The 55,056-nt window shown below is 74.2% G+C and carries 46 protein-coding genes, 1 pseudogene and 1 riboswitch; of the genes and pseudogenes, 26 read left to right on the plus strand and 21 right to left on the minus strand.

What is annotated here, in order from left to right; genetic code table 11:
• Positions 1–49: 49 nt before the first annotated feature.
• The 9 genes from ABD220_RS00820 to ABD220_RS00860 form a co-directional block, all read right to left on the minus strand.
• Entirely contained in the window at positions 50–1,462 is a 1,413-nt protein-coding gene (locus tag ABD220_RS00820; RefSeq protein WP_344118965.1) for an MFS transporter, read from the minus strand.
• Between the two features lie 201 nt (positions 1,463–1,663).
• Positions 1,664–2,395 (minus strand): 4'-phosphopantetheinyl transferase family protein, encoded by a 732-nt coding sequence (locus tag ABD220_RS00825; RefSeq protein WP_344118966.1) that lies wholly within the window; start codon positions 2,393–2,395, stop codon positions 1,664–1,666.
• 24 nt (positions 2,396–2,419) lie between these two features.
• Positions 2,420–3,349: a thioesterase II family protein gene (locus ABD220_RS00830; RefSeq protein WP_344118968.1), complete on the minus strand. Its 930-nt coding sequence runs from the start codon at positions 3,347–3,349 to the stop codon at positions 2,420–2,422.
• A gap of 19 nt (positions 3,350–3,368) precedes the next feature.
• Positions 3,369–5,159, minus strand: coding sequence for an acetyl/propionyl/methylcrotonyl-CoA carboxylase subunit alpha (locus ABD220_RS00835; RefSeq protein WP_344118970.1), 1,791 nt, complete (start codon positions 5,157–5,159; stop codon positions 3,369–3,371).
• A gap of 143 nt (positions 5,160–5,302) precedes the next feature.
• Complete coding sequence (locus ABD220_RS00840) at positions 5,303–5,938, minus strand: Maf family protein (RefSeq protein WP_344118972.1); 636 nt, start codon at positions 5,936–5,938, stop codon at positions 5,303–5,305.
• A gap of 104 nt (positions 5,939–6,042) precedes the next feature.
• Complete coding sequence (gene exaC, locus ABD220_RS00845; RefSeq protein WP_344118974.1) at positions 6,043–7,590, minus strand: acetaldehyde dehydrogenase ExaC; 1,548 nt, start codon at positions 7,588–7,590, stop codon at positions 6,043–6,045.
• A gap of 132 nt (positions 7,591–7,722) precedes the next feature.
• Positions 7,723–8,919 (minus strand): transcriptional regulator, encoded by a 1,197-nt coding sequence (locus ABD220_RS00850; RefSeq protein ID WP_344118976.1) that lies wholly within the window; start codon positions 8,917–8,919, stop codon positions 7,723–7,725.
• Between the two features lie 160 nt (positions 8,920–9,079).
• Positions 9,080–10,513, minus strand: a complete 1,434-nt coding sequence (locus ABD220_RS00855) for a dicarboxylate/amino acid:cation symporter (RefSeq protein ID WP_344118977.1) — start codon at positions 10,511–10,513, stop codon at positions 9,080–9,082.
• A gap of 73 nt (positions 10,514–10,586) precedes the next feature.
• Entirely contained in the window at positions 10,587–12,329 is a 1,743-nt protein-coding gene (locus ABD220_RS00860) for a DUF885 domain-containing protein (RefSeq protein WP_344118978.1), read from the minus strand.
• A gap of 41 nt (positions 12,330–12,370) precedes the next feature.
• Between ABD220_RS00860 and ABD220_RS00865 the strand changes: the two genes are divergently transcribed.
• A complete protein-coding gene (locus tag ABD220_RS00865) occupies positions 12,371–13,624 on the plus strand; it encodes an MFS transporter (RefSeq protein WP_344118979.1) in 1,254 nt (417 codons plus the stop codon).
• Positions 13,625–13,759: 135 nt separating this feature from the next.
• On the opposite strand, the gene ABD220_RS00870 is transcribed toward ABD220_RS00865, so the two are convergent.
• From ABD220_RS00870 to ABD220_RS00880, 3 genes are all read right to left on the minus strand, one after another.
• Positions 13,760–13,990, minus strand: a complete 231-nt coding sequence (locus ABD220_RS00870; protein ID WP_344118980.1) for an acyl-CoA carboxylase subunit epsilon — start codon at positions 13,988–13,990, stop codon at positions 13,760–13,762.
• Complete coding sequence (locus ABD220_RS00875) at positions 13,987–15,570, minus strand: acyl-CoA carboxylase subunit beta (RefSeq protein WP_344118981.1); 1,584 nt, start codon at positions 15,568–15,570, stop codon at positions 13,987–13,989. The genes ABD220_RS00870 and ABD220_RS00875 overlap by 4 nt, the downstream gene beginning before the upstream one ends.
• Positions 15,571–15,728: 158 nt before the next feature.
• The gene (locus ABD220_RS00880) at positions 15,729–16,031 is read right to left on the minus strand and encodes a YciI family protein (protein ID WP_344118983.1); all 303 of its coding nucleotides are present in this window, start codon (positions 16,029–16,031) and stop codon (positions 15,729–15,731) included.
• Between the two features lie 225 nt (positions 16,032–16,256).
• Between ABD220_RS00880 and ABD220_RS00885 the strand changes: the two genes are divergently transcribed.
• The 7 genes from ABD220_RS00885 (at position 16,257) to ABD220_RS00915 (ending at position 21,931) form a co-directional block, all read left to right on the plus strand.
• Positions 16,257–17,138 (plus strand): biotin--[acetyl-CoA-carboxylase] ligase, encoded by an 882-nt coding sequence (locus ABD220_RS00885; RefSeq protein ID WP_344118985.1) that lies wholly within the window; start codon positions 16,257–16,259, stop codon positions 17,136–17,138.
• A gap of 2 nt (positions 17,139–17,140) precedes the next feature.
• Complete coding sequence (locus ABD220_RS00890; RefSeq protein WP_344118987.1) at positions 17,141–17,818, plus strand: PH domain-containing protein; 678 nt, start codon at positions 17,141–17,143, stop codon at positions 17,816–17,818.
• A gap of 3 nt (positions 17,819–17,821) precedes the next feature.
• Positions 17,822–18,979, plus strand: a complete 1,158-nt coding sequence (locus tag ABD220_RS00895; protein ID WP_344118989.1) for an adenylate/guanylate cyclase domain-containing protein — start codon at positions 17,822–17,824, stop codon at positions 18,977–18,979.
• Entirely contained in the window at positions 18,976–19,872 is an 897-nt protein-coding gene (locus ABD220_RS00900; RefSeq protein ID WP_344118991.1) for a PP2C family protein-serine/threonine phosphatase, read from the plus strand. The genes ABD220_RS00895 and ABD220_RS00900 overlap by 4 nt, the downstream gene beginning before the upstream one ends.
• 97 nt (positions 19,873–19,969) lie before the next feature.
• Complete coding sequence (locus tag ABD220_RS00905; protein WP_344118992.1) at positions 19,970–20,944, plus strand: hypothetical protein; 975 nt, start codon at positions 19,970–19,972, stop codon at positions 20,942–20,944.
• A 112-nt stretch (positions 20,945–21,056) separates the two neighbouring features.
• Positions 21,057–21,419 (plus strand): ArsR/SmtB family transcription factor, encoded by a 363-nt coding sequence (locus ABD220_RS00910; protein WP_344118994.1) that lies wholly within the window; start codon positions 21,057–21,059, stop codon positions 21,417–21,419.
• A gap of 14 nt (positions 21,420–21,433) precedes the next feature.
• Positions 21,434–21,931 carry an SRPBCC family protein gene (locus ABD220_RS00915; protein ID WP_344118996.1) on the plus strand — a complete coding sequence of 166 codons (498 nt, stop codon included), beginning with the start codon at positions 21,434–21,436 and terminating at the stop codon, positions 21,929–21,931.
• 147 nt (positions 21,932–22,078) lie between these two features.
• Here the strand turns inward: ABD220_RS00915 and ABD220_RS00920 are convergent, their stop codons facing one another.
• Positions 22,079–24,412, minus strand: coding sequence for an acyl-CoA dehydrogenase family protein (locus tag ABD220_RS00920; protein ID WP_344118998.1), 2,334 nt, complete (start codon positions 24,410–24,412; stop codon positions 22,079–22,081).
• 89 nt (positions 24,413–24,501) lie between these two features.
• The gene (locus ABD220_RS00925) at positions 24,502–25,275 is read right to left on the minus strand and encodes a TetR family transcriptional regulator (RefSeq protein ID WP_344119000.1); all 774 of its coding nucleotides are present in this window, start codon (positions 25,273–25,275) and stop codon (positions 24,502–24,504) included.
• 69 nt (positions 25,276–25,344) lie between these two features.
• On the opposite strand from ABD220_RS00925, the gene ABD220_RS00930 reads away from it, so the two are divergent.
• The 6 genes from ABD220_RS00930 (at position 25,345) to ABD220_RS00955 (ending at position 33,476) form a co-directional block, all read left to right on the plus strand.
• Positions 25,345–26,718 (plus strand): acetyl-CoA C-acetyltransferase, encoded by a 1,374-nt coding sequence (locus ABD220_RS00930; RefSeq protein ID WP_344119002.1) that lies wholly within the window; start codon positions 25,345–25,347, stop codon positions 26,716–26,718.
• Between the two features lie 51 nt (positions 26,719–26,769).
• Positions 26,770–28,152, plus strand: coding sequence for a 3-oxoacyl-ACP reductase (locus ABD220_RS00935; RefSeq protein ID WP_344119004.1), 1,383 nt, complete (start codon positions 26,770–26,772; stop codon positions 28,150–28,152).
• 2 nt (positions 28,153–28,154) lie between these two features.
• A complete protein-coding gene (locus ABD220_RS00940) occupies positions 28,155–29,141 on the plus strand; it encodes a MaoC/PaaZ C-terminal domain-containing protein (RefSeq protein ID WP_344119282.1) in 987 nt (328 codons plus the stop codon).
• Positions 29,142–29,198: 57 nt separating this feature from the next.
• Positions 29,199–31,457 (plus strand): NAD-dependent DNA ligase LigA, encoded by a 2,259-nt coding sequence (gene ligA / locus ABD220_RS00945; RefSeq protein WP_344119006.1) that lies wholly within the window; start codon positions 29,199–29,201, stop codon positions 31,455–31,457.
• Positions 31,458–31,459: 2 nt separating this feature from the next.
• A complete protein-coding gene (locus ABD220_RS00950) occupies positions 31,460–32,299 on the plus strand; it encodes an inositol monophosphatase family protein (protein WP_344119008.1) in 840 nt (279 codons plus the stop codon).
• 457 nt (positions 32,300–32,756) lie between these two features.
• Positions 32,757–33,476, plus strand: coding sequence for a transglycosylase family protein (locus ABD220_RS00955; RefSeq protein WP_344119010.1), 720 nt, complete (start codon positions 32,757–32,759; stop codon positions 33,474–33,476).
• 120 nt (positions 33,477–33,596) lie between these two features.
• On the opposite strand, the gene ABD220_RS00960 is transcribed toward ABD220_RS00955, so the two are convergent.
• Entirely contained in the window at positions 33,597–34,145 is a 549-nt protein-coding gene (locus ABD220_RS00960) for a hypothetical protein (RefSeq protein ID WP_344119012.1), read from the minus strand.
• A 138-nt stretch (positions 34,146–34,283) separates the two neighbouring features.
• Here ABD220_RS00960 and gatC point away from each other — a divergent pair, with 138 nt between their 5' ends.
• From gatC to ABD220_RS00980, 4 genes are all read left to right on the plus strand, one after another.
• Positions 34,284–34,580 (plus strand): Asp-tRNA(Asn)/Glu-tRNA(Gln) amidotransferase subunit GatC, encoded by a 297-nt coding sequence (gene gatC, locus ABD220_RS00965; protein WP_344119013.1) that lies wholly within the window; start codon positions 34,284–34,286, stop codon positions 34,578–34,580.
• Positions 34,581–34,584: 4 nt separating this feature from the next.
• Entirely contained in the window at positions 34,585–36,231 is a 1,647-nt protein-coding gene (gene gatA, locus ABD220_RS00970) for an Asp-tRNA(Asn)/Glu-tRNA(Gln) amidotransferase subunit GatA (protein ID WP_344119015.1), read from the plus strand.
• Positions 36,231–37,745 carry an Asp-tRNA(Asn)/Glu-tRNA(Gln) amidotransferase subunit GatB gene (gene gatB, locus ABD220_RS00975; RefSeq protein WP_344119017.1) on the plus strand — a complete coding sequence of 505 codons (1,515 nt, stop codon included), beginning with the start codon at positions 36,231–36,233 and terminating at the stop codon, positions 37,743–37,745. Before gatA ends, gatB begins: the two co-directional genes overlap by 1 nt.
• A 193-nt stretch (positions 37,746–37,938) precedes the next feature.
• Complete coding sequence (locus tag ABD220_RS00980; RefSeq protein ID WP_344119019.1) at positions 37,939–39,066, plus strand: NAD(P)/FAD-dependent oxidoreductase; 1,128 nt, start codon at positions 37,939–37,941, stop codon at positions 39,064–39,066.
• A gap of 207 nt (positions 39,067–39,273) precedes the next feature.
• Here the strand turns inward: ABD220_RS00980 and ABD220_RS17995 are convergent.
• Both ABD220_RS17995 and ABD220_RS00985 read right to left on the minus strand, forming a co-directional pair.
• Positions 39,274–39,867: pseudogene (locus tag ABD220_RS17995) on the minus strand (alpha/beta fold hydrolase); the annotation flags it as partial.
• Positions 39,804–41,975, minus strand: coding sequence for a S9 family peptidase (locus tag ABD220_RS00985; RefSeq protein WP_344119021.1), 2,172 nt, complete (start codon positions 41,973–41,975; stop codon positions 39,804–39,806). The pseudogene ABD220_RS17995 and the gene ABD220_RS00985, both read right to left, overlap by 64 nt.
• 97 nt (positions 41,976–42,072) lie before the next feature.
• On the opposite strand from ABD220_RS00985, the gene ABD220_RS00990 reads away from it, so the two are divergent.
• The gene (locus ABD220_RS00990) at positions 42,073–42,852 is read left to right on the plus strand and encodes a CPBP family intramembrane glutamic endopeptidase (protein WP_344119022.1); all 780 of its coding nucleotides are present in this window, start codon (positions 42,073–42,075) and stop codon (positions 42,850–42,852) included.
• A gap of 48 nt (positions 42,853–42,900) precedes the next feature.
• Here the strand turns inward: ABD220_RS00990 and ABD220_RS00995 are convergent, their stop codons facing one another.
• Complete coding sequence (locus ABD220_RS00995) at positions 42,901–43,539, minus strand: VOC family protein (RefSeq protein ID WP_344119023.1); 639 nt, start codon at positions 43,537–43,539, stop codon at positions 42,901–42,903.
• 142 nt (positions 43,540–43,681) lie between these two features.
• Positions 43,682–43,797, plus strand: a riboswitch (SAM riboswitch).
• 76 nt (positions 43,798–43,873) lie between these two features.
• On the opposite strand from ABD220_RS00995, the gene ABD220_RS01000 reads away from it, so the two are divergent.
• The 3 genes from ABD220_RS01000 to ABD220_RS01010 all read left to right on the plus strand — a co-directional run bounded on the left by ABD220_RS01000 (position 43,874) and on the right by ABD220_RS01010 (position 47,315).
• A complete protein-coding gene (locus tag ABD220_RS01000; protein WP_344119025.1) occupies positions 43,874–45,286 on the plus strand; it encodes a bifunctional o-acetylhomoserine/o-acetylserine sulfhydrylase in 1,413 nt (470 codons plus the stop codon).
• Positions 45,283–46,467, plus strand: a complete 1,185-nt coding sequence (gene metX / locus ABD220_RS01005; protein WP_344119027.1) for a homoserine O-acetyltransferase MetX — start codon at positions 45,283–45,285, stop codon at positions 46,465–46,467. Before ABD220_RS01000 ends, metX begins: the two co-directional genes overlap by 4 nt.
• 161 nt (positions 46,468–46,628) lie before the next feature.
• Positions 46,629–47,315, plus strand: coding sequence for an alpha/beta hydrolase (locus ABD220_RS01010; protein WP_344119028.1), 687 nt, complete (start codon positions 46,629–46,631; stop codon positions 47,313–47,315).
• On the opposite strand, the gene ABD220_RS01015 is transcribed toward ABD220_RS01010, so the two are convergent.
• The gene (locus ABD220_RS01015; RefSeq protein WP_344119030.1) at positions 47,299–47,541 is read right to left on the minus strand and encodes an RNA-binding S4 domain-containing protein; all 243 of its coding nucleotides are present in this window, start codon (positions 47,539–47,541) and stop codon (positions 47,299–47,301) included. The genes ABD220_RS01010 and ABD220_RS01015 overlap by 17 nt on opposite strands.
• Positions 47,542–47,737: 196 nt before the next feature.
• Here ABD220_RS01015 and ABD220_RS01020 point away from each other — a divergent pair, with 196 nt between their 5' ends.
• Positions 47,738–49,120 (plus strand): glycine--tRNA ligase, encoded by a 1,383-nt coding sequence (locus ABD220_RS01020; protein ID WP_344119032.1) that lies wholly within the window; start codon positions 47,738–47,740, stop codon positions 49,118–49,120.
• The gene (locus tag ABD220_RS01025) at positions 49,120–50,094 is read left to right on the plus strand and encodes a GNAT family N-acetyltransferase (protein WP_344119034.1); all 975 of its coding nucleotides are present in this window, start codon (positions 49,120–49,122) and stop codon (positions 50,092–50,094) included. The genes ABD220_RS01020 and ABD220_RS01025 overlap by 1 nt, the downstream gene beginning before the upstream one ends.
• Positions 50,095–50,179: 85 nt before the next feature.
• On the opposite strand, the gene ABD220_RS01030 is transcribed toward ABD220_RS01025, so the two are convergent.
• Both ABD220_RS01030 and ABD220_RS01035 read right to left on the minus strand, forming a co-directional pair.
• Positions 50,180–51,442: an FAD-dependent monooxygenase gene (locus ABD220_RS01030; RefSeq protein ID WP_344119036.1), complete on the minus strand. Its 1,263-nt coding sequence runs from the start codon at positions 51,440–51,442 to the stop codon at positions 50,180–50,182.
• A 34-nt stretch (positions 51,443–51,476) separates the two neighbouring features.
• Complete coding sequence (locus ABD220_RS01035; protein WP_344119038.1) at positions 51,477–52,784, minus strand: MFS transporter; 1,308 nt, start codon at positions 52,782–52,784, stop codon at positions 51,477–51,479.
• Positions 52,785–52,942: 158 nt separating this feature from the next.
• Here ABD220_RS01035 and ABD220_RS01040 point away from each other — a divergent pair, with 158 nt between their 5' ends.
• Positions 52,943–53,758, plus strand: coding sequence for an IclR family transcriptional regulator (locus ABD220_RS01040; protein ID WP_344119040.1), 816 nt, complete (start codon positions 52,943–52,945; stop codon positions 53,756–53,758).
• A gap of 160 nt (positions 53,759–53,918) precedes the next feature.
• Positions 53,919–55,001 (plus strand): cupin domain-containing protein, encoded by a 1,083-nt coding sequence (locus ABD220_RS01045; protein ID WP_344119284.1) that lies wholly within the window; start codon positions 53,919–53,921, stop codon positions 54,999–55,001.
• Positions 55,002–55,056 lie beyond the last annotated feature (55 nt).

The following is a 55,056-nucleotide window of genomic DNA, read 5'->3' on the forward strand; positions in this document are numbered from 1 at the left end:
GCATCCCGTCCGGGATGCGGCCGTTGTCGTGCGGCCGGGGCGGACCGGGTCAGCGGCGGGTGACCACGTTCGCCATGTCGACGTCCTTGGTCTCCGGGGAGAACCAGAGCGCCACGAGCGTCAGCACGGCGCCGAACGCCAGGTAGAGCCCGACGGAGCCCACGCCGTAGCTGGCGTTGAGGGTGACGGCGACGTAGGGGGTGATGGCCGCGCCGAGGATCGACGCCGTGTTGTACGCGACCCCGGAGCCGGTGTAGCGCACGTTCGTGGGGAACAGCTCGGGCAGGATCGCCGACATGGAGCCGAAGGTCAGGCCCATCAGGGTCATGCCGATCGTGAGGAAGAACAGCACGCGCGCCGTGCTGACGTCCTCGCCGGTGCCGACCGCGGCCGGGTCCATGAGCAGCCCGAAGCTCAGCCCGAAGAGCAGGATCACCGAGGTGATCACCAGCTGCGAGCTGCGCCGGCCGAAGCGGTCGGCGACCCACCCGGAGACGGGGACCATCGCGGCGAACAGGAGCACGGCGAGCAGCTGCAGCACCAGGAAGTCGCGGTAGGGGATGCCGAGGCCGCCGTTGGCGGGGCTGCCGATGCCGTAGGAGAGGATCCACGCGGTCATCAGGTAGAAGAGCATGTAGGTGGCGAGCATGATGAACGTGCCCTGGATCATCTGCAGCCACGAGCCCCGGAACGCCTCGACCAGCGGGGTCCGGACCTTCTCGCCCTGGTCCAGGGCCTTCTGGAAGACCGGGGTCTCCTCGAGCTTGAACCGCACGTACAGGCCGACGACCACCATGACCACGGAGGCGAGGAACGGGACGCGCCAGCCCCACGTGAGGAACGGGTGGTCGGTGCCCTGCTCGGCGACCGAGACGAAGCCCATCACGATGGTCAGCAGCAGGAAGAAGCCGTTGGCCAGGATGAAGCCGAACGGGGCGCCGAGCTGCGGCCACATGGCGGCGCGCGCCCGCTTGCCCTCCTCGGCGTACTCGGTGGCCAGCAGCGCGGCGCCGGACCACTCGCCGCCCAGGCCGAGGCCCTGGCAGAAGCGCAGGATCGTCAGGATGAGCGGGGCCCAGAGGCCGATCGCGTAGTAGGTGGGCAGCAGGCCGATGAGGAACGTGGCGATGCCCATGGTCAGCAGGGCGCCGATCAGGGTGGCCTTGCGGCCGATCCGGTCGCCGAAGTGTCCGAAGATCACGGAGCCGATCGGGCGGGCCACGAAGGCCGCGGCGAAGGTGGCCATGGAGGCCAGCAGCTTGGCCGTCTCGTCCTCGCCCGTGAAGAACAGGGCGGGGAACACGGCCACGGCCGCGGTGGCGTAGACGTAGAAGTCGTAGAACTCGATCGTCGTGCCCACGAGGGAGGCCAGGATCACCCGGCTGCGGGGCACGCGCTCGGACAGGGGGAGCGAGGGGGCGGACGCGCCGGTGGCGTCCTGCCCGGTCACCGAAGAGGACATGGAGAAACCTCGGTTGTAGCAGTGGGCGGGGACAAAGACCCGATGGTACGCCGGGGTGTCCGGATGGTGGGTGTCCCGTCTCACAGTGTGGACATCCGGGGGCACTTCGACTGCCGCCGGGCCTGGTGCCCGCCGGCTCCTGCGCCGCACCGGAACCCTGGACCGCACAGGGTCGTGCACCGCATCGGGTCCGGCCGCGTCTCAGCGCCGGACGCGGCGATCCGTCCAGGACTCGCTCACGGTCAGCGCGGCCCGGGCGTCCGCGCCGCCGGGGCCCAGGGGCAGGTCGAGGATCCGCCAGCCGGGCAGCGGACGGCGGGGGAACCGGCCGGCGCCCACGCGGTCCACCGCGGGGTCGCGGGAGAGCCCGGCGCCCATGGCCTTGAGCAGGGACTCCTTGCGGGCCCACACGCGGGCCACGGCGGCAGGCCGGCGCCCCCGGCGGGTCCGGGCGAGGCGGCGCCGCTCGGCCGGGTGGAGGATGCGGGACATCTGCTCGGCGCCGGCGAGGTCGGGGACGGCCTCCACGTCGATCCCCAGCTCCCGCGGTCCGGTGGCGAGCAGGACGTGGCCGCCGCTGGAGGACAGCGAGAAGTGCAGCCCGGGCACTCCCGGGCGCCCGCGCCGCCCGGCGGCCCCGGGTGCGGGCCCGAGCGGCACCGCGGCCGGCTCGGTGCCCAGCTGCTCGGCCAGCACGGCGCGCAGCAGGCAGCGGCGGGCGAGGAAGGCATCGCGGTCCTGCTCGCGCCGGAAGCCGTCCCGGCGGGCCCGCTCCGCCGGGTCCAGCCATGCCGCCTCGACCGTGCGCGCCCACGGCACCAGCTCGGTCACGCGCGCCCGGACCAGGAGGACGTCGCCGGCCCGGCGGGGTGCGGGCAGCGGGGTCCAGAGCGCGTGGCGGGGACCCCGGGACGAGACCGGGGACTCCGTCACGGCGGCCCGCTCAGCACGTCCGGCTCACCGGGGGCTGGGCTCCGGCGCCCCGCCGGGCCCGGCGCACGCCTCGAGGTCCGCGAGCAGCCGGTCCCGGTGGCCGGCGAGCGGGTGGTGGCCACCGGGGTACTCCCGCCGGTGCACGGGCCCGGTGCTGACCGGGCACCAGGCGTCCATGCCGGCGGCGTCCACGGTGTCGTCCGCCGTGCCGCGCAGCAGCAGCACGGGCGCCCCGACCGGGGCGGGGAGCCGGTCGTGGGCCATCGAGACCCGCAGGTCCGCGCGCAGGGCGGGCAGCTGCAGGGCCAGCAGCTCGGGGTGCTCCAGCACCGCCTCGGGGGTGCCGCCCAGCCGGCGCAGCCACCGGGCTAGCGCCTCGTCCGAGCCCGGGCGCTGCGGGTCGAGCCCGGCCTGCAGGTCCTCGTCCGCAGCGCCGGCGGGGTCCACGGCGCCCGGGGCCGTCTTCGCCGACAGCGCGAGCAACGACACCCTGATGCCCTCCCGGTGCTCGAGGCGTGAGACGAGCTCGGCCGCGACGGAGGCGCCCATGCTGTGGCCCAGGACCACGAGCGGGACGCCCGAGGACGCCGCGGTGGACGCCGCGGTGGACGCCTCGGTGAACCTCTCGGTGGACGTCCCGGTGTGCTGCTCGGAGGTCGTTCCTGCGGGCGCCCACGGGGCGCCGGCGACGGCGTCGGCCGCTTCCGCGGCGAGCGCGGCGACCGAGGAGGCCGGCGGCTCCCGGAAGCGGTTCTCCCGGCCGGGGTACTGGACGCCGAGCACGTGCACGTCCTCGCGGACCAGGAACCGCCAGTAGCCGGCGGCCGCGCCCGAGGGCGGGCAGCAGAGCACCCGCAGCCGCGGTCCCCGGGCGGGGGCGCCGCTGCGGAGCCGGTCCTGCGCGGAGAGGTCGACGAGGCAGCGCGCGGTGGAGCCGGTCGGTCGGGTGCTCATCGGGACCGGGGGTGCCGGGTCAGGAGATGGTCGCCAGGACGGCGCCGGCCGAGACGGTGTCCCCGGGGCTCACGGAGAGCCCCGAGACCGTGCCCGACTTGTGGGCCGTCAGCGGCTGCTCCATCTTCATGGCCTCGAGTACGAGCACGAGATCGCCCTCGGCCACCTCGTCCCCGTTGTCCACCGCGATCTTCACGATGGTCCCCTGCATCGGGGAGCTCAGGCTGTCGCCGCCGGCCGCGGCGGTGCCGCCGCGCGCCGAGCGGGACTTGCGGGGCTTGGCCGCGGTCCCGTTGGGCTTGGCCGCGGCGGGCAGGGCGGGCAGGACGACCTCGAGGCGCTTGCCGGAGACCTCCACGACGATCGCCTGGCGCTCCTCGGCCTCGGGCCCGGCCTGCGGGACGCCGGCGAACGGCGGGATGGTGTTGTCGAACTCGGTCTCGATCCACCGCGTGTGCACGGCGAACGGGGCGCCGTCCGCGGGGGCGAACGCGGGGTCGGCGACCACCGCGCGGTGGAAGGGCACCACGGTGGGCATGCCCTCGATCCGCAGCTCCGCCAGGGCCCGGCGGGAGCGCTCGATGGCCTGCTGCCGGGTGGCCCCGGTGACGATCAGCTTGGCGAGCATGGAGTCGAAGTTCCCGCCCACGGTCTCGCCGGACTGCACGCCGGAGTCCACGCGCACGCCGGGGCCGCCGGGCAGGTCGAGGGCGGCGATGGTGCCGGGGGAGGGCATGAAGTGCCGGCCGGGGTCCTCACCGTTGATGCGGAACTCGATCGAGTGGCCGCGGACCTCCGGGTCGTCGTAGCCGAGGGCCTCGCCGCGGGCCAGCCGGAACTGCTCGCGCACCAGGTCGATGCCCGTGACCTCCTCGGACACGGGGTGCTCGACCTGCAGGCGGGTGTTGACCTCCAGGAACGTGATCGTGCCGTCCCTGCCGACCAGGAACTCGCAGGTGCCCGCGCCCTGGTAGCCGGCCTCGCGCAGGATCGCCTTCGAGGACGCGTAGAGCAGGCGGTTCTGCTCCTCGGACAGGAACGGCGCCGGCGCCTCCTCCACGAGCTTCTGGTTGCGCCGCTGCAGGGAGCAGTCGCGGGTGGAGACGACCACGACGTTGCCGTGGGCGTCGGCCAAACACTGGGTCTCGACGTGCCGCGGGGCGTCCAGGAACCGCTCCACGAAGCAGTCGCCGCGGCCGAAGGCGGCGGTGGCCTCGCGCACGGCGGACTCGTAGAGCTCCGGGATGTCGTCGCGGTTGCGGACCACCTTGATGCCGCGGCCGCCGCCGCCGAACGCGGCCTTGATGGCCAGGGGCAGCCCGTGCTCGTCGGCGAACGCGAGGACCTCCTCGGCGGAGCCGACCGGGTCGGTGGTGCCGGGGACCTGAGGGGCGCCGACCTTCTCCGCTATGTGGCGGGCGGCCACCTTGTCGCCGAGCTTGGCGATGGCCGCGGGCGGGGGGCCGATCCAGGTCAGGCCGGCCTCGAGCACGGCGAGCGCGAAGTCGGCGTTCTCGGACAGGAAGCCGTAGCCGGGGTGCACAGCGTCGGCGCCCGAGCGGGCGGCGACGTCGAGGATCTTGTCGATCACCAGGTACGAGTCCGCGGCGGTGGACCCGCCGAGCCCGTAGGCCTCGTCGGCCGTGCGCGCGTGCAGGGCGTCCCGGTCCGGGTCGGCGTACACGGCCACGGAGGCGATGCCCTCGTCGCGGGCGGCGCGGATCACGCGCACCGCGATCTCGCCGCGGTTGGCGACGAGCACCTTGGTGATGGGGCGGATGGCGCCGTCCGCGGGGTTCTTACCGGTCACGTCTCACTCCTTGTCGAATCCTCCGATGCACTGTATTCCCCGCCGGGATCAATCGCCCAACCACCCGGCGGCGGACCGGAAATACGACGCGGTTTCTGTAGGAGTCCTACAAGGCGCAGGGCCGTCCCAGCGGTGCTGGGTCCTCACCGGCGTGCCGTCCACAGCTCGGGCACGCCCACCCCGGCCCGGGACAGCAGCGTCCGCAGGGTGCTCAGGCTCAGGCCGACGACGGCGTGCACGTCGCCCTCCACTCGCTCCACGAACGCCGCGCCGAGCGAGTCGATGGTGAAGGACCCCGCCACCTCCAGGGGCTCGCCGGTGGCCACGTAGGCCGCGACCTCGTCGTCGGACATCTGCGCGAAGAACACCTCGGCCCGGGCGGGCGCGCCGCCGCTCCAGCCGGACCCGCCGTCCGCCGGGCTCCGGGTGTCCACGAGCCAGTGGCCCGTGTGCAGCACCCCCGAGCGCCCGCGCATGGCCCGGATCCGGGCAGTCGCCGTCGCGGCGTCCAGAGGCTTGCCGTGCACCTCGCCGTCGAGCTCGAAGACCGAGTCGCAGCCCACCACGAGGGCGCCGGCGGCCTCGGGCAGCGCCGCCACGGCCTCCGCCTTGGCCCGGGCCAGGACCATCGCGGTCTCCTCGGCGCCGGTCACCCCGAGCTCCCGGACCACGGCGTCCTCGTCCACGTCGGAGACGAGCCGGTCGTGGCCGATCCCGGCGTCGGCCAGCAGCTTGGTGCGGGCGGGGGAGCGAGAGGCGAGGACGAGGCGGGGAGTCACCGTCCCAGGATACGCACCGCCGGGTCGCGCGCCGAGGGGCCGCGTCCTGCCGGTGCGCGGCGTGCGGACCGGCAGGACGAGGCCCCTCGGCGGCGGTGTACGGCCTAGAAGAAGCCCTGGGCGTCCTCGGAGTAGGAGACCAGCAGGTTCTTGGTCTGCTGGTAGTGGTCCAGCATCATGAGGTGGTTCTCGCGGCCGATGCCCGAGGACTTGTAACCGCCGAACGCGGAGTGGGCGGGGTAGTTGTGGTACTGGTTCACCCACACGCGCCCGGCCTGGATGTCGCGGCCGGCGCGGTAGGCGAGGTTGCCGTTGCGGGCCCACACCCCGGCGCCGAGGCCGTAGAGGGTGTCGTTGGCGGTGGCGATCGCGTCGGCGTAGTCGGTGAAGCGGGTCACCGACAGGACGGGCCCGAAGATCTCCTCCTGGAAGATGCGCATCGAGTTCTGCCCCTCGAACACCGTGGGGGAGACGTAGAAGCCCTCGGCGAGGTCCCCGTCCAGGACGTTGCGCTCCCCGCCCACGAGCACCTTCGCGCCCTCCTGCTTGCCGATGTCGAAGTAGGAGAGGATCTTCTGCAGCTGGTCGTTGGAGGCCTGCGCGCCGACCTGGGTGTCGAGGTCCAGCGGGTTGCCCTGGACCATGCCCTGCACGCGCTCCACGCCGTCGGCGAGCAGCCGGTCGTAGATCGAGCCCTGGATCAGGGCCCGCGACGGGCAGGTGCACACCTCGCCCTGGTTGAGGGCGAAGAACGCGAAGCCCTCGAGGGCCTTGTCGTAGAAGGAGTCCTGGGCGGCGGCGACGTCCTCGAAGAAGATGTTCGGGGACTTCCCGCCCAGCTCCAGGGTCACCGGGATGATGTTCTGGGACGCGTACTGCATGATGAGCCGGCCGGTGGTGGTCTCGCCGGTGAAGGCGATCTTGCGGATCCGCGGACTCGAGGCCAGTGGCTTGCCGGCCTCCACACCGAAGCCGTTGACCACGTTGACCACGCCCGGGGGCAGGATGTCCGCGAGCAGCTCCATGAGCACCATGATCGAGGCGGGGGTCTGCTCGGCCGGCTTGAGCACCACGGCGTTGCCTGCGGCCAGAGCCGGGGCGAGCTTCCACACGCCCATCAGGATCGGGAAGTTCCAGGGGATGATCTGCCCGACCACCCCGAGGGGCTCGTGGAAGTGGTAGGACGTGGTGTTGTCGTCGAGCTGGGAGAGCGTGCCCTCCTGGGCGCGGATCGCCCCGGCGAAGTAGCGGAAGTGGTCGATGGCCAAGGCGATGTCCGCGTTGATGCTCTCGCGCACGGGCTTGCCGTTGTCCCAGGTCTCGGCCACGGCGAGCATCTCGAGGTTGGCCTCCATTCGGTCGGCGATCCGGTGGAGCACCAGCGCCCGCTCCGCCACGGGCGTCTTCCCCCAGGCCGGGGCGGCGGCCCACGCGGCGTCGAGGGCGGCGTCGATGTCCTCGGCGGTGCCGCGGGCCACCTCGGTGAAGGGCTTGCCGTTGACCGGGGAGATGTTCTCGAAGTACCGGCCCTGCACGGGCGGCATCCACTGCCCGCCGATCCAGTGCTCGTAGCGGGGCTTGAAGGTGACCTTCGAGCCCTCCGTGCCCGGCTGCGCGTAGACGGTGGTGAGGGACTGGGTTTCAACGCTCATGGTGACGTGCTCCTGGTGCGTGGCGGTGCGGGTGTCACGAGCGCGGTCCGGACCCGGGCGCGCCGTGAGGTGATGCACGTCACGTTAGCCCGGGCCGCGTTGCACGCACGTTGCACCGGGCGCCGGTCCCGGTCAGCGGCGCAGCCGCTCCAGCTCGAGCACCGCCGCCGCCCGGGCTGGGGAGCGGGGCGGCAGGAGGCGCAGCAGCAGCGCCCACGCCTCGGCGTCCTCGGCCGCCTCCGGCAGCGCCAGGTACTCGCGCACCGCCTCGGCCGAGCCGTCGGTCAGGACGGCCTCGCGCAGGAGCCCGGCGAGGCGGTGGCGGAGGGCCACGACGGAGGGCGCCTCGGAGTGCGGCAGCAGCGCCCCGGTGTACTCGCGCAGCGCTCGCCGGTGCGAGCCCCGGGCGAGCAGCTCGAGCACCCGGCCGGCGTCCGAGGGCAGGGCGGCCTCCAGCCGGTAGGGGCGCGAGGCGATCGCCGGTCCGCCCCGGGAATCGAGCAGCCGGCGCAGCCGCAGGACCTCGGCGCGCACCGTGGTCTCCTGCGCCCGGCCGCCCCAGAGCTGCTCCGACAGCTCCGCGGTGCTCAGCCCGGACCCGGCGCGGGAGAGGGCCAGGAGGATCTCCGCGTGGCGCTCGGTGAGCTCCAGGGCCTGCCCGTCCAGCACCAGCGCCGGCGGGGCCTCGCCGAGCACGCGCAGGAACGCCCGGCGGCCGGCGGCCGGCGCGGACCCCCGGAGCTGCGGGCCCGCGCGCAGGGCGAGGGCGAGCTCGGCACGGGCGGCCCGCACCGCCGCGCCGACCAGCGCCCGGGTGGCCGGGGCGGCGGCGGCGTCCCCGCCTGTCAGGTCCACCGCCCCGAGCAGCTCCCCCGTGACCGGGTGCAGCAACGGGGCGGCCGTGCAGGACCAGGGCCGGGCCTCGGGGTAGAAGTGCTGCTCGCGGTGCACGGTCACCGGCCGGCGCAGGACCAGGGCCGTGCCCGGGGCGTTGGTGCCCACGGCCGGCTCCGACCAGTCGGCGCCCTCGACGAAGCCCATGGCCTCGGCGCGCCGCCGCGTCGCGGCACTGCCCCGGACCCGCAGGAGCACGCCGCTGGGGTCCGTGACGGCCACGACCAGCCCGGTGTCCTCCGCCAGCGGGGTGAGCAGCTCGTCGAGCACGGGCATCAGCAGCCGCAGCGGGGAGCGGGCCTCCCGGACGTCGGAGCCGTCCAGCACGATCCGCGGGGCGCAGCGCTCGGGTGCCGAGAGGTGGTCCAGCGACCGGGCCCAGGACAGGCGCAGCAACGGGTCCGTCGTCGTCGGTCCGTCCGCCGGTGCGCCCACGCGCCGCCTCCTGTCCCCTGCTGTGACCCAGCTCTCATGCCGGTCCCAGGCTAGCCCGTGACACGTCCCGGAACAGCGAGGGGCGAGGAACTGCCGGAATGCGTCGGGCATTCTCGCAGTTCCCCGCCCCGCACGGTGCGGACGGCGGCGGCGCCGCGGCTCAACGGGCCGCGGGGGCGTCCTCCGGGAGCGGCTCCGGGGCGGCGACCGTGCCGGACTCCGTGCCGGGCTCCGTGGTCCCGGGGGTGGCGTCCTCGGGCACGAACGGGTCGCCGGAGCGCGGGGCGTCGTAGAGCCCGCGGTCCAGCAGTCCCTCGCGGTGGGCGACGATCGTGGGCACCAGGGCCTGGCCCGCCACGTTGAGCGCGGTGCGGCCCATGTCGATGATCGGGTCCACGGCCAGCAGGAGGCCCACGCCGTCGAGCGGCAGGCCCAGCGTGGACAGCGTCAAGGTGAGCATCACGGTGGCCCCGGTGGTGCCGGCGGTCGCCGCGGAGCCCAGCACGGACACGAGCGCGATCAGCACGTAGTGGGTGACGTCCAGGTCGATCCCGTAGAACTGCGCGACGAACAGGGCGGCGATCGCGGGGTAGACCGCGGCGCAGCCGTCCATCTTGGTGGTCGCGCCGAGCGGCACGGCGAAGGAGGCGTAGGCGCGGGGCACCCCGAGGCTGCGCTCGGTGACGCGCTGCGTCAGAGGCATGGTGCCCACCGAGGAGCGGGAGACGAAGCCCAGCTGCACGGCCGGCCACACGCCGGAGAAGTACTGCTTGACGGACAGCCCGTGCGCCTTGACCAGCGCCGGGTAGACCACGAGGGCCACGACCAGCAGGCCGGCGTAGACGGTGGCGACGAAGGCCAGCAGCCCACCCATGGAGGTCCAGCCGTACTCGAACACGGCCCGGCCGATGAGCCCCAGCGTGCCCAGCGGGGCGAGTCGGATGATCCACCAGACGACCTTCTGCACCACGGCCAGCGCGGCGCGGACCACGGCCAGGAAGGGCTCCGCGGGCTCGCCCACCTTGAGGGCGGCGATGCCGACGGCGGCTGAGACGACGAGGACCTGCAGCACGTTGAAGCCGAGGCTGGTCTGGACAGTCTCCGGGTCCAGCACGGAGGAGGAGACCTGCAGGCCCAGGAAGTTGGCGGGGACGAGGCCGGTGAGGAAGCCCAGCCACGAGCCCTGCGTCCCGGTGTACCCCTCGGCGGGCGAGACGGCGCCGCTGCCCGCCCCGGGCTGGACGACCAGCCCGAGCACCAGGCCGACCGTCACGGCGATCAGGGCGGTGATCCCGAACCACAGCAGCGTCTTCCACGCCAGCCGTGCGGCGTTGGAGACCTCCCGCAGGTTGGCGATCGAGGAGATCACCGCGGTCACGATGAGCGGGACCACGGCGGCCTTGAGCAGGCTCACGTAGCTCGTGCCGATGGTGTCCAGCGCGGTCATGAGCCAGTTCGGATCCGAGTCGGGGTCGCCGCCGAGGGCGTCGGCGACGGTGCCCAGGACCACGCCCAGGAGGAGGGCGAGCACGATCTGCGGGCCGAAGGAGGTCATCCATCGGGGCAGCCGGCGATTGCTTTCTGCGGAAATCATGTCCCCACGATAGAGCGCGAAAATATACAACACCGAATGACGATGAAGAAATGTGACGTCAATATGACGGGGCTCACAGGTCGAGGGCGTAGCGCAGGGTGTCCAGGCCTACCGAGCCGATCCGCAGCGCGCGGGTGTGGAAGTCCTTCAGCCGGAACTCCCGGCCGGCAGCGGCGCGGGCCGCCTCCCGCGCCTGCTCCCACAGCTGCTGGCCGACCTTGTACGAGGGCGCCTGGCCGGGCCAGCCCATGTACCGCATCCACTCGAAGCGCAGCTTCGGGTCCGCCATCACGATGTTCGAGCGCAGGAACCGCCAGCCGTCCCCGGGCGACCACACCTCGCCGGCGCGGGCCCCGCCGAGGGCGTCCCCCAGCTCGGCGGGCACGCGGTAGCCGCAGTGGAAACCGACGTCGAACACCACCCGCGCCGCCCGCAGCCGCTGGGAGTCCAGCATCCCCATCCGGTCCCCGGGATCCTGCAGGTGGCCCAGCTCGTCCATCAGCCGCTCGGCGTACAGCGCCCAGCCCTCCCCGTGGCCGGAGACCCACACGCCCATCCGCCGCCACCGGTTGAGCTCCCCCGAGTTGGCCAGCGCCGTGGAGAACTGCAGGTGGTGGCCTGGCACGCCCTCGTGGTAGACGGTCGTGGTCTCCTCCCACGTGGTGAAGGTCTCGGTGCCCTCCGGCACGGACCACCACATGCGCCCGGGGCGGGAGAAGTCGGCGCTCGGCATCGAGTACCAGATCCCGCCGTCGCGGGTCGGGGCGATGCGGCACTCGAGCCGGCGCATGGGACCGGTCAGCTCGAAGTGCGTGCCCGCCAGGGCGTCCACGGCGGCGTCGGAGAGGTCCTGCATCCAGGCCTGCAGGGCTTCGGTGCCGTGCAGCTGCCGCGCCGGGTCCGCGTTGAGGGCCGCCACGGCCTGGGCGACCGTGGCGCCGGGGGCGATACGGTGGGCGAGCCGCTCCTGTTCCGCCACGATCGTGCGCAGCTGCTCCACCCCCCAGGCGTACACCGAGGCCGGGTCCAGGGCGGCGCCCAGGAACTCCTGCAGGCGCAGGGCGTACACCTCGGGGCCCACCGCGTCCGTGCGGGGCGCGTCCGCGGCGAGCTCCCCGCCCAGCACGGCGGCGAGGCCCCGGTAGGCCTGCCGCGCCGCCTCGGCCGCCTCGGCGACCTCCTGCCGCAGGGCCTCCGGGACGCGGGGGCTGCGCGCCAGCTCGGCGAAGAAGCCGTGCCGCGCCGCGTAGCCGGTGCACTGTGCGGCCGCGTTGCGCAACTGCGCCGCGGAGGCCGAGCGGCCCCGGGAGCGGGCGTGCCGCAGGCCCCGGACGTAGGAGTCCACGGCGGTGGGCACGGCGCGCAGCCGTCCGGCGATCTGTGCCCAGTCCTCGGCGGTGCGTTTCGGCAGGTCGTCGAAGATTTCACGGATCTCCTGCACGGGGGAGGAGATGTTGTTGACCTCCCCGCCCCGCAGCCCCGCCTCGTGCAGGTCCAGCTCCAGGCCGAGGCGCTCGCGCAGCGCGTGGGCCGTGACCCGGTCGACGTCGTCCGCCGGATTCGCGTGCGCGAGCTCGGCCAGCGTCCGGCGGACGGCCTCGGTCCGGGCCTCCAGGCCCTCGGGCCCGAAGTCGCGGTACCCGGTCCCGTGCCCGGGGAGGCCGTGCACGGCGGCGCGGGCCGGATCCAGCTCCATGGCGCGCGCGAACCAGCGCTCGGCCACGGCGTCGACGGCCGTGGGCTCGCGCCGGCCCGTGCCGAGGGGCGCCGGCCGGGAGCCGGCGGTGGACGCGGGGTCGGGCCGTTCATCGGTCATGCACGTCACGGTAGCGCCAGGTGCTCCCTAGACTGCGGTGCATGCCCGCTCCTGCGCCGCGCGCGAACTCCGTGCCGACCGCCACCGTCCCGGCCGGGCCCTCGGGCGCCGCCGGGACCGGGCACGCCCTGCTCGTGGTGGCCGCGGGGGTGGTGGGCGCCCTGCACGTGTGGAAGCTCTCCCCGGCGCTGCCCGTGCTCTCCGCCGAGCTGGGCCTGAGCCTGGTGCAGGGCGGGTTCCTGCTCTCCACCGTGCAGGTGGCCGGCATGCTGCTGGGCGTGCTGGTGGGCCTGTCCGGGGACCGCATCGGCCTGCGCCGGGGGCTGGTGCTCGGACTGGGCCTGCTCACCGCGGGCTCCGTGACGGGCCTGCTCGCCACGGGGTACGGCCCGCTGCTGGGCTCCCGGGTGCTGGAGGGCGTGGGGTTCATGCTCGTGTCGATCTGCGCCCCGGCGCTGATCCGGCGCACCGTGGCCCCGGCCAGGGTGTCCCTGCTGGTGGGGCTGTGGGGTTGCCACATCCCGGTCGCCGCAGCCCTCTCCCTGCTGCTCGGGGGCCTGCTCAGCGAGGCCCTCGGCTGGCGCACCTGGTGGGCGGCGGCCGCGGCCGGCTCCGCGCTCCTGGGCCTGCTGGTGCTCGCCCTGGTCCCGCCGGACCCGGCCCACGTGGTGGTGCACGGGGTCCGGCAGCGCCTCAGCCTGACCCTGCGCGCGCCCGGGCCGTGGCTCGTGGCCCTGGTCTTCGGGCTCTACACCGCCCAGTGGAACGGGGTGGTGCAGTTCCTGCCCTCCATGTACGCCGAGGCCGGGATCGCGGCGGGCGCCGCGGCGGGGCTCAGCGCGCTCGCCGCGGGGGTCAACGTGGTGGGCAACCTCGGCGCGGGCCGGGCCCTGCAGCGCGGGGTGCGCCCGGTGGTGCTGTGGTGCACGGGCTTCGCCGTGCTGGGACTGGCCGCCGTGGTCGCGTTCGGGATCGCCCCGCTGCTGGACGAGGGGGCGCGCTTCGGCGCCCGGTACGGCGCGGTCCTGGTCTTCTCCGCCGTGGGGGGAGTGGTGCCGACCACGGCGATCGCCAGCCTCATGCGGGTCGCCCCCACGCCCACCACGGTGGCCACCACGCTGGGTCTGGGCCAGCAGCTCAACGCCCTGGGTCAGTTCGCCGGCCCGCCCGCCGTCGCGTCGGTCGCGCAGGCGACGGGCACCTGGGACCTCACGTGGGCGGTGACGGCCGTGCTCGCCCTCGTGGGCATCACGGTGGCGCTCATCGTCTCGCGCTGGGTCCCCCGGGAGCCGTGAGCGGCCCCCACCAGGGAGCACTCCGCCCGTTCCGCTCCTCGGGCCGGGTCACCCCTCGAAGCCGGGTCACTTCCCGGAGGGGGTCACTCCTCGGAGCGGGTCACTCCTCGAAGCCGGGTCACTTCCCGGAGCGGGTCACTCCTCGGGGCGGGTCCGCCGCCACGCGCCGCGACCCGGGCGCAGCCGCAGTCCCAGCCGCATCCGCCGGAACTGGTCGTGGCGCCCGGGGGAGCCCTTCGCGGCGGCCTCGCCCGCGTCCTGGCGCGCGAGCAGGACGGCCGTGACGGCGGCGATCTCCTCCGGCGTGGGGCTGCCGGCGGTGAAGCGCAGGGACGGGGTGCCCTCGACGGGCTCGCGGGGGGTCACAGCGGGATGTTCCCGTGCTTCTTGGTGGGCATCGTCGCACGCTTGTCGCGCAGGGCCCGCAAGGCCTTGAGCACCTGCACCCGGGTCTCGGACGGGGAGATCACCGCGTCCACGTAGCCCAGCTCCGCGGCCTGGTACGGGTTCAGCAGGCTCTCCTCGTACTTGCGCACCAGCTCGGCGCGCAGCGCCTCGACGTCCTCGTCGTTCTCCGCGGCGGCCTTGAGGTCCCGGCGGTAGAGGATCTCCACGGCGCCCTGGGCGCCCATGACGCCGATCTGCGCGGTCGGCCAGGCCAGGTTGATGTCCGCGCCGAGCTTCTTGGAGCCCATCACGATGTAGGCCCCGCCGTAGGCCTTGCGGGTGATCAGGGTGACCAGGGGGACGGTCGCCTCGGCGTAGGCGTAGAGCAGCTTGGCGCCGCGCCGGATGATGCCGTTGAACTCCTGGTCGGTGCCGGGCAGGAACCCGGGCACGTCCACGAGAGTGAGGATCGGGACGTTGAACGCGTCGCAGTGGCGCACGAACCGGGCCGCCTTCTCGGACGCCGCGATGTCCAGCGTGCCGGCGAACTGCATGGGCTGGTTCGCCACGACGCCCACGGTGTGCCCCTCGACCCGGGCGTAGCCGATCATCACGTTGGGTGCGTAGAGGGCCTGCATCTCCAGGAAGTGCCCGTCGTCGACGATCGCCTCGACCACCGCGCGCATGTCGTACGGCTGGTTGGCGGAGTCCGGGATCAGCGTGTCCAGGGCCAGGTCCCCGTCCGTGACCTCGTCCTCCTGGTCGTGGTCCAGCAGGGGCGCCTCCTGAAGGTTGTTCGCCGGGAGGAACTCGAGCAGCTCGTGCACGAAGTCCAGCGCGTCCTGCTCGTCCTCGGCCAGGTAGGTGGCCGTGCCCGTGGTCGTGTTGTGCTGGCGCGCCCCGCCCAGGGTCTCCATGTCCACCGTCTCGCCCGTGACCGTCTTGATGACGTCCGGGCCGGTGATGAACATGTGCGAGGTCTTGTCGACCATCACGATGTAGTCGGTCAGGGCCGGGGAGTAGGCCGCCCCGCCCGCGCACGGGCCCATGATCAGCGAGATCTGGGGGACCACCCCGGAGGAGCGGACGTTCATGTTGAAGATGTCCGCGAACATGGCCAGCGACGCCACGCCCTCCTGGATCCGCGCCCCGCCGCCGTCGTTGATCCCGATGACCGGGCAGCCGTTGCGCAGGGCGAACTTCTGCACCTTGACGATCTTCTCGCCGTTGACCTGGGACAGCGACCCGCCGAACACCGCGAAGTCCTGGGAGTAGACCGCCACCAGGCGGCCGTCCACCGTGCCGTATCCGCTGACCACGCCGTCACCGGGCAGCTTCTTCGCCGCCATCCCGAAGGCGGTCGAGCGGTGGGTCGCGAGGGCGTCGAACTCCACGAACGAGCCCTCGTCCAGGAGCATCTCCACGCGCTCGCGGGCGGTGTTCTTCCCGCGGGCGTGCTGCTTCTCGATGGCCGCCTGCCCCGCGGGGACCTCGGAGCGGGCCCTGCGGTCGTGGAAGTCGGCGATCTTGCCGGCGGTGGTCGTCAGGTCGTGGGTCACAGGCACCTCGTGGTCTGGTACGCGGCCGGCCCGGCGGGCCGATCGGTCCGGTCCGGGGTGGTCAGGGGACCAGCCCACTCTAGTCCGCGGCCGCGCGGGCCTCCGTTGTAGAACTCCTACAAAATCCGCGCCCGGCGCCGGGGGACACCGGGCGGTGCTCAGCCGACCCGGCCGAGGACCACCTTCCAGGGGCGGACGGTCCGCTCGGTGACCACCCCGTGGCGCACCAGCGGGTCCTCGTCCGAGAGCCGCTCGACCTCCGCGGCGTCCTCGGCGGCGAAGATCAGCAGCGCGCCGGGCGCGGCGGCGTCGTCGAACGGGCCGGAGGCGAGCAGGTGCCCCTGCGCCACGAGCCCGCCGAGGTACGTCCGGTGCTCCGGCCGGCGCGCGGCCAGGACGTCGGCGGGCCCCCCGTAGACGTAGGTGACGGCGAACGTCGTGCGGTTCTCGGCTGCGCTCACGATGGCTCCTGAGGATCGGGGCCGCGGTCCCGGCGGGCCGGACGGGACCGTCCAGCCGGTTCCCGGGGAACCGGGCTACTACTGTGGATGTGGTCCGAACACTACGCGGACGGCGCCCGGCCGGACAGCACCGCCCGCCCCGGACCGCGACGACCGGACCAGGACCACCGGACCAGGACCACCGGACCAAGACCACCGGACCAAGACGACCGAGCGAGGAGAGCCGTGCCCGACCCCTGCGCCGACGACCTGCGCGCCCCCGCCGTGCGCGCGGCCCTGGCAGACCTCGGCCTGGGACGGATCGACGTCCTCGACGAGGTCGGCTCCACCAACGAGCACCTGACGGCCGCCGTGACCCGGCAGGCGCGCGGGCCCCGCCCGGACCGGCCGTGGACCGACCTGTCCCTCGTGCTCACCGGTCACCAGAGCGCGGGGCGCGGCCGGCTGGACCGGGTGTGGACCACCGAGCCCGGCACCGCGCTCACCTTCAGCGTCCTGCTCCGCCCGGCCGACGGGCGCGGCCGGGCGCTGCCCACCCAGCACTTCCCGTGGCTGACCCTGCTGATGGCCGCGGCCGTCGTGGACGCCCTGGACGGGCTCGCGGGTGCGGGCGCGCGGATCAAGTGGCCCAACGACGTCCTGGTGGACGGGCGGAAGGTGGCCGGCCTGCTCGCCGGCCTCGTCCTGGACGAGCGGCGCCCCCCGGCGGTGGTCCTGGGCACCGGCATCAACGTCGCCCAGGAGCAGCTGCCCGTGGACACGGCCACGTCCCTGCGGCGCGCCACCGGCCGTGCGGTCGAGCGCGCCGCCGTCCTGGAGGCCGTGCTGGGTGCCTTCGTCCCCCTCTACCGGCAGTTCTGCGCCGACCCGGCCGCGGCCGTGCGCCCCGGCGGTGCGGTGCGCGCCCGGATCACCGAGCGGATGGAGACCCTCGGCCGCACGGTGCGCGCCGAGCTGCCCGGTGGGGCCGCCCCCGTCACGGGCACCGCGACGGGCCTCGGGGAGCACGGGGGGCTGCTGGTGCGCGAGGCCGGCGGCGCCCAGCGCGAGGTCACGGCGGGCGACGTGGTGCACCTGCGCCCCGCCCCGGCCCCCGGGACGGCCTGAGCGTGCCCGCCCGTCCCGCCCTGCAGCCCGGTGAGCGCGTGCTCGTGTCCACGCGCGCCCACGGCGCGCGGCTGACCCGTCCCTTCCTGGTGCTGCTGCTCACGGTGTTCGCGCTCTCGTTCGCCCAGCGGGCCCTCGAGCTGCGCTGGCGCCCCGTGGCGGAGCCGTGGACCACGGTGCACGCCGGGGTGGAGCTCGCCCTGCTCGCCGCGGCCGGCTGGATGGTGCTCCGCAGCTGCGTGCGCCCGCTCCTGCGCTGGTGGCGCACCCGCTACGTGCTCACCACCCGCCATCTCGTACTGCTGCGCCCCGGCGGGGCCCGGAGGACCGTGTCGCTGCCCCTCCACCAGCTGCGCGGTGTCTCCGTGGAGCGCCGGCGCAGCCCGGCCCTCGGCCGGCGCGACGGGCGCGTGGTCGCCGACTTCGGGTCCTTCGGCGGCCTGCGCCTGGAGCACGCCCCCGAGGCGCAGCGCCTGGCCGGACTGATCCGCCGGGCCGCCGAGGACGAGTGGGCGGCGGGCGGCGCCGGCCGGGCCGGGGATCCCGGATCCGGCGGGGGCGCGCCGGGACCGCGGCCCACTAGAGTGGACCGCGACGCGGTCGTGGCACCACGCCCGGGCCCGTCCGTCGCCCCGCACCGACCGTGGAGCCGACGGGTCGTCCAGCAGGAACAGGAGTGACGTGTGGCGAGTGAGGACCCGGAGACCCAGGGCGAGCCGGAGCTCGGCCCCCAGACGGCACAGCTGAACCTGAACCTGCACAACCCCGTCCAGGCCAACCTCTACCGCTCGGACGAGTCCAAGGCCGCCGTGCAGGCCCTCGAGCAGACCCTCCTCGGCTCCGAGCGCGTCCTGCGCCGCCGGGAGGCCGCACGCCGGGGCGGGCTGTCCCTGCTGTCGGCGCGGAAGGTGTGGCGGGCCCTGGGCTTCCCGAACCTCACCGACGACGACCTCTGGTTCACCGAGCAGGACTCCGAGGCCCTCCGGGTTCTGTCCACCATGGTGCTCGAGGAGAAGGTCACCGAGGAGGCGGCCCTGTCCCTGGTGCGCTCGATCGGGCAGATGACCGACCGCATGGTGGTGTGGCAGGTCGAGGCGCTCGTCGAGGACATGGTCGTCCACCGGGGCATGACCGACGCCGCCGCGCGCCGGCAGCTGCTGCACCTGCTGCCGGACCTCATCGACGCGATCGAGAACCTCCTGGTCTACTCGTGGCGGCGCCAGATGAACGCCGCCGTGCAGCGGCTCGCGATGCGCGTGGAGCGCCCCGACGGCTCGACCGCCACCGGGCCCACCTCCGACGACGGGGCGTCCTCCATCCTGCCGCTCGCGCGCGGGGTGGGCTTCGCGGACCTCGTCTCCTACACCTCGCTGTCCCGGCAGATGAACGAGCGGACCCTGGCCAACCTCGTGCAGCGCTTCGAGCACCGCTGCGCCGAGGTGATCGCCGTGGGCGCCGGCCGGCTCATCAAGACCATCGGCGACGAGGTCATGTTCCTCGCCGAGACCCCCGAGGGCGGGGCCCAGATCTCCCTGGCCCTGGCCCGCGCCATCCGCGACGACCCCGAGCTCCCGCAGGCGCGCGTGGCCTTCGTCTGGGGGCGCGTGCTGCCCCGGCTCGGGGACATCTACGGCCCCACGGTGAACCTCGCCTCCCGGCTCGTGTCGCTGACCGAGCCGGGCTCCGTGCTCGTCGACGCCTCGACCGCCGCGGTGCTCTCCGGCGACGACCGCTTCATCCTCCTGCCGCAGCCCACCCGCAACGTGCGGGGCTTCGGCGACGTCCAGCCCGTCGCGCTCTCCCAGGGCGCCGGTCCCGGGCTGGAGGTCGACTTCGAATGAGCGCACCCCTCGTCATCCGCGCGGGCGCGTCCACGGACCGGGGCCTGCGCCGGGAGTCCAACGAGGACGCCCTGGTGGTCACGGCCACGATGTGCGCCGTGGCGGACGGCATGGGCGGGCACGAGGCCGGTGAGGTGGCGAGCGCCCTGTGCGTGCGCACGCTCGGGGCCTCGCCGCTGTTCCAGCTGGAGGACTTCCGGGGCTTCGAGGTCCTCGAGCCCGAGCCGCTCCGGGACATCGTCCGCTTCCGCGCCACGGTGGAGCGCGAGCTGCGCCTGGACCCGGAGATCCCCGACGACGCGATCGAGGCCGTCCGCCGGGTCCGCTCCGTGCTGTGGCAGGCGGACCAGCACATCCAGCACGCCGTGGAGGGCCGGGCGGGCACCACCGTCACCGGGGTGTGGCTGGTGCACATCGACGGGCACATGCTGTGGGTCGTGTTCAACACGGGCGACTCCCGGACCTACCGGCTGGTCGCACCCCAGCCCCGGGGACGTGCCGGCGATGGAGAGGGCGGGCCGGGGATCGAGCAGCTGACCGTGGACCACTCCGAGGTGCAGTACCTCGTGTCGATCGGCCAACTGACCTCCGCGCAGGCGCTGGTGCACCCGCGCCGCAACGTGATCACCCGTGCCCTGGGCACCGGCCAGATCTGGGAGCCGGACGTGTGGGTGCTCCCGGCCCGGCACGGGGACCGGCTGATGCTGTGCTCGGACGGGCTGACCAACGAGCTGAGCCCCGCCCACATGGCCCGGGTGCTCGCCGCGGTGCCGCACCCGAAGGAGGCGGCCGACGTCCTGCTGCAGGCCGCGCTGCGCACCGGCGGGCGGGACAACGTCACCGTCATCGTGGCCGACGCCGTGCGGCCGGGGGAGTACGCCCCCGGCTTCTGATCCCCCACTTCGGGAGACGCCGCGTCCCCCGAAGTGGGGGGCATCACGGTCCGTCACATCGGGGACGGCCCCGCCCGCTCTGTTTACCTTTGAGAACATGGTCGTCTCGCGCCGTTCCTTCGTCCTCTCCGGGCTCGTGCTCGCCGCCTCGGGGGCCGTCGGGGGCGCCCTGGCGGAGCCCTCCGCCGGGCGGCGCCCGTTCGTGCTGTGGGGCTCCTCCTCGGCGGCCAGCGCGCTGCACCGGGACCGCCCGCGGGGCTTCCCCGCGGTGCGCATCGACGACCTGCTCGCGCAGCTGCTGGAGGCGCCCGGGACCTCCCGCGCGGTCAGCGGCGACCGGTCCTGGCAGACCCTGTCGATGCGCAGCAGCGCCCATCCCTATCTGCCGCGGCTGGGCTCCGGCTACGGGGTCGGGCGGATCCCGGCCCACGGGTCGCTGGTCGTGCCCACCGTGGACGGGCGGGTGCCGAGCGTCCACCTCCCGATCCCGGGCACCGTCTCCGGGCTGCCGTGCACGATCCAGGCCGTGGGGCGGGACGAGGGTGAGGTGGTGCTGCGCCGCGCGGCCCCCGGGGCCGCGCTCGAGGTGGCGCCCGCGTCGGCGGCGCGCTGGCGCACGGCGCTGGAGGAGGAGCACCGCGGCCACGTCCACCTGCTGTGGACGGGCAAGAACAACATCGAGGACCCGGACCGGGTGCTCTCCGACATCCGTGCGGCGTGGCAGGTCGAGCCGGACACGTCCGTGGTGATGGGCCACTGGCACACCGCCGCCGACCGGCCCGGCACGGCGGGGTGGGAGCAGGTGCGCGGGGTGAACGCCGCCTGCCGCGCCGAGTACGGCGGCCGCTTCTACGACACCATGGCCGATCTGCGCGATCCCGGCCTGTGGGCGCTGCCGGGTCTGCGGCCCCACCGGATCGGCGCCTCCGCCGAGGACCGCCGGTGGCTGGCCCAGGGGCTGCCCCCGCGCTCGGTCGTCGCCGCGGACCGCCGGCACCTGAACGCGCTGGGCAACACCATCGTGGCCCACGGCCTGCACCGCCACCTGAGCGGCTCGGCGGGCCTCTACTGAGCGGCTCCACGGCCCAGCCCCGGGACTCCGTCCCGCGGCCGTGGAGGTCACACTCCGACTCCGGGCGCGGACCCCTTGTGCCCGGGCGCCGGACGCCCTAACCTACAACCAAATGGTTGTACGAAAAGAGCTGACGGACGCCGACGTCGACCGCGTCTTCCAGGCCCTCGCGGACACGACGCGCCGGGACATCGTGACGCGGGTGCTCCGGCAGGAGCAGTCGGTCTCCGCGCTGGCGGCGCACTACCGGATGAGCTTCGCCGCCGTGCAGAAGCACGTGGCGGTGCTCGAGCGGGCCTCGCTGGTCACCAAGCAGCGGCGCGGCCGGGAGCAGGTGGTCCACGGCAACGTGGCCACGCTGCGCCGGGCGGCGGGGCTGCTGGAGGACTACGAGCAGATCTGGCGCGGGCGTGCCCGCGCCATCGAGGACCTCCTCGCCGAGGAGGCGTCCCCCGGGGACCGGGGGACCCAGTAGGAAGGGAGCAGGACATGCCGGTCATCGACGTGCACAAGGACACGGAGGCGCTGACCCTGACGTTCGTCGCGGAGTTCGCCGCGGACGTCGAGCGGGTCTGGCAGGTCTGGGCCGACCCGCGCCAGCTCGAGCGCTGGTGGGGGCCGCCCGAGTGGCCCGCCACCTTCGAGGAGCACGAGCTCTCCGAGGACGGGCGGTGCCGCTACTACATGACCGGCCCGGACGGGGAGAAGGCCCGCGGCTGGTGGACGGTCACCGCCGTGGAACCCCCGCACCGGCTGGAGTTCGACGACGGCTTCGCGGACGAGGACGGCGAGCCGGACCCGGCCCTGGGGGCCACCCACGGCGTCGTGACGCTCGAGGCCGTCGGCGGCCGGACGCGGATGACCACGGTCTCGACCTTCGAGAGCGCGGACCAGCTCGAGCAGATGTCCGCGATGGGCATGGAGGAGGGCATGCGGCAGGCCATGGGCCAGATCGACGACCTCCTCGCCGGAGCCGTCTCCCGCTGAGCCGTCTCCTGCCGCGTCGCCTCCTGTCGACCGCTCCCCGGTCCCGCCCGCGGCGCGGGACCGGACCACGAGGACGCCGCCCCGGGCGCTCCCGGGGCGGCGTCCTCGTCGCGGTCTCCGCCGCCGGGGTGACGACCGGCCGGCGGGTCAGGCGTCCTGCGGCACGGGAGTGCCCGCGGCGGCCCCGGTACCGGCGGGGCGCTCCGGAGCCTCGGCCGGCTCCGCGGACGCCGCGGCCCGGCGCGCCGCCAGCTTCCGCGGCTTCAGCGCGAGCCGTCGCTCGTGCTTGCGCTCGGCCCGGCGCTCCGTGCGCCGCTCCGCCTGCTTCTCGGCCCGGCGCTCCCTCCTCGCCTCCTCCGGGGCCTTCTCGCCGGCCGCCCCGGCGGCGGGGGTGGCGGTCTCCCGGCGCGGGGCCCGCTCCTTGACCGGGGCACTGCCCGAGGCGCGCAGCCGCCGGTAGTGCTCGGCGGCCTCCTCCTGGCGCCGCGCCTCGATCCCCGTGGCGATCTCGGCCCGCAGGTGCTCCGGCTCGAGCTCGAACGCGGCCACGAGGTCCAGGGCATGCGGGCGCAGGCGGGCCAGCAGCCGGTCGATGTACTCGTCGAGGCTGCGCCCGCGCCGCATGGAGAGCCGGCCGTAGGAGAGGTACCACGCGAGGTTCTTCTCGATGAGCCGCAGCCCGAAGACGTCGCGCAGCCAGGTGAGCACCGTGCGGGTGCCCGGGTCCTCGACCTGCTCGAGGCCGCGGGTGAAGGCCTCCCACTGCAGCAGCTCCGCGTGGGCGCGCGCCGCGGCGATGAGCTTGTGCTGGTTCTCGTTGAACAGCGCCGCCGCCTCCGCGCGGGGCAGCTTGGCGCCGGGCCGCAGGTTCTCCGCGATCTCGGCGACCATGGTCCCCACCCGGTCCGTGAGCAGCGCGCGCTGCGCGGACTCCTCGCGCAGGGCGTTGACGGAGCGGCGCACGTCCCCGGTGTCCCGGAACGCCTGGCCGAGCTTGCGCAGCCCCGACCGGTGGTAGGTCGCCTCGGTGGCCCGCCCCGCCACGTAGCGGGCCATCACGCCCACGTCGACGTGCTTGAACTCCTCCGCCCAGTCGGAGAGCAGCCGCTTGGCCACGAGCTGCAGCAGCACCGTGTTGTCGCCCTCGAACGTCGCGTAGACGTCCAGGTCGTGGCGCAGGGAGGTCAGCCGGTTCCGGGTCAGGAACCCCGCGCCGCCGCAGGCCTCACGGCACTCCTGGACGGTGTCGAGGGCGCTCCAGGTGGACAGCGCCTTCAGGGCCGCGGCGAGGGTCTCGAGGTCCTGCCGGTTCTCGTCGGTGTCCTCCCGTCCCGAGAAGACGTCGTCGTACCGGTGCAGCAGCTCCTGGTGGGCGAAGTGCATGGCGTAGGTCTCGGCCAGCCGCGGCAGCAGCCTCCGCTGGTGCTGCTGGTAGTCCAGCAGCACCTCCTCCTGGATGTCGGAGGAGGCGTTGAACTGGCGGCGCTCGCTGCCGTAGCGGATCGCGATGCTCAGCGCGGCCTTGTTCGCCAGGACGGCCGCGCCGTCGAGGGACACCCGGCCCTGCACCAGCGTGCCGATCATCGTGAAGAACCGGCGGCCCGGGCTCGCGATGGGCGAGCTGTAGGTGCCGTCCGCGGCCACGGAGCCGTACCGGTCCAGCAGGTGCGTGCGCGGGACCCGCACCCGGGTGAAGTGCAGCCGGCCGTTGTCGATGCCGTTGAGCCCGCCCTTGTGGCCGTCGTCCTCGCCCCCCACGCCGGGCAGGAAGTTGCCGTCCTCGTCCCGCAGGTCCACCCAGAACGCGTGCACGCCGTGGTTCACGCCGAGCGTGACGAGCTGGGCGAAGACCACGGCGGCGCGCCCGTGCACGGCGGCGTTGCCGAGGTAGTCCTTCCACGCCGCCGTGAAGGGGGTGTGGATCTCGAACTCCTCCGCGGCGGGGTCGTACGTGGCGGTGGTGCCGATCGAGGCGACGTCGGAGCCGTGGCCGATCTCGGTCATCGCGAACACGCCCGGGATCCTCAGGTCCCGGATGTCCGCGAGCCAGCGCCGGTGGTGCTCCTCGGTGCCGAGGTTGAGCACCGCGGAGCCGAACAGGCCCCACTGCACCCCGGCCTTGATCTGCATCGAGGGGTCCCCCAGCAGCAGCTCCTCGAAGCCCGAGACGTTGCCGCCCGGGTCGTTGTTCCCGCCGTACTCCTCCGGCAGCCCGCGGCTCATCGTGCCGTGCTCCACCAGCAGGTGCAGCTGGCCCAGCACGCGCTCGCGGTGCTCCCGGTAGCCGAGGTCGGGCTGCTGGTGCAGCCGCTCGTCGAGCAGCATCCGGCGGGTCTCGCGCCGGACCTCGGCCCAGCGTCCGAGCAGTACCTCGCCGAGGGCGGCGACGTCCACGGCCGGCGCCGGGATCGCGGCACGGTCCGCGGTGGTGGGGCCGGCGCCGGGTCCGGCGGTGGTCGGTCGGTCGACGGTGGTGGTCATGGTCGCTCCTGTCGTGGGTGACCGGCGGTGGCCGGTGCGGTCACGGGGTGGTGGGGGCCGGCCGGGGTCCGCGCCGGCCCGGGTGGTGGTCAGGTGGGCGGCTGCTCCGGCACGGGCGCGCCGGGCGGGCGCAGGCCGTCGACGGCCCAGCCCACGATCAGCTCCGTCATCCGCTCGCGGGACGGGCGCTGCGTGCCCTCGGGGGTGTTCATCCAGGCCTCGCCGGCGCCGCGCACCATGCCGATCGTGGACGCGGCCCAGTAGCTGAGCACCGGCTCCGCCAGCCGGTGCTCGGCGGGGGTGTGGCGCACGTGGGCCTCCGCGAGGAGTCCGCTGACGGACTCGGCGAACTCCTGGAGCAGCCGGCGCTCGCCGCCGTCCGCGGCGGGGGCGTCCTCCTTGCCGGAGCGCTCGCCGCGGGCCCGCTCGGCCCGGTGCCGGTCGTGCCGGGAGCGTCCGGGGTCGGCCGGGAGGGCCACGACGAAGCGGTACACCGACGCCGAGCGCTCGATGCTGAGCAGGTACTCCGCGACCATCGCCTCGACCGAGTCCTCGAAGGAGCCGGCCGCGCGGGCGGCCTCCTCGAGCCGGTCGCGCATCCGCGTCACGGTGTACTCGCCGACCGCCCGCTGCAGCCCCGCCTTGTCCCCGAAGTACCGGTAGTAGACGGACTTGGAGGTCTTGCACGCGGTGGCGATCTCCTCCATGGACGCCTGCGCGCCGAGCTCGTCCACGGCGCCGCGCGCCGTGCGGATGAGCTCGATCCGGCGCTGCGCGCGGTGCCGGGCCCAGCGGGAGGAGCGCCCGTCCGTGGCGGGCGTGCCGCCCGGGGCGGCGGAGTCAGTGGCATCGACCTGTTTCACGATACCCACAGTATCAGGTATTGTCGTTCGTGACGTGACCATCATCACAACACCACCGAGGAGTTCCCTGTGAGCGAGTCCACCCCCGAGCAGACCGTCGAGCCCACCGCCGAGCACACGACCCCCAGCGGCGCCGGGCGCACGGGCGTCGCCCGCCGCGCCGTCGTGGTCGGCGCCAACCGCATTCCCTTCGCGCGGGCGCACGGCGCCTACGCCAACGCCGGCAACCAGGACATGCTCACCGCCGCCCTCGACGGCCTCGCCGCCCGCTACGGCCTCGCGGGGGAGCGGATCGGCGAGGTCGCCGCCGGCGCCGTGCTCAAGCACCCCAAGGACTTCAACCTCACGCGCGAGTCCGTGCTCGGCTCGGTGCTGGACCCGCGCACGCCCGCCTTCGACGTGCAACAGGCCTGCGCCACGGGCATGGAGACCGTCTCCACGCTGGTCAACAAGATCCGGCTCGGCCAGATCGACTCGGCCGTGGCCGGCGGTGTCGACTCGGCCTCGGACGCGCCCATCGTGGTGAGCGAGCGGCTGCGCCGGGGCCTGCTCGAGCTCAGCCGGGCCAGGAGCACCCGGCAGAAGCTCAAGGCCCTCGCGGGCCTGCGCCCGGCCGACCTCAAGCCGGTGGCCCCCGGCACGGGGGAGCCGCGCACGGGACTGTCCATGGGGGAGCACCAGGCCCTCACCACCGCCCGCTGGGGCATTCCCCGCGAGGCCCAGGACGAGTTCGCCGCCGCGAGCCACCGCAACCTGGCCGCCGCCTACGAGCGCGGGTTCTTCGACGACCTCGTCACCTCCTTCCGCGGCCTGTCCCGGGACAACAACCTCCGCCCGGACAGCTCCGTCGAGAAGCTCGCCGGGCTCAAGCCGGTGTTCGGGAAGTCCCTGGACGTCGAGGCCACGATGACGGCGGGCAACTCCACGGCCCTCACCGACGGCGCCTCGGCCGTGCTGCTCGCCTCCGAGGACTGGGCCGCGGAACGCTCCCTGCCCGTGCTCGCCGACGTCGTGGACGTCGAGGCGGCCGCCGTCGACTTCGTGCACGGCGACGAGGGCCTGCTGATGGCGGGCGCCTACGCCGTCCCCCGCCTGCTGGCCCGCCAGGGCCTGGCCCTCGAGGACTTCGACTTCGTCGAGATCCACGAGGCCTTCGCCGCGACCGTGCTCTCGAACCTCGCGGCGTGGGAGGACGAGCAGTTCGGCCGCGAACGGCTGGGCCTGGCCGGCGCCTTCGGCACCGTGGACCGGAGCAGGCTCAACGTCACGGGCTCCTCGCTCGCGGCCGGGCACCCCTTCGCCGCGACCGGCGGGCGCATCGTCGGCACCCTCGCGAAGCTGCTGCGCGAGCGCGCCGACGAGACCGGCCGCCCCGCCCGCGGGCTCATCTCGGTCTGCGCGGCCGGCGGCCTGGGCGTCGCCGCGGTCCTCGAGGCCCGCTGAGCCCGCACCCCCGACCTCCCCGACGCTCCGCACAGCAAGGACCCCACCCCCATGGCAGACACCTATCTCGACCTCGTCAGCTCCGGCCCCGGCGGCCGGCTCGCCCGGCAGCTCGGGCTGCCCGCCCCCGCCCGGCTGCGCCGCCACCGCGCCGGGGACCCGCTCGTGCCCGGCCCCGTCCTCGTGCTGGGACGGGGGGAGGAGGCCGACCGGATCGCCGCGGCCCTGCTCGGCTGGGACCTCGACGTGCGGCGCCACCCCGACGACGTCCACCGGTTCGGAGCGGTCGTGCTGGCCCTGACCGGGCTCGCCCGGCCCGCCGACCTGGCCGAGCCCGCGCTCGGCCTGGGCGGGGTGCTGCGCTCGCTCGCCCCCGGCGGCCGGGTGGTCACCGTCTCCCGGCCCGCGCCGGGCATCGGCACGGGCGCGGCCTCGGCGACACCGGCGGCGGCCGAGCCGCTCGACCCGGCCGTCGCCGCCGCCCGCCAGGCGGTCGTCGGCTTCCTGCGCTCGGCCGCGCAGGAGATGCGCGGCGGGGCCACGGCCAACGGCGTCCTGCTCGCCGAGGGCGTCGCCCCCGAGGCCCCCAGCGCGCTGGGCGCCCTGCGGTTCCTGCTGTCCGGGCGCAGCGCCTTCGTCTCGGGGCAGTTCGTGACGGTCGGCGACGACGCCGGGGCCCTGCCCGCGGACTGGGAGGCCCCCCTGCGGGGCAAGGTCGCCGCCGTCACCGGCGCCGCCCGCGGGATCGGCGCGCAGATCGCCCGCACGCTCACCGGCGCCGGCGCCCGCGTCGTCGTCGTGGACGTCCCGGGCGCGGGCGAGCCCCTGGCCGCCCTGGCCAACGAGATCCATGCCGTGGCGCTCCAGCTCGACGTCACGGACGCGCACGCCGGGGAGCGGATCCTCGGGCTCGCCCGCGAGCGCTTCGGGCACCTGGACGTGGTGGTGCACAACGCCGGGATCACCCGGGACAAGCTGCTGGCCAACATGGACGAGACCCGCTGGGCCTCGGTGCTGGCCGTGAACCTCGAGTCGCAGCTGCGGATGAACGAGCAGCTCCTGGCGGGCGAGGGCCTGGGCGAGGCGCCGCGGATCGTCTCCCTGGCGTCCACGAGCGGTGTCGCGGGCAACCGCGGCCAGACCAACTACGCCGCCTCGAAGGCCGGGGTGATCGGGATGGTCGCCGCCACCGCGCCCCTGCTGGCCCGGCGCGGCGGCAGCATCAACGCCGTGGCCCCCGGGTTCATCGAGACCGAGATGACGGCCCGGATCCCGGCGGCCCGCCGCCAGGTCGCGCGCCGGCTGAACTCCCTGCAGCAGGGCGGGCTGCCGGAGGACGTGGCCGAGGCCGTGCTCTTCCTGGCCTCGGACGCCGCCGGCGGCGTCAACGGGCAGACGCTGCGCGTGTGCGGCCAGAACCTGGTGGGGGCGTGAGCATGGACGGCGGCCGGCCCGAGACCCTGGTCCTTCCCGGCGTCCCCTCCCTGGGCGGGCTCTACGCCCGCGCCGCGGCGGGCGCCGCCGGGGGACTGTTGCCGCGCGCCCTCACGGACCGGCTGCCGGACCGGCTGCCCGGCCGGCGGGCCGGGCACCCGCGCGGCGCCGGCGGGACCCCGCTCGAGCTGCCGCCGGCGGCGCACGTGGTGGAGGGCGTGGCCGTCGACCCCGCCCGGCACGAGGCGTTCTGCCGCACGGTCGGCGCGCCGCTGCGCGGGGGCCCCGGCGGCACCGAGGCCTTCTCCGGGCACCTGCACGCCCTGGCGTTCCCGGTGGCCATGAGCGTGCTGACCCGCCCGGACTTCCCGCTGCCGGTCCTCGGCATGGTGCACCTGGCCAACGACGTCGAGCACCGCGGACCCGTGATGGTGGGGGAGGAGCTCACGGTCACCGCCTCCGCCGAACGGCTGCGCCCGCACCGCTCCGGCGCGCAGGTCGACGTCGTCGCCCGCCTCGCGCGGGAGGACGGCGGGACCGTCTGGACGGGCCGCTCCACCTACCTCGCCAAGGGCGTGCGCGTGCCCGGGACGGCCGGCGACGCCCCGCGCGAGGAGTTCGTGCCGCCGGCACCGACCGGGTGCTGGCGACTGACGGCCGGCACCGGACGGGACTACGCCGCGGTGAGCGGGGACTGGAACCCGATCCACCTCTCCGGCCCGACCGCCCGGGCCCTCGGCCTGAAGGGCGCCATCGCCCACGGCATGTACTCCGCCTCGCGCGCCCTGGCCGAGGTCGGGGTGCCGCCCGGGGTGCCCTTCCGCTGGACGGTGGCGTTCGCGGCCCCGGTCCTGCTCCCCGGCACGGTCGCGGTGGCGATCACCGACGACGGGCGGGGCGCCGGCTGGCGGGGCTCCCGCTTCGCCGGGTGGGATCCGCGGCGGGGGCGCCCGCACTTCACGGGGACGGTGGCGCGGCTGGACGGCTGACCCGCCGCCGCGGGGCGGATCGACGGTGCCGCCCGGCGCGTGGGCCACAATGGTCGAGTGAGCCCACAGCAGAGGACAGACGCGCGGCCCGTCGACGCCACCGGCCAGGACCTCAACCCCGCCCCGCCCAGCGAGGACCTCAAGGAGCAGTACGCCCAGCTCGTGGACCGGGTGCGCGCGGCCCGGACCGCCTACTACGTCGAGGACGCGCCCACCATCTCGGACGCGGAGTACGACGGGCTCTACCGGCGGCTCGAGGAGATCGAGGCGCTGAACCCGGAGCTGGTGTCCAACGACTCGCCCACCCAGGAGGTCGGCGGCGAGGTCTCCGCGGCGTTCGCGCCCGTGAAGCACCTGGCCCGGATGTACTCCTTGGAGGACGTCTTCTCGATCGACGAGCTCACGGCCTGGATGGCGAAGACCTCCGCCTCGATCGAGGCGCTGCCGGACGCCCCGGAGTCCGCGTGGCTCACCGAGCTGAAGATCGACGGACTGGCCGTGAACCTGCTCTACCGGGACGGCGAGCTCGTGCGGGCCGCGACCCGGGGGGACGGCACCACCGGCGAGGACGTCACGCACAACGTGCGCACCATCGCGACCATCCCCACCACGCTTACCGGCGAGGACGTCCCCGAGGAGGTCGAGATCCGCGGCGAGGTGTTCATCTCCTCCCGCGACTTCCGCTCCCTCAACGAGGCGATCGTGGCCGAGGGCCGCGCGCCCTTCGCCAACCCCCGCAACGCCGCGGCCGGCTCGCTGCGGCAGAAGGACCCCGAGGTCACGGCCCGGCGCCGGCTGTCGATGTACGTGCACGGCGTGGGCGCCGCCACGGGCCTGCAGGCCGACACCCAGTCCCAGGTCTACGAGCTGCTCGAACGGTGGGGCCTGCCGGTCAGCCCGTACTGCAAGGTGCTGCCGACCGCCGAGGACGTCCTCGCGTTCATCGAGGAGTACGGCCGCCGCCGCCACGACCTCATCCACGAGATCGACGGCATCGTGGTCAAGGTCGACGACCGCCGCACCCAGTTCCGGCTCGGGCACACCTCCCGGGTGCCCCGCTGGTCCGTGGCCTACAAGTACCCGCCCGAGGAGGTGCACACGAAGCTCAAGGACATCCTGGTCAACGTGGGCCGCACCGGGCGGGTCACCCCCTTCGGGCTCATGGAGCCGGTGCGGGTCGCCGGGTCCACGGTGGAGATGGCCACCCTGCACAACCAGGACGTGGTCAAGGCCAAGGGCGTGCTCATCGGGGACACCGTGGTGCTGCGCAAGGCGGGGGACGTGATCCCCGAGATCGTGGGACCCGTAGTGGCGTTGCGCGACGGCACGGAGCGCGAGTTCGTGATGCCCACCTCCTGCCCGTCCTGCGGCACGGAGCTGCGCCCGGCCAAGGAGGGCGACGTCGACATCCGCTGCCCCAACGCCCGCAGCTGTCCGGCCCAGCTGCGGGAGCGGGTCTTCCACGCCGCCGGCCGCGGCGCGTTCGACATCGAGGCCCTCGGCTACGAGGCCGCCCTCGCCCTGACCCGGCCCGACGAGCCGGAGACCCCGCCGCTCACCAGCGAGGCGCACCTCTTCGACCTCACCCCCGAGGACCTGCGCGAGGTGCGGATCCGACGGGAGAAGAGGTCGCGCGGCACGCCCACGGGCGAGACCGAGCTCGTGCCCTACTTCTGGACGAAGGGCACGGCCAAGAAGCCGTCCGAGCCCACCGCCACCACCCGCAAGCTGTTCGAGGAGCTCGAGAAGGCCAAGTCGCAGCCGCTGTGGCGGGTGCTCGTGGCGCTGTCCGTCCGGCACGTCGGCCCGACCGCGGCGCGGTCCCTGGCCACGGCCTTCGGCTCGCTGCCGGCCATCCGCGACGCCGACGAGGAGACCCTGGCCCAGGCCGACGGCGTGGGGCCCGTGATCGCCGCGGCCCTCACCGAGTGGTTCGCCGAGCCGTGGCGCTGCGAGATCGTGGAGCGCTGGGCGGCCGCGGGCGTGCGCATGGAGGACGAGGTGGACGAGTCCGTGCCCCGGACCCTCGAGGGCACCACCGTGGTGATCACCGGCACCCTCGAGCGCTTCAGCCGCGACTCGGCGAAGGAGGCGGTGCTGCTGCGCGGCGGGAAGGCCTCCGGCTCCGTGTCGAAGAAGACGCACTTCCTGGTGGCGGGCGAGAACGCCGGCACCAAGCTGGACAAGGCCGAGCAGCTCGGCGTGCCCGTGCTCGACGAGGCGGGATTCGAACGGCTCCTCGCCGAGGGACCGGACGCCCTTGCCGGCGCGGGAGCCGGCGCGGACAACAGCACGGACGACGAGGACGGGGTTTGAGCATGGGACGCCACGACGACGCGCTGGAGGGCCTCGGCCCGACCGGCGCCCACCTGGAGGAGCTGCTGGAGCTGGCCCTGGCGGCCGCCGAGGCCGGGGCGGAAGTCCTGCGGGGCCGCGACACCGACCGGCTGGGCGTCACCGGCAAGTCCGGCGAGGGGGACTGGGTCACCCGCTTCGACGTCGCCGCCGAGCAGGCGGTGCTGCGCACGATCCTGGACAGCCGCCCGCACGACACCGTCACCGGCGAGGAGTCGGGCACTCACCGGCCGGAGCACCCCTCCGGGATCCGCTGGTCGGTGGACCCGCTCGACGGCACCACCAACTTCATCCGCGGCATCGTCTACTACTGCACCTCCGTGGCCGCCGCCGATGCCCAGGGCAACTGGCTGGTGGGCGCCGTCAACGCCCCGGCCCTGCGCCGCACCTACTTCGCCGTGCGCGGCGCCGGCGCGTGGGTGGAGGCGGACGGCACGTCCCGCCGGCTCGAGGGACCCGTTCCGGACCGTCCGGGCCGGCTCTACGGCACCGGCTTCTCCTTCGACGCCACCCGGCGCGAGCGCCAGTTCCCGGCCTTCCTGGCCACCATGCGCCAGTACACGGACCTGCGGCGCCTCGGCTCGGCGGCCCTGGACCTGTGCATGGTCGCGGACGGCGCGCTCGACGGGTACGGCGAGCAGGGCCTGCACGAGCACGACTGGGCCGCCGGCGCGCTCATCGCCGAGGAGGCCGGCGCGCTCGTGACCCGGCCCGAGCTGCCCTCTCCGGCGGCGGGCGAGGTGCCGGCCGACGACCGTCTCGCGGCCTGGATCACCGCACGCGAGCGCGGCATTCCGGGCTGAGCGCCGGACGCGGCCCGGCCCACCGGCACTGTGAGATGCCTCTCGTAACTTGACCGAGATCAAAAAGTTGCCATAGCGTGACCTTCGAAGCGTTCTTCCCGAGGGCGTGCCCTCCGCTTCCCGGACCGCACGGTCCGGCGCCGGCGTCCTTCACGGGCCGGCACCCCCTGCAGAGCGCGAACGTGTGATACCTCACGACGGGCCATCAGGGGTAGCGCAACGAACAATCGTTACGCTATCGTGATAAACAGCTTCCCCGAGGATTCCTCCGGGGATCCGGTGTGCCTGGAGTCCTGCTCCGGGCGCGCCACCACACCATGCTGGGTGCTGCCGTAACACCGCACGTCGTCTGAAGGGCAGACACCTGTAAGCACTTACCCACCAACACCTTGACGGGTAGACGACGGCGCGAAGACATCCGGGGACGGAAACGAGCGCAGGTGGCCCAGGGAGCATCATGACCAACGCCAACGCTGTTCGTCGCAATGTCCGTCGCGGTGCCGCCGCCCTGATCCTCGGCGGGACCGCCGTGGGTGCCATGGCCCTTCCGGCCAACGCCGCCCCGGCCTCCACCTGGGACGCCCTCGCCGAGTGCGAGTCCGGTGGCAACTGGAACACCGCCACCGGCAACGGCTTCTCCGGCGGCCTGCAGTTCACCCCCTCCACCTGGGCCGCCTTCGGCGGCCAGGGCGCCCCGCAGGAGGCCTCCCGGGAGCAGCAGATCGCCGTGGCCGAGAACGTCCTCGACGGCCAGGGCTGGGGCGCGTGGCCCGCCTGCTCCGCGAAGCTGGGCCTGTCCGGCTCCGCCGCTCCCTCCGCCAACCCGATGGGCTCCGCCTCCGCGGCCTCCGTGGTGAAGCCGCAGTCCGTCGAGGCCCCGGCCCCGATCGAGGCTCCCGCCCCGGCCGCCGCCCCCGCCCCGGTCGCCGCCCCCGCGCCGGCCCCGGCCGCCGCTGAGGCTGAGGCCCCGGTCGTCGAGTACGTCGCCCCCGCCGCCCCCGTGGCCCCGGCCGCCGCGTCCACCGGGACCTACACCGTGGTCGCGGGCGACACCCTCGGCTCCATCGCCGACAAGCTCGGCATCGAGAACTGGGAAGACCTGTACGCCGCCAACGCGGACGTCGTCTCCGACCCGAACCTGATCTTCCCCGGTCAGGTGTTCAACATCCCCGCCTGATCCCCACCGGATCGGCGAGCCGCGCGGCCGCGCCGCGCGACAGCACGCGAGAGGGCCCCTCCGTCCGGAGGGGCCCTCTCGCGTGCCCGGCGAGCGCCGGGGCGGGGCGGCGGCGTCCGCTCAGGTCCACAGCCACGGCTCGGCGGGTTCGACCCCGGCGTCGCCGAAGCTCACGGAGCGCTCGGCGCCCTTGACCCGGTACGGCTGGATCACCGTCAGGGACTCGCCCTCCCGGTGCTGGGCCTCCACGGCCACGGCGGTCTGCCCGGACCGGTCCGGCAGGGTCACGGGGAAGGCGACCGCGGCGCAGAGGAGGTCGTCCCGCAGCTCCACCGCCCTGGCCCGCAGGGCGTCCAGGACGGACTCGGGGCTCAGCTCCTCGGCCTGCTCGGCCGGCAGGCTGTCGAGCTCGTACTCGCCGTCCTTGCGGGCGGTCACGAGGAAGGCGGGGAACGCCCCGTGCTGCCCCAGCTGCTGCTCGGCCACGGCCTGCACGTGGGCCATGACCGTGTCGATGGTCGCGGCGGCGTCCTTGCTGACCCGCTGGCGCCACGCGTTGGCGGCGTCCGTGGCGGACGTCGCGCGCGCGGCCTTCCCCGGGCGGGCGCCGGGGCGCCGGGTCTTGGCGCCGCGGTCCTTCTTCGTGCGGGCGGGGGTGCTCTTGGCCATGTCCGGGTGCTCCTGTGTGGTGGTCGGTGCTCCCCTCCAGGGTATGCCCCTGCGGGGACCCCCACGGCCGGGAAGGAGGGGAGTGCCGCGCGGCTAGACTGGACCGGAAACCACCCCCGATCACGAGCAGGAGTGCGCATGTCTGCGATCACCCGCGAGCAGGTCGCCCACCTGGCGAAGCTCGCGCACCTCGAGATGACCGAGGAGGAGCTGCGGTCCATGGCGACGGAGCTCGACCTCGTCGTCGACTCCGTCGCCTCCGTCAGCGAGGTCGCCGGACCGGACGTCCCGGCCACGAGCCACCCCATCCCGCTGCAGAACGTCTTCCGCGAGGACGTCGTGGGCGAGACCCTCACCGCCGAGGAGTCGCTGCTCAACGCACCGGACGCCGCCGAGGGCAAGTTCAAGGTGCCCGCCATCCTGGACGAGGAGTAGCCCCATGAGCAGCACCGGAACCCCGCAGGGCGTCGTCGGCCTTTCGGCCGCCGAGCTCGCCCGCCGACTCGCCGCCGGCGAGGTCACCTCCGTCGATGCCGTCCAGGCCCACCTGGACCGCATCCAGGAGACCGACGGCGACCCCGTCGACCCCGCCGACCGCAGCCGCGGCAAGACGGGGCTCAACGCCTTCCTGCACGTCAACACCGAGGAGGCCCTGTCCGTGGCCGCCGAGGTGGACGCCGCGCGCGCCCGCGGCGAGGAGCTGCCCGAGCTCGCCGGCGTGCCGATCGCCGTCAAGGACCTCATCGTCACCAAGGGCCAGCCCACCACGGCGGCGTCGCGGATGCTCGAGGGCTGGATGAGCCCGTACGACGCCACGGTGACCCGGCGGCTGCGCGCCGCCCGGATGCCGCTGCTGGGCAAGACGAACCTCGACGAGTTCGCGATGGGCTCCTCCAGCGAGCACTCCGCCTTCGGCGACACCGCCAACCCGTGGGACCTGTCCCGCATCCCGGGCGGGTCCGGCGGCGGGTCCGCCGCGGCCGTCACCGCGTTCCAGGCGCCGCTGGCCCTGGGCACGGACACCGGCGGGTCCATCCGCCAGCCCGCGGCCCTGACCGGTTCGGTGGGCGTCAAGCCGACCTACGGCGGGGTCTCGCGCTACGGCGTGATCGCCATGGCCTCCTCCCTCGACCAGGTGGGCCCCGTGACGCGCACGGTGCTCGACGCCGCGCTGCTGCACGAGGTGATCGGCGGGCACGACCCGCAGGACTCCACGTCCCTGCCCGACCCGGTCGGTGACCTCGCCGCCCAGGCCCGGGCCGGTGCCGCCGAGGGCGGGCTCGCGGGCCTGCGCGTGGGCGTCGTCAAGGAGCTCACGGGCGAGGGGTTCCAGCCCGGGGTCCAGCAGCGCTTCGACGAGGCCGTGGAGCTGCTGCGCTCGGCGGGCGCCGAGGTCGTGGAGGTCTCCACCCCGAACTTCACGTACGCCCTGGGCGCCTACTACCTCATCATGTCCTCGGAGGTCTCCTCGAACCTGGCCAAGTACGACGGCGTGCGCTTCGGCCGCCGTGTGCTGCCGGCGGACGGGCCCCTGACCATCGAGCGCGTGATGGGCTCCACGCGGGCCGCGGGCTTCGGCGCGGAGGTCAAGCGCCGCATCATCCTGGGCACCTACGCGCTGTCCGCGGGCTACTACGACGCCTACTACGGCTCGGCGCAGAAGGTCCGCACCCTCGTGCAGCGGGACTTCGCGGCCGCGTTCGAGCAGGTGGACGTGCTGGTCTCCCCGACGTCCCCGACCACCGCGTTCGAGCGGGGCGCCGTCGACGAGTCCGCCGACCCCATGCAGATGTACCTCAACGACATCGCCACCATCCCCGTCAACCTGGCCGGGGTCCCCGCGATCTCCGTGCCCGGCGGCCTCGCCCCCGAGGACGGGCTGCCCGTGGGCATCCAGTTCATGGCCCCGGCCCGCCAGGACGCCCGGCTCTACCGCGCCGGCGCCGGCCTCGAGGCGCTGCTCGAGCAGCGCTGGGGCGGCCCGGTCTGGCAGCAGCTGCCGGACACCGCCGCCCTGGTCCGGGACGGGGCCGGCGGCCCCGTCGCGTCCGATCTGTCCGCACCCGTCCGGGGAGGAGCCCGCTGATGACCCAGAGCACCGAAGAGGTCCTGTCCTTCGACGAGGCCATGGAGAAGTACGACCCCGTGCTGGGCTTCGAGGTCCACGTGGAACTCAACACCCGGACCAAGATGTTCGACGCCGCCCCCAACGTCTTCGGGGACGAGCCGAACACCAACGTCACCCCGGTCTCCCTGGGCCTGCCCGGGGTGCTCCCCGTGGTGAACCGGGTGGCCGTGGAGTCGGCGATCAAGCTCGGGCTCGCCCTGGGCTGCGAGATCCGCCCGGTCTCCCACTTCGCCCGGAAGAACTACTTCTACCCGGACACCCCCAAGAACTTCCAGACCTCCCAGTACGACGAGCCGATCGCCGAGAACGGCTCCGTCGACGTGGAGCTGGAGGACGGGACCGTGTTCACGGTCGAGATCGAGCGCGCCCACATGGAGGAGGACGCCGGGAAGCTCACGCACATGGGCGGTGCCGCAGGGCGCATCCAGGGCGCCGACTTCTCCCTGGTCGACTACAACCGCGCCGGCGTCCCGCTGATCGAGATCGTGACGAAGCCCATCGTGGGCGCCGGTTCCCGCGCGCCCGAGCTGGCCCGCGTCTACGTGGCCCTGATCCGGGAGATCGTGAAGAACCTCGGGATCTCGGACGCGAGGATGGAGCGCGGCAACGTCCGCTGCGACGCCAACGTCTCGCTCATGCCCAAGGGCAGCGCCACGTTCGGCACCCGCTCCGAGACCAAGAACGTGAACTCGTTGCGCGCCGTGGAGCGCGCGGTGCGCTTCGAGATCCAGCGCCACGCGGCGGTCCTCGACTCCGGCGGGACCATCGTGCAGGAGACCCGGCACTGGCACGAGGACACCCGCTCCACCACGAGCGGGCGCCCCAAGTCCGACGCCGACGACTACCGCTACTTCCCGGAGCCCGACCTCGTGCCGGTCGTGACCGACCACGCGTGGATCGAGCGGCTGCGGGCCGAGCTGCCCGAGCCCCCGGCCGAGCGCCGGAAGCGGCTCAGGGCCGACTGGGGGTTCTCCGACGAGGAGTTCCGGGACGTCGTCAACGCGGGGGTCCTCGACGAGATCGAGCAGACCGTCGCCGCCGGGGCCGCGCCCTCCGCGGCCCGCAAGTGGTGGATGGGCGAGATCGCCCGCCTGGCCAAGCAGCGGGAGGTCGAGATCGCCGAGCTCGGGGTGACCCCGGCGCACGTCGTCGAGCTCGACGGGCTCATCGGCGCCGGCAGGATCAACGACAAGCTCGCCAAGAAGGTCCTGGCCCACGTCCTCGAGGGCGAGGGCTCCCCGGGCGAGATCGTGGAGCAGCGCGGCCTGGCGGTCGTCTCCGACGACGGCGTGCTCACCGCGGCGATCGACGACGCCATGGCGCAGATGCCCGACGTTGTGGCGAAGGTGCAGGCCGGCAAGGTCCAGGCCGTCGGCGCGCTCATCGGCCCGGTCATGAAGGCCACCCGCGGCCAGGCCGACGCGGGCCGGGTGCGCGAGCTGATCCTGCAGAAGCTCGGCGTCCAGGGCTGACCGGCGGACCGGCCCGCCCGCCCGCCCGCCGAGGGGCCGCGTGCCGTGCCGTCCGAGCGCCGAGGGGTCCGTTCCCTGCGGAGGTCCCCGGGGGATCCCCGCGGGGAACGACCCCTCGCCGCACGGTGCGCGCCGGAAGCAACCGCCCGGCGAGCGCCCGGAGCGTTCCCGCGCGGCGTGCGAGCATGGGCGCATGGACCCTGCGTGCGACGTGCTCATCATCGGCGGCGGCATCGCCGGACTGTCCCTCGCCTCGGAGCTGGCCGAGCGGCGGGGGAGCGGGGCCGGGATCGTGCTCGTGGAGGCCGAACCGGTGCTGGCCCAGCACACCTCCGGGCGCTCGGCCGAGCAGCTGATCCCCAGCTACGGCCCGGCCCCCGTCCGGGAGCTGACCGGGGCGACCGTGGCCCGGCTGCTCGACCCGCGGCCCGCTCCGCCCCGGCCCCTGGCCTGGCCCAGCCGCATGGTCCTCGTGGGCACCGAGGAACGGCTGCGCGCCGAGGCCGCCCCGGGGATGCAGCCGCTGTCCCGCGCGGAGCTCGTGGAGCTGTGCCCCGAGCTGGCCTGCTCCCCGGCCGACACGGTCGAGGCCGGACGCCTCGACGGCACCTCCGTGCGCACCGACGCCGCGGCCCTCGTGGCGTGGCACCGCGACCGCGCCGCGGCGGCGGGCGCGCGGTTGCTCACCGGCGCGCCGGTGACCGCGGCGGAGCCCGACGGCGCCGGCTGGCGGGTCGTGGCCGGGGCGCACCGGCTGCGCGCCCGGCAGGTGGTCGTCGCCGCAGGCGCCTGGGCCGACGAGGTGGCGGCCCGGTTCGGTGCGGCCCCGCTGGGCCTGCAGCCGCTGCGGCGCACCGCCGCCCTGGTGCGGCTCGCGAAGCCGCTGGCCCCGGACCACCCCATGGTCGTCGCCGCGGACCACGGCTGGTACTACCGGCGGGCCGGGGACGGCGCGCTCGTCTCGCCGTCCGAGGCCGTGCCGAGCGAGCCCTGCGACGCGCAGCCGGTGCTCGAGGACGTCGAGGACCTCATGGCGCGGCTCAACACCGTGACCTCCCTCGGCGCCACCGCGATCGAGCGGGCCTGGACCGGGCTGCGCACCGAGTCCCCGGACGGCGTGCCCGTGTGCGGCTTCGACCGTGCCGTCCCCGGCGTCCTGTGGCTGGCCGGCCAGTCCGGCTACGGCTTCCAGACGAGCACCGCCATGGCCCGGGCGGCCGCGGATCTGCTCCTGGACGGCGCAGTGGGCCCGTGGTGCGCCCCGGGAACGGCCGCCGCCCTGGCCCCGGGCCGCTTCCGGGCGGATCCCGGCAGCGCCTGACCTCCCGAGGGAGCCGCCGCGGTGTGCCGCGGCGGCCGGCGGCGCGGGCGGGCGTGGCGGGGCCGGCGTCAGCCGCCGAGGTGGTCCAGGAAGGCCACCAGGTCGACGACGGCCCGCTCCGGACGTTCCCACAGGACCAGGTGGCCCGTCTCCTCGTAGACGACCAGCCGGGAGCCGGGGACGGCTGCGGCCAGCCCATTCCTGGTCCTCGCGCGCCAGGACGTTGTCGCGCTCGCCCCACAGGACGAGCGTCGGGGCGGTGATCGTCCCGGCAGTGGTCGGGGGCCGTGCCGAGGTGAGGCCCTCGAGGGTCCGCCGCCACACCGCGGCAGGCATCCGGGCGCCGTCCCGGACCCTGTCGTCCAGGTACCGGGCGGGGACCGGACGGACCGTGGGGAACCAGTCGAGGAAGGCCCGGACCCACGCGGGGTCGACGGGGTCGCGCAACCGCTCGATCTCGTCGGCGAAGGGCGCCCGGCCCTGCAGGCTGCGCGGAGATCCCACCAGGACGAGGCCGGCCACCCGCCGGGGATGGTCGAGCGCCACCTGCTGGGCCACGTACCCGCCGCTCGACGAGCCCAGCAGGACGGCCGTCGGCAGAGCGAGGGAGTCCAGCAGCGCTACCACGTCGTCGGCACAGTCGGTCAGTGCATAGCCGTGCGACGGCTTGTCCGCCTCGCCGTGACCGCGCAGGTCCGGGGCCACGGTGCGCACGGTCGGCGGGGGCCGTCGGCGGCTCAGGCCCCGGCGAGGCCCATCCGGTCGAGCACCCAGGCGTACTCCCAGGCGGTGTCCTTCCACTGCGAGTACCGCCCCGAGGCGCCGCCGTGGCCACCGGCCATCTCGCAGCGCAGCAGCACCGGTTCCCCGGAGGTCGAGGCCTCCCGCAGCGCGGCGACCCACTTGGCGGGCTCCACGTAGAGCACGCGGGTGTCGTTGAGGCTCGTGACCGCGAGGACCGGGGGGTAGGGCAGGGCGCGGACGTTCTCGTAGGGGGAGTAGTCGCGCATGTACCGGTAGACGTGCGCGTCCTCGATGGGGTTGCCCCACTCCTCCCACTCCAGGGCCGTGAGCGGCAGGGACGGGTCGAGGATGGACGTCAGCGGGTCCACGAACGGCACGGCCGCGAGCGCCCCGCAGTACCGCTCGGGGGCGAGGTTGAGCACCGCGCCCACCAGCAGCCCTCCGGCGGAGCCGCCCATCACCAGGATCCGCCGCTCGTCGACGTCCGGCCGGGCCGCGAGGTGCTCGGTGACCGCCACGTAGTCGGTGAAGGTGTTGGTCTTGTGCAGCTTCTTGCCGTGCTCGTACCAGGTGCGGCCGAGCTCCCCGCCGCCGCGCACGTGCGCCACGGCCCAGACCACGCCGCGGTCCAGCAGGGACAGCCGCGAGACCGAGAACGCGGGGTCGGTGCTGTGCTCGTAGGAGCCGTAGGCGTACTGCAGCACCGGCGCCGGCGCGGCGGGGTCGAGGTCCGCCCGGCGGACCAGGGAGACGGGGATGCGGGTGCCGTCCGCGGCGGTGGCCCAGTCCCGCTCGACCGCGTAGTCGGCGGGGTCGTAGCCGCCGAGCACCGTGGCCTCGCGCCGCAGCAGCGGCTCGGCGGGCAGGGCGGCGTCGTCCCCGGTGGCGCCGGCCACGAAGACGTCGTAGACGCGCGGGGGCGTCGTGAAGGACGTGTAGGACAGCCGCAGTACGGGGGCGTCGTGCTCCGCGGCGGAGACGCTCGCGGTGTAGAGCTCCTCGGCGAACGCCGGCTCCACGGGGTCGGCCTGAGCGGCCGTGCCCAGCCCGGCGAGCGGGAGCAGCCGGACCCGCAGCGTGGTGTCCGCCCGGACGGAGACCACCAGGTGGGTGGCCGTGACGGCGCAGCCGTTGACGCGGACGGTGTCGGAGGCCGGCACGACGTCCCGCAGGGCCACCTCCGCGACCGGGCGGCCGAGGTCGGCCGGGTCCATGAGGGAGATCCGGGAGTTCGGGGCGTCGTGGTCGTGGGTCAGCAGGATCTGCTCCCGGCCGTCCAGCAGCAGGGGCTCCGCCTCGTAGAGCACTCGGTCGGTGCGGGGCAGCACGACCTGCAGCGGTGCCGACGGGTCCGCGACCGGCTGGATGAGCTGCTCGGAGAACTCGGAGCACATCGCCTCCACCACGATCCAGCGGCGGTCCGCGGACAGGCCCGCCCCGAGCCAGAGACCGGGGTCGGTCTCCTCGTGGACGACGACGTCCTCGGCCAGCGGGGTGCCCAGCTCGTGCCGGCGCAGCTGGTGGGGGCGCCAGGACTCGTCCACCACCGTGTAGTACACGGCGCGGGCGTCCGGGGAGAGGAAGGACCCGTAGAAGGTCCCGGGGATCTCGTCGGCGAGCAGGGCTCCCGTGGTGAGGTCCCGCACGCGCAGGGTGAAGCGCTCGTCGCCGGTGACGTCCTCGGCCCAGGCCAGCAGCTCCCCGTCCTCGGAGACGTCGAAGCTGCCGAGGGAGTAGAACTCGTGCTCGGCGGCCTCCGCGTTGGCGTCGAGGAGCACCTGCTCCCCGGTCATGGGGGTGCCGGGCTCGACGACGGGCGGGGTCCAGTCCGCGATGACGTCGCCGGTGCTCACGGCCGGGACCCGGCAGAACACCTGGTGCGCGCCGCCCTCCACCGTGCGGGCGAAGTACCACCAGCCGCCGCGCCGGCTGGGCACGGACAGGTCGGTCTCCTGGGTGCGGTCCTTGATCTCCCCGAAGATCGTCTCCCGCAGCTCCGCGAGGTGGGCGGTGGCGGACTCCGCGTACTCGTTCTCCGCGGCGAGGTGGGCCAGCACCTCGGGGGAGTCCTTGTCCCGCATCCACTCGTACGGGTCGGAGAACACGTGGCCGTGGAAGGCGCGCTCGACGGGCTGCTGGCGGATCTGCGGGGGAAGGACAGTCATGGTTCCCATCCTAGGGAAGACGCCGCGGGGCGGACGGCCCGGGGCGCCCGCCGCGGGGTGCGCGGGCCGGCCGGTGCGCCGGTGCCAGAATGGCCGCATGAGCACCCCGGCCCATCTCGCCCCGCGACCGCCCGCCTTCGGATCCACCCGCGCCGACCTGTGGCTGCAGGTGCTGCTGGTGCTCGGGGTGTCCCTGGGTGCCTCGGCCCTATACGCGCTGCTGTCCCTCGCGGAGCACCTGGCGCGCGGGCCGCTGTCCGAGGCGCAGGCCACGATGAACCCGCCGCTGAGCCTGCAGCCCCTCTTCGACCTGCTGCGCCAGCTCACCGGCATCGCCCTGGACCTGGTGCCGGTGCTGCTCGCGCTCTACCTGCTCGCCGGCTCCGCCGGTGCCCTGGGCACGGTCCGCCGGCGGATCGGTCTCGACGCCCGCATGCCCCTCCCGGACCTCGGCCTCGGCACCGTGCTCTTCCTGCTCATGGGCCTGGGGACGCTGGCGCTCTACGGCGCCGGCCGGGCCCTGGGCGTCACCGCGGAGGTCAGCACGTCCGGGCTCGCCGAGCACTGGTGGACGGTGCCCGTGCTGCTGCTCTCGGCCCTGCGCCACGCCCTGGTCGAGGAGGTCGTCGTGGTCGCGTTCCTCGCGGACCGGCTGACCCGCATCGGCTGGAGCTGGCCCGTGGTGCTCGTGGTCACCGCCCTGTTCCGCGGCAGCTACCACCTCTACCAGGGGATCGGGCCCTTCCTCGGCAACGTGGTGATGGGCCTCGTCTTCGCGGAGCTCTACCGGCGCACCGGGCGGGTGATGCCCCTCGTCGTCGCGCACTTCCTGCTGGACGCCGTGGGCTTCCTCGGCGCCGCCCGGTTCCTGGGCTGAGCCCGGCCCCGCCCGGCTGCGGCCCGCCGCCCGGACCGCGGCCGGGCCTCAGATGGTGACGGGCCCGTCCGGGGTGCTGAAGGTGACGGAGAGCACTCCCGGGGTGCCGTCCGGATAGCGCCAGTCGACCTCGAGGTCCTCGAGCGCGGTCTCGACGGGGGCGCCCAGCCACTCCGCGACCCGCTCCGGGGACCCGGCGATGCACATGCCCGCGAGCCCGACGTCCGTGAGCCTCGCCTGGGACGGGTGCATCTCCGGGGCGGAGTCGAAGCGGACCATGAACGGCAGCTGCGGGTCGGCGATCAGGCCCTTGACGCCGATCTGGTGCCACTCCAGGCACCGGCCGTCCGGGAACACCCGCTGACCGGGCACGGACCGGCGCCCGAGGCGCTGCTCGAAGGGGGCGAGGTCGTCGACCTCCACGACCCAGCCCAGCCAGCCGCCGCCGGCCTCGGACCGGGCGCGCACGGCCTGGCCGAAGGGAGCCTTCTCCGCAGCCGGGTGCGGGAGGACCTCGACGACCTCCACGTACTGGTGGTTCGTCAGCGGCAGGATCATGTTGCGGGTGCCGAAACGGGGGTGCACCCCGCCCTTGACCGGCTCGATCCCGAGCTGGTTCGCGATGCGCTCGGTGGTGGCCGCCAGGCCCTCCGGGCGGCAGGCGTAGGACACGTGGTCGACTCTCATGGGCACATCGTGGCACCGTGTGACTTTCGTCTCCAAATCGGCCCGCGACGCGCCGGGCGCGGTGCGGGTGAGGCCCGGCGCCGGGCGTCACGACGCGGCCCGGCTTGACGCCGTGTCGCCCGGGTCCGGAGAATGCTGTCCAGGTCATGAGCGCCAGCGTCCAAGCCCCAGCTAGCTGGCCGGCAACCCTCCACCGCGGTGGGGTGCCCTGGGTGAAGACCAGGCTCCTCGCGACCGGCGAGCGAGCAAGCGCGGGTCCCCGGCGCCCGGCCCTTCCCGGCCGCACCGCCTCGGCCGGGACGGGACCCCTGAGATCCGCAAGGAGTCCCACGGCATGTCCGACCTCCCCGCCTCCAGCACCGGCGTCTCCGCCGCCCCGACCGACCTGGCCCCGGCCGAACGCCCCACCCCGGCGAACCCCGGGGGCTGGGCCTTCGAGACCCGGCAGATCCATGCGGGACAGAGTCCCGACCCGGTCACCGGCTCCCGCGCCCTGCCGATCCACCAGACCACGTCCTTCGTCTTCCCCGACGCCCAGGCCGCCGCCGACCGCTTCGCGCTCGCCGAGCTCGGCCCGATCTACACGCGGATCGGCAACCCGACCACGGAGGTCGTGGAGAACCGGATCGCCGCCCTGGAGGGCGGCGTGGGCGCCCTCATGCTCAGCGCGGGGCAGTCGGCGACGACCTTCGCCGTGCTCAACGTCGCCGGCGCGGGCGACCACGTCGTGGCCAGCCCCAGCCTGTACGGCGGGACCTACAACCTCCTGAAGTTCACGCTGCCGAAGCTCGGCATCGAGACCACCTTCGTGGCGGACCCGGACGACCCCGAGGCCTGGCGCCGGGCGGTCCGGCCGAACACGAAGGCCTTCTACGCGGAGACGATCCCGAACCCGCGCAACGACGTCCTCGACCTCGAGACGGTCTCCGGGATCGCCCACGACCACGAGGTGCCGCTGATCGTGGACAACACCGTCGCGACCCCGTACCTCATCCAGCCCTTCCGCTGGGGCGCGGACATCGTGGTGCACTCGGCCACCAAGTTCCTGGGCGGGCACGGCACCGCCATCGGCGGCGTGATCGTGGACTCCGGGAACTTCGACTTCGGCCGCTACCCCGAGCGCTTCCCCGGCTTCAACCAGCCGGACGAGTCCTACGGCGGCCTCGTCTACGCCGAGGCCCTGGGCGCGGAGGGCCCCTTCGGCGTCAACCTGTCCTACATCCTCAAGGCCCGCGTGCAGCTGCTGCGCGACCTCGGCTCGGCGATCTCCCCGTTCAACGCGTTCCTCATCGAACAGGGCATCGAGACGCTGTCCCTGCGGATGGAGCGGCACGTGGCCAACGCCGGGAGGGTGGCCCGCTGGCTCGAGGCGCGCGAGGACGTGCGCGCGGTGTCCTGGGCCGGGCTGGAGTCCTCCCCGTGGCACGAGCGGGCGCAGAAGTACGCGCCCCGGGGCGCCGGATCGATCCTGGGCTTCGTCCTCGACGGCGGCCGGGAGGCCGGAGCGGCCTTCGTGGACGCCCTGACCCTGCACTCGAACGTCGCGAACATCGGCGACGTCCGCTCCCTCGTGATCCACCCGGCGTCCACCACGCACAGCCAGCTCCTGCCCGAGGAGCAGCTGGCCGCCGGCGTGGAACCCGGCTTCGTGCGGCTGTCCGTGGGCCTGGAGAACATCGACGACATCCTGGCGGACCTGGAACAGGGCTTCGCCGCGGCCGCGGCCGCGCACGGAGGGCAGGAGTGACCGTGACGGTCGTGGGGGGCACGGACGCCGGGACCACCGTGCGCGAGGACGGCGTGCCGCGGGTGGCCGGGATCGGCGAGCTGGAGCTCGAGTCGGGTTTCCGGCTGCCCGGGGTCCGGATCGCCTACGAGACCTGGGGGACGCTCGCCCCGGACGGCTCCAACGCGGTCCTGGTGGAGCACGCCCTCACCGGGGACACCCACGTGGCGACCGGCCGGGCCCGCCCCGGCGCCCCCGAGGCCGAGCGGCGCGCCGCGCAGAGCGGCGGCTGGTGGGAGGGCCTCGTCGGCCCCGGCGCCGCCATCGACACGGACCGCTGGTTCGTGGTCTGCACCAACATCCTGGGCGGCTGCTACGGGTCCACGGGCCCGGCGACCCCCGCGCCGCCGGAGGTGGACCCCCAGGGCCGCCCCTGGGGCTCCCGCTTCCCGCTCGTCACCGTCCGGGACTGCGTGCACGCCGAGGCGGCCCTGGCCGACGCCCTAGGCATCGACGCCTGGCGCCTGGTCATCGGCGGCTCCATGGGCGGGGCCCGGGCCCTGGAGTGGGCCGTAACCTACCCGGACCGCGTCCGGGCGTGCGCGGTGGTCGCCGCGTGCGCCCAGTCCAGCGCCGAGCAGCTCGCCTGGGGCCAGGCGCAGAAGCTCGCGATCCGCCAGGACCCCCACTTCCGGGGCGGGGACTACTACGACGGCCCGCCGCCCGTCACGGGCCTGGGCCTGGCACGGCGGATCGCCCACATCACCTACCGCTCGGCCGACGAGCTGCACCACCGCTTCGGGCGCTCGCCGCAGGCCGACGAGCAGGTCATCGACACGCACGCCGACGGGCGGGGGCGCTACCAGGTGGAGAGCTACCTCGACCACCAGGCGTCCAAGCTGGCCGGCCGCTTCGACGCCAACAGCTACCTCGCCGTCAACGAGACGCTGATGTCCCACGACGTGGCCCGGGGCCGCGGCACGCTCGAGGAGGCGCTGTCCGTGACCTCGTGCGAGTGGCTGGTGGCGGCGGTGGACTCCGACCGGCTCTACCTGCCCCACGAGTCCGACGTCCTCGCCGCCGCGCTGCCCGGGGACGTCCGGCGGCACACCCTCACCTCGCCGTCGGGCCACGACGGCTTCCTCATCGAGACGCCCCAGCTCGGCAAGCTGCTCGTGGAGACCGTGCTGCGCGAGCACTGAGCCGGGGGCGCCCGGCCCGTCCGGTCCGGGGTCCCACAGCGCCGGGTCCTCGAGCTCCCGCAGGCCCCACAGGTCCACCGGGACGGCGTCGTGCCGGGACGCGACCACGCGCACGTTCTCGTCGTGGATCGCGATCCGGCCCCGGGTGGCACACTGGTGCCATGATCGACGCCACCGTCCCGGCCGGGACCGCCACCCCCTTCGCCGTGTGGAGCAACGACGCCGACGCCCGCCCCGGCACCCCGCTGCTCGTGCTCCTGCACGGCTACGGCTCGCACGAGCAGGACCTCATGGGCCTCGTCCCGGCCCTGCCGGGCGAGTTCAGCGTGGCGTCCCTGCGCGCGCCCCAGCCCATCCGGTTCGGCTACCAGTGGTTCCCGCTGGCCGCGGACCTCAGCTTCTCCCTCGACCGGGTCGCCGAGGCGGTGGCGCCCGTCGCGGCGTGGCTGCGGGAGCTGGCCGCGGACCACCCCAGCATCACGCTGCTCGGGTTCTCCCAGGGCATGGCCATGGCCACGTCCCTCGCCCGCCACATGCCGGGGGAGATCGCCGCGGTCGTCGGCCTCTCCGGGTTCGTGGTGCCCGGGGAGCACCCCCTCTTCGCCGACGACCGGCTGCGGGAGCAGCCGCTGCGGATGTTCTGGGGCCGCGACCCGCAGGACCCGGTCATTCCGCAGGAGCTCGTGGACTCCACCGCCGAGTGGGCGCTGGAGCACGCCGACGTCATGAAGGTGCAGTACACCGGGGTCGGCCACGGGATCAGCCCGCAGGAGGTCGGGCACGTGCGCGAGTACCTCACCCACGTGGTGCTGGGCGAGCGGGCCCGCCGGATCAGCCCCCCGCGGTGATCCGGACCGAGGCGCCGCCGGCGGACACGACGTCCCCCGGGCGCAGCTGCCGGCCGCGCCGCGTCTCGACCTCGCCGTTGACCGAGACCTGACCGTCCTCCACGAGGCCCCGGGCGTGCGCCCCGTCCTCGGCGAGGTTCGCCAGCTTGAGGGCCTGGCCCAGCCGGATCATGTCGTCGCGGATGGGCAGGTCGTCAGGGCCGCCGGGCTGCTGGGAAGTCGTCATGCCCCCATTGTCCCAGGTCCCGGGCGGTCGGCGGGCACGGCGGGAATTGGCTACCCTGGGTCGGGGACGTCGCACGCGGCGTCCCCGTTCGTGACGGCCGCCGACGGCCGGTTCCCGCCCGGCCCACCGCCGGGCCACACCACCCACCACGCGCGTCCGCAGCCGGCGGTCGGGCGAGACCCCGGAGGAATTCCACATGGCCCCCAAGTCCACGCTGGACAACGTCATCTCGCTGGCCAAGCGCCGCGGTTTCGTGTTCCAGGCGGGTGAGATCTACGGCGGTTCCCGCTCGGCCTGGGACTACGGGCCCCTCGGCGCGGAACTCAAGGAGAACATCAAGCACGAGTGGTGGCAGACCTTCGTGCGCGGCCGCGAGGACATGGTGGGCCTCGACTCCTCGATCATCCTCCCGAAGGCCGTGTGGGAGGCCTCGGGGCACGTGGCGACCTTCACGGACCCACTCGTGGAGTGCACCTCCTGCCACAAGCGCGCCCGACAGGACCACCTGGTCGAGGCGTTCGAGGAGAAGAAGGGCCGCGCCCCGGAGAACGGCATGGCCGACATCCCCTGCCCCAACTGCGGGACCAAGGGCCAGTGGACGGACCCGCAGCAGTTCTCCGGGCTGCTCAAGACGTTCCTCGGCCCGGTCGACAACCAGGAGGGCCTGCACTACCTGCGGCCCGAGACGGCGCAGGGCATCTTCGTGAACTTCAACAACGTGGTCACCGCGGCCCGGAAGAAGCCGCCGTTCGGGATCGGCCAGATCGGCAAGGCGTTCCGCAACGAGATCACCCCCGGCAACTTCATCTTCCGCACGCGCGAATTCGAGCAGATGGAGATCGAGTACTTCACCCACCCGTCCGAGGCCGGGCACTGGTTCGACGAGTGGGTCGAGGCGTGCTGGAACTGGTTCACGGACCTGGGCATCGACCCCGGCCACATGCGCCGCTACGACGTCCCCGAGGACGACCGGGCGCACTACTCCGCCGGCACCATCGACATCGAGTACCGGTTCGGCTTCCAGGGCAACCCGTGGGGCGAGCTGATGGGCGTGGCCAACCGGACCGACTACGACCTCGGTGTGCACAACGAGCACTCGAACACGGACCTCAGCTACTTCGACCAGCAGACCAACGAGCGCTACGTCCCGTACGTGATCGAGCCGTCCTTCGGCCTGACCCGCTCGATGATGGCCTTCCTCGTGGACGCGTACACCGAGGACGAGGCCCCCAACTCGAAGGGCGGGGTGGACAAGCGCACGGTGCTCAAGCTGGACCCGCGCCTGGCCCCGGTCAAGGCCGCGGTGCTGCCGCTGTCCCGCAACGAGGACCTCTCGCCGAAGGCCAAGGACCTGGCCGCCGAGCTGCGCCGGAGCTGGAACATCGACTTCGACGACTCGGGGGCGATCGGGCGGCGCTACCGCCGCCAGGACGAGATCGGCACCCCGTTCTGCATCACGGTGGACTTCGACACCCTCGAGGACCAGGCCGTGACCATCCGCGAGCGGGACGCGATGACCCAGGAGCGCGTGGCCCTCGACCAGGTGAAGTCCTACCTCGCCGGGAAGCTCGTCCGCTGATGAGCGGCGCACTGACCGGCCCCGGGCTGCGGCCCTGGCGGGACGGGGACGACCTGCGGCTGCTCGAGGTGTGGCCCGATCCGGAGACGCCCCAGGCCGCGGCCTTCCGGGCGATCCTGCGCCCCGACGACGACGCCCCGTGGTCCCGCACCGTGGTGGCGGAGGACTCCGGGGTGCCGATCGCGGCCGGCACGGTCTACGAGTCGGCGCTGCACCCGTCGCGGCTGTGGGCCTACGTGGAGGTCGCCCCCGACCGCCGCGGCGAGGGGCTCGGACGGGCCCTGCTGGAACGGCTGCGCACCGAGGCGGCGGGCTCGCCCTCGGGCGTGCAGGCCCTGCGCACGAAGGCCGCGCCCGGCTCGGCCGGTGAACGGTTCGCGCGGGCCGCCGGGCTGGACCCCGTCCAGAACTCGCGCGTGGTCCGCGTGGCGGCCGGGGCGCTGCCCCTCCAGCCGCTGCGGGAGCACCCCGACGGGACGCCGGCGCAGGCCGTCGAGGACCTGGCCACCGGCTCCGTGGAGCTCACCCGGGCGCTGTGGGCGTTCTACCGCTCCGTGCACGACTGGGACGAGCCCGCGGAGCTGACCGTGGGCCGGGTCAACCAGCTGTTCCTCTCCGACGCCGCACACGCCTTCGGGGCCCTGGTGCTGCGCAACGGCGTGGGCCCGGGGGAGCGGGGCAGGATCTCCGCGTTCGCCGTGAGCTACCGGCCCGTCGAGCTCGACGCCGCCCCGGACGCCCCGGCCCCGGAGGAGGACGCCCCCGCCCACGTCATGCTCGGCTGGACGCCGGGGGACGCCGCGGCGGGCCCCGCGCTCGAGCAGCTGCTCGCGCTGCTGGCCCACCACCACCCCGTGCAGTTCCAGGTGGACGGGTCGATGGAGCCGCTGACCGCCGTCGTGGAGAACCTCCTGGCGGCCGGGGCGGCCACGGTCGTGGAGGACTCCGTCGTGCTCGCCGAGCCCGCGGACTGATCCCCGGCGGGAACCGGGGACGGACCGCGCCCCGGCACTGCGAGGTGCCGGGGCGCGGCCCGGGGACGGGACCGGACCGCCCTGCTCAGCCGGCCGTGCCGGTCCCGGCGCGCTGGGCGTCCGCCCGGGCCGAGGTGTAGTCCTGCTCGCCGTAGAGCCAGTCGGTGTAGTCCCAGATGCCGTGCTTGTCCGCGGACTTCCACAGCAGGTTGCGCACCGTCCGTTCGACCGGGCCGGTGAGGTGCCAGGACTCGCCCCAGACCCGCGCCGTCGCCTGGATCCGCGCGGTGCGGGGCTGGCGGACGGCGTTGTACTCCCGGAACACGGCGTTCCACCGCGAGGGGTCGTGGTGCTCCGGGTCCGCGAACACCGACGTCGAGGCGATGGCCTCCAGCGCGGCGGCGTCCTCGAGGGCCTGGCAGGCGCCCTGGGCGAGGTACTGCAGCATCGGGTGCGCGGCGTCGCCGGCCAGGGCGATGTTGCCGTCCACCCAGTTCTCGATCGGCACCCGGTCGAACATGGGCCAGCGCTGGACGTGGCTGAGGTTGTCGAGCGCCGCCCGGACCTCCGGCACGCAGTCCCGGTAGGCCTCGCGCAGCTCGTCGTCGCCCTCGTGGACGAGCCGGCCGGCGGCGAAGGACGGCGAGCGGTAGACCGCCACGGTGTTGAACAGCTCCCCCTGGCGCAGCGGGTACTGCACGAGGTGGCACTCGGGCCCCATCCACACGACCACGGCCTCCATGTCCCCGGAGTGCTCGATCTGCGAGACCGGCAGCGCGCCCCGGTAGGCCACGTACTCGGAGCCCACGGGCTCGTCGTCGGAGAGCTGGGCGCGGACCACGGACCTGATCCCGTCCGCGGCGACGATCGCGTCGGCCTCGAAGACCCGGCCGTCGTCGGCGGTCGCCCGGGCCACGGCGCGCCCGTCGATCTCGAGGTTCTCCGTCCTGGCCACCCGGACGTTGTTGTGCAGGGTCACGCCCAGCGCGGTGCACTCCTCCATGAGCAGGCGGTGCAGGTCCGAGCGGTGGGCCACGATGTAGGGGGCGCCGTAGTGCTCGTAGTATTCGCCGGTGACGTCCTCCCGCAGCAGCTCCTCGCCCGTGAGGGCGTCGCGGAAGACGATGTACCGGGGAGCCACGCCGGTCTCGACGGCCCGGTCGAGCACCCCCCACTCGCGCAGCAGGCGGGTGGCGTTGGGGGACATCTGCAGGCCGGCGCCGACCTCCCCGAACTCGGGGGCCTGCTCCACGAGCTCGACCTCCGCGCCGAGCCGGCGCAGGGCGAGGGCGTTGCCGAAGCCGCCGATGCCGCCTCCGATGACGAGGACCTTGGTGTGCTGTGCCATGGTGGTGATTCCTTTCGAGCTGGGCTGGACGAGGTCAGGCGAGCGGCCGGGGACGGTGGACCCGGGGCGCCTGGCGGGCGTTCCTGATGACGGGCAGGAGGGCGAACTGCAGGACCGTGGCGACGGCCGCCGCGCCGGCGAAGAGCATGAACACGGGATGGACGCCGTCGGCGGGATCGGCGTAGGCGCCGAGCACGAGCCCGGCCGTCTGCGGGGCGAGGACGGCGCCGATGCGCCCCACGCCCAGGGCCCAGCCGAGCGCGGTGCCGCGGAGGCTGTCCGGGTAGTACAGGGTGATGGCGCCGATGATCAGGGACTGCGTGCCGTGCGTGCCGACGCCGGCGAGCACGAGCATCAGGTAGATCAGCCAGACCGGCTCGTCGCCGACGACCATGATCACGAGCAGCCCGGCCGCGGCGGCGCCCGAGGCCACGGCGCCGGTGCGCACCGGGCCGAACCGGTCCCCGGCCCAGGCCGTGAGCACGGAGCCCAGCACCGCGCCGAGGTTGAGGACGAGGGCGAACGTCAGCGCCCCGCCGATCTGCGCGCCCTGCAGCCGCATGAGGTTCGGCAGCTCGGTGCCCAGCCCGTACCAGGCGAAGAGGGTCGCGAGGGTGGCGGCGGCGAACAGGACGCTCATGGTCAGGTGGGGCGGGCGCAGCAGGGACCCGAAGCCGGGCCTGTGCACCTGCTCGGCGGCGGCGGCGGCCCGCTGCTCCCGGCCGGGGTCGGCGGGGATCATCTTCAGGGCCAGGGGCACCAGCACGACGAGGGCCAGGACGGGGAAGACGAACATCCACCGCCAGCCGTCCCAGCCGAGCCAGTCCGCGGGGATGACGGGAATGCCGGTCAGCGCGGCGAGGGAGCCGCCGATCGGCACCCCGGACATCATGAGCGTGGCCATGGCCGAGCGCCACCGCGGCGGGATGAAGTCCGCGGCGAGGGCGTTGGCCGAGGGCACGAGACCGCCCAGGCCGAGCCCCGCCACGAGGCGCAGCAGCGCGAAGACCCACTCGTTGGGGGCCACGGCGCACGCGACGGTCGCCAGCGAGAAGACGACCGTGCACCAGATGACCGTCTTCTTCCGGCCCAGCCCGTCGGAGAGCCGGCCGGCGAAGACCGCCCCGATCATCATGCCGAGGAACGCCGAGGAGCCCACCGTGCCGGCGGTCGCCTGGGACATCCCCCACTCCTCCATGAGGGAGGGCTTGACGGTGCCGAAGACGATGAGGTCGTAGCCGTCGAAGACGATGAGCAGCCAGCAGACGAGGACGGCGATCCAGCGGGCGCGCCGCCCCGCCGGAGCGGGCGGGGCGGCGTCGGCGAGAGCCGTTGCGGACATCGGGACTCCGTTTCACAGGTGATGGGTGCCACTCGAGTGCGGCGCGTCACACCAGGATGGGCCGGGGACCCCGGGCTCCCGAAAATTATTCTGCCATGTGGAAGATGCGGTGTGCTGTGGATCTCCACCGGACCCCGGCGGGCGCCTAGACTGGGCCCGTGCAGAACCAGGACCTGGAGCGGAAGCCGGCCTACTCCCTGCAGTCCGTGGACAACGTCCTGCGCCTGCTCCAGATGCTGCGCGACTCCGGCGGCGTGCGGCTCAAGGACGTGGCGCAGGAACTGGGCGTCGCCCCCTCCACCGCCCACCGGCTGCTGTCGATGCTCGTCTACCGCGGCTTCGCCGTCCAGGACGACTCCCGCCGCTACCTCGCGGGGCCCGGGCTCGGCGTCTCGGTGCCCGAGTCCGGGTCGCACAGCCGGCTGCGCGCCCTCGTCCAGCCCTATCTGGAGCTGCTCAGCGAGCGCACCCAGGAGACCACGAACCTCATGGTCCGGGTCGGCACCACGGTCCGCTTCCTCAGCTCCGTGGAGGGCGCGGGACTGCTCAAGGTCGGCGACCGGCGGGGTGCCGTCCTGCCCGCGGCCGCCACCTCGGCGGGCAAGGTCCTGCTGTCCTACCTGTCCGAGGAGGACCTGGCGCGGCTGTACCGCACGAGCTCGGCACGGACGGCGGGGGAGTACCTCGACGAGGCCGCCTTCGGCTCCTTCGTCCGGTCCCTGGCCATGATCCGTTCCGTGGGGCTGGCCTTCAACCGCGAGGAGGCCGAGCGCGGGGTCTCCGCCGTCGCCTGTGCCGTGCGGGACCCCGAGGGGCGCGCCCTGGCCGCACTGTCGGTGTCCGTGCCCGGGCAGCGGGCCGGTGTGATCGAGGACCGGGCGGTGATCCGGGCGCTGCGGGAGGTGTGCCGGGAGATCGAGGGGGAGATCGCCGGGGAGATCGCCGCGGAGGTCGACTCCGGCGGGTCCCGCTGAAGCGCTCGCCGGAGCCCGGCCGAGATTCCGCAGAGCAGAATTTGTTGCCGGTTCCGCCGGCACCTGCTCTAGCGTGGCCCGTAACCCACAGCACAGCGCAGGGTGAGCCGCCCCGCGACCCGCGATCACCGAGGAGCCCATCTTGACTCACGACCACCGGATGACGGTCCAGGCCCCCACGCCTCAGGAGCAGGTCCAGCTCGACGCCCTGTACCGGGACTTCGAGGCCGGTCACATGGTCCCGCTGTGGACGGAGATCGGCGACCTCATGCCCGAAGCCCCGGCCTCGGCCGCCGTGCCCTTCGTGTGGGAGTGGGGGAACCTGCTGCCGCTGGCCGAGCGGGCCGGTGAGCTGGTGCCCGTGGGCCGCGGCGGAGAGCGCCGGGCCATCGCGCTGGCCAACCCGGGGCTGGGCGGGCGCCCGTACGCGACCCCCACCCTGTGGTGCGCCATCCAGTACCTCGGGGGCCACGAGGTGGCCCCCGAGCACCGGCACTCCCAGAACGCCTTCCGCTTCGTCGTCGAGGGCGAAGGCGTGTGGACGGTGGTCAACGGCGACCCCGTGCGGATGTCGCGCGGGGACTTCCTGCTGACCCCGGGCTGGAACTTCCACGGCCACCACAACGAGACCGACCAGCCGATGGCCTGGATCGACGGGCTCGACATCCCGTTCGTGCACTACACCGACACCGCGTTCTTCGAGTTCGGCATCGACCGGGTCACCGACGAGTCCACCCCGCAGTACTCCCGCGGGGAGCGGCTGTGGTGCCACCCCGGCCTGCGGCCCCTGTCGGGTCTGGTCAACACCGTGTCCTCCCCGATCGGGGCCTACCGGTGGGAGCACACCGACGCCGCGCTCACCGAGCAGCTGGCCATCGAGGACGAGGGCTACCCCGCCACCGTCGAGCCCGGCCACGCGGCCGTGCGCTTCGTGAACCCGACCACCGGCGGGGACGTGATGCCGACCATCCGCGCCGAGTTCCACCGCTTCCGCCCCGGTGCCCAGACCCGCACCACCCGGGAGGTCGGCTCCAGCGTCTACCAGGTCTTCGAGGGCCGCGGCCGGTTCGTGCTCAACGGCGAGGTCCGTGTCGTGGAGAAGGGTGACCTCGTGGTCGTGCCCTCCTGGACCGCCTGGCAGATCCAGGCCGAGACCGGCTTCGACCTGTTCCGCTTCGGCGACCAGCCGATCGTCGAGAAGCTCAACTTCCACCGCACCTTCGTGGAGGGCGAGGAGAAGTAGCACCCCATCTCCTGCGCGCCGCTCCGGACCACGTGCGGTGGCGCCCCGCCGGGCG

Origin of the sequence: Kocuria aegyptia (assembly GCF_039530085.1) — a bacterium.
Taxonomy (GTDB): Bacteria; Actinomycetota; Actinomycetes; order Actinomycetales; family Micrococcaceae; genus Kocuria; species Kocuria aegyptia.

Coding starts and splice junctions, on each gene's coding strand:
- ABD220_RS00820 (WP_344118965.1), bottom strand. CDS start 1,462: ATGTCCTCTTCGGTGACCGGGCAGGACGCCACCGGCGCGTCCGCCCCC.
- ABD220_RS00830 (WP_344118968.1), bottom strand. CDS start 3,349: ATGAGCACCCGACCGACCGGCTCCACCGCGCGCTGCCTCGTCGACCTC.
- exaC (WP_344118974.1), bottom strand. CDS start 7,590: ATGAGCGTTGAAACCCAGTCCCTCACCACCGTCTACGCGCAGCCGGGC.
- ABD220_RS00855 (WP_344118977.1), bottom strand. CDS start 10,513: ATGATTTCCGCAGAAAGCAATCGCCGGCTGCCCCGATGGATGACCTCC.
- ABD220_RS00860 (WP_344118978.1), bottom strand. CDS start 12,329: ATGACCGATGAACGGCCCGACCCCGCGTCCACCGCCGGCTCCCGGCCG.
- ABD220_RS00865 (WP_344118979.1), top strand. CDS start 12,371: ATGCCCGCTCCTGCGCCGCGCGCGAACTCCGTGCCGACCGCCACCGTC.
- ABD220_RS00900 (WP_344118991.1), top strand. CDS start 18,976: ATGAGCGCACCCCTCGTCATCCGCGCGGGCGCGTCCACGGACCGGGGC.
- ABD220_RS00905 (WP_344118992.1), top strand. CDS start 19,970: ATGGTCGTCTCGCGCCGTTCCTTCGTCCTCTCCGGGCTCGTGCTCGCC.
- ABD220_RS00910 (WP_344118994.1), top strand. CDS start 21,057: ATGGTTGTACGAAAAGAGCTGACGGACGCCGACGTCGACCGCGTCTTC.
- ABD220_RS00915 (WP_344118996.1), top strand. CDS start 21,434: ATGCCGGTCATCGACGTGCACAAGGACACGGAGGCGCTGACCCTGACG.
- ABD220_RS00920 (WP_344118998.1), bottom strand. CDS start 24,412: ATGACCACCACCGTCGACCGACCGACCACCGCCGGACCCGGCGCCGGC.
- ABD220_RS00935 (WP_344119004.1), top strand. CDS start 26,770: ATGGCAGACACCTATCTCGACCTCGTCAGCTCCGGCCCCGGCGGCCGG.
- ABD220_RS00940 (WP_344119282.1), top strand. CDS start 28,155: ATGGACGGCGGCCGGCCCGAGACCCTGGTCCTTCCCGGCGTCCCCTCC.
- ABD220_RS00950 (WP_344119008.1), top strand. CDS start 31,460: ATGGGACGCCACGACGACGCGCTGGAGGGCCTCGGCCCGACCGGCGCC.
- ABD220_RS00955 (WP_344119010.1), top strand. CDS start 32,757: ATGACCAACGCCAACGCTGTTCGTCGCAATGTCCGTCGCGGTGCCGCC.
- ABD220_RS00960 (WP_344119012.1), bottom strand. CDS start 34,145: ATGGCCAAGAGCACCCCCGCCCGCACGAAGAAGGACCGCGGCGCCAAG.
- gatC (WP_344119013.1), top strand. CDS start 34,284: ATGTCTGCGATCACCCGCGAGCAGGTCGCCCACCTGGCGAAGCTCGCG.
- gatA (WP_344119015.1), top strand. CDS start 34,585: ATGAGCAGCACCGGAACCCCGCAGGGCGTCGTCGGCCTTTCGGCCGCC.
- gatB (WP_344119017.1), top strand. CDS start 36,231: ATGACCCAGAGCACCGAAGAGGTCCTGTCCTTCGACGAGGCCATGGAG.
- ABD220_RS00980 (WP_344119019.1), top strand. CDS start 37,939: ATGGACCCTGCGTGCGACGTGCTCATCATCGGCGGCGGCATCGCCGGA.
- ABD220_RS00985 (WP_344119021.1), bottom strand. CDS start 41,975: ATGACTGTCCTTCCCCCGCAGATCCGCCAGCAGCCCGTCGAGCGCGCC.
- ABD220_RS00990 (WP_344119022.1), top strand. CDS start 42,073: ATGAGCACCCCGGCCCATCTCGCCCCGCGACCGCCCGCCTTCGGATCC.
- ABD220_RS00995 (WP_344119023.1), bottom strand. CDS start 43,539: ATGAGAGTCGACCACGTGTCCTACGCCTGCCGCCCGGAGGGCCTGGCG.
- ABD220_RS01000 (WP_344119025.1), top strand. CDS start 43,874: ATGTCCGACCTCCCCGCCTCCAGCACCGGCGTCTCCGCCGCCCCGACC.
- ABD220_RS01010 (WP_344119028.1), top strand. CDS start 46,629: ATGATCGACGCCACCGTCCCGGCCGGGACCGCCACCCCCTTCGCCGTG.
- ABD220_RS01015 (WP_344119030.1), bottom strand. CDS start 47,541: ATGACGACTTCCCAGCAGCCCGGCGGCCCTGACGACCTGCCCATCCGC.
- ABD220_RS01020 (WP_344119032.1), top strand. CDS start 47,738: ATGGCCCCCAAGTCCACGCTGGACAACGTCATCTCGCTGGCCAAGCGC.
- ABD220_RS01025 (WP_344119034.1), top strand. CDS start 49,120: ATGAGCGGCGCACTGACCGGCCCCGGGCTGCGGCCCTGGCGGGACGGG.
- ABD220_RS01030 (WP_344119036.1), bottom strand. CDS start 51,442: ATGGCACAGCACACCAAGGTCCTCGTCATCGGAGGCGGCATCGGCGGC.
- ABD220_RS01035 (WP_344119038.1), bottom strand. CDS start 52,784: ATGTCCGCAACGGCTCTCGCCGACGCCGCCCCGCCCGCTCCGGCGGGG.
- ABD220_RS01045 (WP_344119284.1), top strand. CDS start 53,919: ATGACGGTCCAGGCCCCCACGCCTCAGGAGCAGGTCCAGCTCGACGCC.